This window comes from Brevibacillus agri (assembly GCF_004117055.1).
Classification (GTDB): Bacteria; Bacillota; Bacilli; order Brevibacillales; family Brevibacillaceae; genus Brevibacillus; species Brevibacillus agri.
The window spans coordinates 4,932,633-4,987,874 of record NZ_CP026363.1 but is presented as its reverse complement, the minus strand read 5'-3'; the positions used below and the strand labels follow the sequence as shown (position 1 = coordinate 4,987,874).

The 55,242-nt window shown below is 55.0% G+C and carries 60 protein-coding genes, 3 pseudogenes and 2 riboswitches (1 of these 65 cut by a window edge); of the genes and pseudogenes, 41 read left to right on the top strand and 22 right to left on the bottom strand.

Annotation, left to right across the window (positions count from 1 at the left end):
- The first annotated feature begins 243 nt into the window (after positions 1-243).
- Positions 244-570: a DUF1904 family protein gene (locus tag BA6348_RS24500; RefSeq protein ID WP_005832141.1), complete on the top strand. Its 327-nt coding sequence runs from the start codon at positions 244-246 to the stop codon at positions 568-570.
- Positions 571-838: 268 nt separating this feature from the next.
- Positions 839-1,180 carry a DUF4367 domain-containing protein gene (locus tag BA6348_RS24495; protein ID WP_242507407.1) on the top strand — a complete coding sequence of 114 codons (342 nt, stop codon included), beginning with the start codon at positions 839-841 and terminating at the stop codon, positions 1,178-1,180.
- Positions 1,181-1,251: 71 nt separating this feature from the next.
- Here the strand turns inward: BA6348_RS24495 and BA6348_RS24490 are convergent, their stop codons facing one another.
- Entirely contained in the window at positions 1,252-2,181 is a 930-nt protein-coding gene (locus tag BA6348_RS24490; protein WP_005832137.1) for a DMT family transporter, read from the bottom strand.
- Positions 2,182-2,292: 111 nt separating this feature from the next.
- Here BA6348_RS24490 and BA6348_RS24485 point away from each other — a divergent pair, with 111 nt between their 5' ends.
- Positions 2,293-3,726 (top strand): aminotransferase-like domain-containing protein, encoded by a 1,434-nt coding sequence (locus BA6348_RS24485; RefSeq protein WP_122952957.1) that lies wholly within the window; start codon positions 2,293-2,295, stop codon positions 3,724-3,726.
- 108 nt (positions 3,727-3,834) lie between these two features.
- Here BA6348_RS24485 and rluF read toward each other — a convergent pair whose 3' ends face one another.
- A complete protein-coding gene (gene rluF, locus BA6348_RS24480; RefSeq protein ID WP_005832134.1) occupies positions 3,835-4,524 on the bottom strand; it encodes a 23S rRNA pseudouridine(2604) synthase RluF in 690 nt (229 codons plus the stop codon).
- Entirely contained in the window at positions 4,514-5,185 is a 672-nt protein-coding gene (locus BA6348_RS24475) for an MOSC domain-containing protein (protein WP_007777044.1), read from the bottom strand. The genes rluF and BA6348_RS24475 overlap by 11 nt, the downstream gene beginning before the upstream one ends.
- 142 nt (positions 5,186-5,327) lie before the next feature.
- Between BA6348_RS24475 and BA6348_RS24470 the strand changes: the two genes are divergently transcribed.
- The 11 genes from BA6348_RS24470 to BA6348_RS24420 all read left to right on the top strand — a co-directional run bounded on the left by BA6348_RS24470 (position 5,328) and on the right by BA6348_RS24420 (position 16,732).
- Entirely contained in the window at positions 5,328-6,776 is a 1,449-nt protein-coding gene (locus BA6348_RS24470; RefSeq protein WP_025845547.1) for a nicotinate phosphoribosyltransferase, read from the top strand.
- A 184-nt stretch (positions 6,777-6,960) separates the two neighbouring features.
- Positions 6,961-8,220, top strand: a complete 1,260-nt coding sequence (locus BA6348_RS24465; protein WP_005832128.1) for a Glu/Leu/Phe/Val family dehydrogenase — start codon at positions 6,961-6,963, stop codon at positions 8,218-8,220.
- 318 nt (positions 8,221-8,538) lie between these two features.
- Positions 8,539-9,453: a homoserine O-acetyltransferase MetA gene (metA, locus tag BA6348_RS24460; RefSeq protein WP_005832124.1), complete on the top strand. Its 915-nt coding sequence runs from the start codon at positions 8,539-8,541 to the stop codon at positions 9,451-9,453.
- A 159-nt stretch (positions 9,454-9,612) separates the two neighbouring features.
- A complete protein-coding gene (locus BA6348_RS24455; protein WP_005832122.1) occupies positions 9,613-10,797 on the top strand; it encodes an ROK family transcriptional regulator in 1,185 nt (394 codons plus the stop codon).
- A 106-nt stretch (positions 10,798-10,903) separates the two neighbouring features.
- Positions 10,904-12,040, top strand: coding sequence for an Ig-like domain-containing protein (locus tag BA6348_RS24450; RefSeq protein ID WP_174768817.1), 1,137 nt, complete (start codon positions 10,904-10,906; stop codon positions 12,038-12,040).
- A 115-nt stretch (positions 12,041-12,155) separates the two neighbouring features.
- A complete protein-coding gene (locus BA6348_RS24445) occupies positions 12,156-13,040 on the top strand; it encodes a LysR family transcriptional regulator (RefSeq protein WP_005832119.1) in 885 nt (294 codons plus the stop codon).
- Between the two features lie 98 nt (positions 13,041-13,138).
- Positions 13,139-13,528, top strand: a complete 390-nt coding sequence (locus BA6348_RS24440; RefSeq protein WP_005832117.1) for a CidA/LrgA family protein — start codon at positions 13,139-13,141, stop codon at positions 13,526-13,528.
- Positions 13,506-14,207: an LrgB family protein gene (locus BA6348_RS24435; RefSeq protein ID WP_122952958.1), complete on the top strand. Its 702-nt coding sequence runs from the start codon at positions 13,506-13,508 to the stop codon at positions 14,205-14,207. Before BA6348_RS24440 ends, BA6348_RS24435 begins: the two co-directional genes overlap by 23 nt.
- Positions 14,208-14,305: 98 nt before the next feature.
- The gene (locus BA6348_RS24430) at positions 14,306-14,746 is read left to right on the top strand and encodes a GNAT family acetyltransferase (RefSeq protein ID WP_005832113.1); all 441 of its coding nucleotides are present in this window, start codon (positions 14,306-14,308) and stop codon (positions 14,744-14,746) included.
- A 58-nt stretch (positions 14,747-14,804) separates the two neighbouring features.
- Complete coding sequence (locus BA6348_RS24425; protein ID WP_005832112.1) at positions 14,805-15,716, top strand: DMT family transporter; 912 nt, start codon at positions 14,805-14,807, stop codon at positions 15,714-15,716.
- Between the two features lie 185 nt (positions 15,717-15,901).
- Complete coding sequence (locus tag BA6348_RS24420) at positions 15,902-16,732, top strand: protein-glutamine gamma-glutamyltransferase (protein ID WP_007777021.1); 831 nt, start codon at positions 15,902-15,904, stop codon at positions 16,730-16,732.
- 66 nt (positions 16,733-16,798) lie between these two features.
- Here the strand turns inward: BA6348_RS24420 and solA are convergent, their stop codons facing one another.
- A complete protein-coding gene (gene solA / locus BA6348_RS24415) occupies positions 16,799-17,932 on the bottom strand; it encodes an N-methyl-L-tryptophan oxidase (RefSeq protein ID WP_007777018.1) in 1,134 nt (377 codons plus the stop codon).
- Positions 17,933-18,190: 258 nt separating this feature from the next.
- Here solA and BA6348_RS24410 point away from each other — a divergent pair, with 258 nt between their 5' ends.
- The 6 genes and pseudogenes from BA6348_RS24410 (at position 18,191) to motB (ending at position 24,205) form a co-directional block, all read left to right on the top strand.
- Positions 18,191-19,918, top strand: a complete 1,728-nt coding sequence (locus BA6348_RS24410; protein ID WP_122952959.1) for a methyl-accepting chemotaxis protein — start codon at positions 18,191-18,193, stop codon at positions 19,916-19,918.
- Positions 19,919-19,964: 46 nt separating this feature from the next.
- Positions 19,965-20,348 (top strand): annotated as a pseudogene (tnpA, locus tag BA6348_RS24405) (IS200/IS605 family transposase); the annotation flags it as partial.
- A 5-nt stretch (positions 20,349-20,353) separates the two neighbouring features.
- A pseudogene (locus tag BA6348_RS24400) lies at positions 20,354-21,399 on the top strand (RNA-guided endonuclease TnpB family protein).
- A gap of 347 nt (positions 21,400-21,746) precedes the next feature.
- The gene (locus BA6348_RS24395) at positions 21,747-22,478 is read left to right on the top strand and encodes a ZIP family metal transporter (protein WP_005829932.1); all 732 of its coding nucleotides are present in this window, start codon (positions 21,747-21,749) and stop codon (positions 22,476-22,478) included.
- 115 nt (positions 22,479-22,593) lie between these two features.
- The gene (gene motA, locus BA6348_RS24390; RefSeq protein ID WP_007783444.1) at positions 22,594-23,409 is read left to right on the top strand and encodes a flagellar motor stator protein MotA; all 816 of its coding nucleotides are present in this window, start codon (positions 22,594-22,596) and stop codon (positions 23,407-23,409) included.
- On the top strand, positions 23,402-24,205 hold the full coding sequence (motB, locus tag BA6348_RS24385; RefSeq protein ID WP_026558221.1) for a flagellar motor protein MotB: 804 nt from the start codon (positions 23,402-23,404) through the stop codon (positions 24,203-24,205). Before motA ends, motB begins: the two co-directional genes overlap by 8 nt.
- A 28-nt stretch (positions 24,206-24,233) precedes the next feature.
- Here motB and BA6348_RS24380 read toward each other — a convergent pair whose 3' ends face one another.
- Positions 24,234-24,662 carry a winged helix-turn-helix transcriptional regulator gene (locus tag BA6348_RS24380; protein WP_005829938.1) on the bottom strand — a complete coding sequence of 143 codons (429 nt, stop codon included), beginning with the start codon at positions 24,660-24,662 and terminating at the stop codon, positions 24,234-24,236.
- 156 nt (positions 24,663-24,818) lie between these two features.
- Here BA6348_RS24380 and BA6348_RS24375 point away from each other — a divergent pair, with 156 nt between their 5' ends.
- The 3 genes from BA6348_RS24375 to BA6348_RS24360 all read left to right on the top strand — a co-directional run bounded on the left by BA6348_RS24375 (position 24,819) and on the right by BA6348_RS24360 (position 28,435).
- The gene (locus BA6348_RS24375; RefSeq protein ID WP_005829940.1) at positions 24,819-25,373 is read left to right on the top strand and encodes a DJ-1/PfpI family protein; all 555 of its coding nucleotides are present in this window, start codon (positions 24,819-24,821) and stop codon (positions 25,371-25,373) included.
- A 1,106-nt stretch (positions 25,374-26,479) separates the two neighbouring features.
- A complete protein-coding gene (locus BA6348_RS24365; protein ID WP_005829942.1) occupies positions 26,480-27,466 on the top strand; it encodes a hypothetical protein in 987 nt (328 codons plus the stop codon).
- A 159-nt stretch (positions 27,467-27,625) separates the two neighbouring features.
- On the top strand, positions 27,626-28,435 hold the full coding sequence (locus BA6348_RS24360; protein WP_007783439.1) for an alpha/beta hydrolase: 810 nt from the start codon (positions 27,626-27,628) through the stop codon (positions 28,433-28,435).
- A 28-nt stretch (positions 28,436-28,463) separates the two neighbouring features.
- Here BA6348_RS24360 and BA6348_RS24355 read toward each other — a convergent pair whose 3' ends face one another.
- Positions 28,464-28,925, bottom strand: a complete 462-nt coding sequence (locus tag BA6348_RS24355; protein ID WP_005829946.1) for a low molecular weight protein-tyrosine-phosphatase — start codon at positions 28,923-28,925, stop codon at positions 28,464-28,466.
- Between the two features lie 210 nt (positions 28,926-29,135).
- Positions 29,136-29,239: riboswitch (guanidine-I (ykkC/yxkD leader) on the top strand.
- A gap of 112 nt (positions 29,240-29,351) precedes the next feature.
- Here BA6348_RS24355 and BA6348_RS24350 point away from each other — a divergent pair.
- From BA6348_RS24350 to BA6348_RS24340, 3 genes are all read left to right on the top strand, one after another.
- Complete coding sequence (locus BA6348_RS24350; protein ID WP_005829948.1) at positions 29,352-29,705, top strand: DMT family transporter; 354 nt, start codon at positions 29,352-29,354, stop codon at positions 29,703-29,705.
- A complete protein-coding gene (locus BA6348_RS24345; RefSeq protein WP_005829950.1) occupies positions 29,702-30,016 on the top strand; it encodes a DMT family transporter in 315 nt (104 codons plus the stop codon). Before BA6348_RS24350 ends, BA6348_RS24345 begins: the two co-directional genes overlap by 4 nt.
- A 183-nt stretch (positions 30,017-30,199) precedes the next feature.
- The gene (locus BA6348_RS24340) at positions 30,200-31,177 is read left to right on the top strand and encodes a cation diffusion facilitator family transporter (RefSeq protein ID WP_005829952.1); all 978 of its coding nucleotides are present in this window, start codon (positions 30,200-30,202) and stop codon (positions 31,175-31,177) included.
- 85 nt (positions 31,178-31,262) lie between these two features.
- Here BA6348_RS24340 and BA6348_RS24335 read toward each other — a convergent pair whose 3' ends face one another.
- The 4 genes from BA6348_RS24335 to BA6348_RS24320 all read right to left on the bottom strand — a co-directional run bounded on the left by BA6348_RS24335 (position 31,263) and on the right by BA6348_RS24320 (position 34,782).
- A complete protein-coding gene (locus BA6348_RS24335; RefSeq protein WP_005829954.1) occupies positions 31,263-32,603 on the bottom strand; it encodes a hemolysin family protein in 1,341 nt (446 codons plus the stop codon).
- 235 nt (positions 32,604-32,838) lie between these two features.
- A complete protein-coding gene (locus tag BA6348_RS24330) occupies positions 32,839-33,954 on the bottom strand; it encodes a site-2 protease family protein (RefSeq protein ID WP_005829956.1) in 1,116 nt (371 codons plus the stop codon).
- A gap of 63 nt (positions 33,955-34,017) precedes the next feature.
- A complete protein-coding gene (locus BA6348_RS24325) occupies positions 34,018-34,320 on the bottom strand; it encodes an iron-sulfur cluster biosynthesis family protein (RefSeq protein WP_005829958.1) in 303 nt (100 codons plus the stop codon).
- 108 nt (positions 34,321-34,428) lie between these two features.
- Positions 34,429-34,782 (bottom strand): DUF3905 domain-containing protein, encoded by a 354-nt coding sequence (locus tag BA6348_RS24320; protein ID WP_026558224.1) that lies wholly within the window; start codon positions 34,780-34,782, stop codon positions 34,429-34,431.
- A 173-nt stretch (positions 34,783-34,955) separates the two neighbouring features.
- On the opposite strand from BA6348_RS24320, the gene BA6348_RS24315 reads away from it, so the two are divergent.
- Positions 34,956-35,792 carry a glycosyltransferase family 2 protein gene (locus tag BA6348_RS24315; RefSeq protein ID WP_122952701.1) on the top strand — a complete coding sequence of 279 codons (837 nt, stop codon included), beginning with the start codon at positions 34,956-34,958 and terminating at the stop codon, positions 35,790-35,792.
- Between the two features lie 27 nt (positions 35,793-35,819).
- Here the strand turns inward: BA6348_RS24315 and sspK are convergent, their stop codons facing one another.
- Complete coding sequence (gene sspK / locus BA6348_RS24310) at positions 35,820-35,951, bottom strand: small acid-soluble spore protein K (protein WP_007783429.1); 132 nt, start codon at positions 35,949-35,951, stop codon at positions 35,820-35,822.
- Positions 35,952-36,048: 97 nt separating this feature from the next.
- Between sspK and BA6348_RS24305 the strand changes: the two genes are divergently transcribed.
- From BA6348_RS24305 to BA6348_RS26940, 3 genes are read left to right on the top strand one after another with little or no spacing between them, the layout of a single operon-like run.
- A complete protein-coding gene (locus BA6348_RS24305; protein WP_007783428.1) occupies positions 36,049-36,324 on the top strand; it encodes a YqkE family protein in 276 nt (91 codons plus the stop codon).
- Positions 36,321-36,470: a hypothetical protein gene (locus BA6348_RS26945; RefSeq protein ID WP_155808584.1), complete on the top strand. Its 150-nt coding sequence runs from the start codon at positions 36,321-36,323 to the stop codon at positions 36,468-36,470. The genes BA6348_RS24305 and BA6348_RS26945 overlap by 4 nt, the downstream gene beginning before the upstream one ends.
- A 51-nt stretch (positions 36,471-36,521) precedes the next feature.
- Positions 36,522-36,698, top strand: coding sequence for a hypothetical protein (locus tag BA6348_RS26940; RefSeq protein WP_007783427.1), 177 nt, complete (start codon positions 36,522-36,524; stop codon positions 36,696-36,698).
- 51 nt (positions 36,699-36,749) lie between these two features.
- Here the strand turns inward: BA6348_RS26940 and BA6348_RS24300 are convergent, their stop codons facing one another.
- From BA6348_RS24300 to BA6348_RS24290, 3 genes are read right to left on the bottom strand one after another with little or no spacing between them, the layout of a single operon-like run.
- Positions 36,750-37,940, bottom strand: coding sequence for an ABC transporter permease (locus tag BA6348_RS24300; protein WP_007783425.1), 1,191 nt, complete (start codon positions 37,938-37,940; stop codon positions 36,750-36,752).
- The gene (locus tag BA6348_RS24295; protein ID WP_007783421.1) at positions 37,937-38,656 is read right to left on the bottom strand and encodes an ABC transporter ATP-binding protein; all 720 of its coding nucleotides are present in this window, start codon (positions 38,654-38,656) and stop codon (positions 37,937-37,939) included. The genes BA6348_RS24300 and BA6348_RS24295 overlap by 4 nt, the downstream gene beginning before the upstream one ends.
- A gap of 40 nt (positions 38,657-38,696) precedes the next feature.
- Positions 38,697-39,974, bottom strand: a complete 1,278-nt coding sequence (locus BA6348_RS24290; RefSeq protein WP_122952700.1) for an efflux RND transporter periplasmic adaptor subunit — start codon at positions 39,972-39,974, stop codon at positions 38,697-38,699.
- 197 nt (positions 39,975-40,171) lie between these two features.
- On the opposite strand from BA6348_RS24290, the pseudogene BA6348_RS24285 reads away from it, so the two are divergent.
- From BA6348_RS24285 to BA6348_RS24270, 5 genes and pseudogenes are all read left to right on the top strand, one after another.
- Positions 40,172-41,521: pseudogene (locus BA6348_RS24285) on the top strand (glucose-6-phosphate isomerase); the annotation flags it as partial.
- 21 nt (positions 41,522-41,542) lie between these two features.
- Positions 41,543-41,761: an excisionase family DNA-binding protein gene (locus tag BA6348_RS27890; protein ID WP_307723519.1), complete on the top strand. Its 219-nt coding sequence runs from the start codon at positions 41,543-41,545 to the stop codon at positions 41,759-41,761.
- A gap of 79 nt (positions 41,762-41,840) precedes the next feature.
- A riboswitch (TPP riboswitch) is annotated at positions 41,841-41,956 on the top strand.
- Positions 41,957-42,112: 156 nt separating this feature from the next.
- Positions 42,113-43,249: a glycine oxidase ThiO gene (thiO, locus tag BA6348_RS24280; RefSeq protein WP_005829978.1), complete on the top strand. Its 1,137-nt coding sequence runs from the start codon at positions 42,113-42,115 to the stop codon at positions 43,247-43,249.
- Positions 43,250-43,329: 80 nt separating this feature from the next.
- Positions 43,330-44,217 (top strand): LSm family protein, encoded by an 888-nt coding sequence (locus tag BA6348_RS24275; protein ID WP_007783414.1) that lies wholly within the window; start codon positions 43,330-43,332, stop codon positions 44,215-44,217.
- A gap of 149 nt (positions 44,218-44,366) precedes the next feature.
- Entirely contained in the window at positions 44,367-44,765 is a 399-nt protein-coding gene (locus tag BA6348_RS24270; RefSeq protein WP_005829981.1) for a YugN family protein, read from the top strand.
- A gap of 205 nt (positions 44,766-44,970) precedes the next feature.
- Here BA6348_RS24270 and BA6348_RS24265 read toward each other — a convergent pair whose 3' ends face one another.
- A complete protein-coding gene (locus tag BA6348_RS24265; protein WP_122952698.1) occupies positions 44,971-45,309 on the bottom strand; it encodes a hypothetical protein in 339 nt (112 codons plus the stop codon).
- Between the two features lie 217 nt (positions 45,310-45,526).
- Between BA6348_RS24265 and BA6348_RS24260 the strand changes: the two genes are divergently transcribed.
- The 4 genes from BA6348_RS24260 to BA6348_RS24245 all read left to right on the top strand — a co-directional run bounded on the left by BA6348_RS24260 (position 45,527) and on the right by BA6348_RS24245 (position 48,166).
- Complete coding sequence (locus BA6348_RS24260) at positions 45,527-45,976, top strand: NUDIX domain-containing protein (RefSeq protein WP_005829984.1); 450 nt, start codon at positions 45,527-45,529, stop codon at positions 45,974-45,976.
- Positions 45,977-46,080: 104 nt separating this feature from the next.
- Positions 46,081-46,878 carry an NAD kinase gene (locus BA6348_RS24255; protein WP_005829985.1) on the top strand — a complete coding sequence of 266 codons (798 nt, stop codon included), beginning with the start codon at positions 46,081-46,083 and terminating at the stop codon, positions 46,876-46,878.
- A gap of 24 nt (positions 46,879-46,902) precedes the next feature.
- Positions 46,903-47,622 carry an MOSC domain-containing protein gene (locus BA6348_RS24250; protein WP_005829987.1) on the top strand — a complete coding sequence of 240 codons (720 nt, stop codon included), beginning with the start codon at positions 46,903-46,905 and terminating at the stop codon, positions 47,620-47,622.
- A gap of 58 nt (positions 47,623-47,680) precedes the next feature.
- On the top strand, positions 47,681-48,166 hold the full coding sequence (locus BA6348_RS24245; RefSeq protein ID WP_025845401.1) for a YbaK/EbsC family protein: 486 nt from the start codon (positions 47,681-47,683) through the stop codon (positions 48,164-48,166).
- Between the two features lie 145 nt (positions 48,167-48,311).
- Here BA6348_RS24245 and BA6348_RS24240 read toward each other — a convergent pair whose 3' ends face one another.
- The 6 genes from BA6348_RS24240 to BA6348_RS26935 form a co-directional block, all read right to left on the bottom strand.
- On the bottom strand, positions 48,312-48,815 hold the full coding sequence (locus tag BA6348_RS24240) for a GNAT family N-acetyltransferase (RefSeq protein ID WP_174768833.1): 504 nt from the start codon (positions 48,813-48,815) through the stop codon (positions 48,312-48,314).
- Positions 48,816-48,859: 44 nt separating this feature from the next.
- Positions 48,860-49,594 (bottom strand): exonuclease domain-containing protein, encoded by a 735-nt coding sequence (locus BA6348_RS24235; RefSeq protein WP_005829991.1) that lies wholly within the window; start codon positions 49,592-49,594, stop codon positions 48,860-48,862.
- Positions 49,595-49,606: 12 nt separating this feature from the next.
- On the bottom strand, positions 49,607-50,647 hold the full coding sequence (locus BA6348_RS24230; RefSeq protein WP_007783404.1) for a DUF294 nucleotidyltransferase-like domain-containing protein: 1,041 nt from the start codon (positions 50,645-50,647) through the stop codon (positions 49,607-49,609).
- Positions 50,648-50,669: 22 nt separating this feature from the next.
- On the bottom strand, positions 50,670-52,004 hold the full coding sequence (locus tag BA6348_RS24225; RefSeq protein ID WP_007783402.1) for an ammonium transporter: 1,335 nt from the start codon (positions 52,002-52,004) through the stop codon (positions 50,670-50,672).
- 123 nt (positions 52,005-52,127) lie between these two features.
- Positions 52,128-53,375, bottom strand: coding sequence for an MFS transporter (locus BA6348_RS24220; RefSeq protein ID WP_005829996.1), 1,248 nt, complete (start codon positions 53,373-53,375; stop codon positions 52,128-52,130).
- Between the two features lie 163 nt (positions 53,376-53,538).
- Positions 53,539-53,697 carry a hypothetical protein gene (locus BA6348_RS26935; RefSeq protein ID WP_007783398.1) on the bottom strand — a complete coding sequence of 53 codons (159 nt, stop codon included), beginning with the start codon at positions 53,695-53,697 and terminating at the stop codon, positions 53,539-53,541.
- Positions 53,698-53,851: 154 nt separating this feature from the next.
- On the opposite strand from BA6348_RS26935, the gene BA6348_RS24215 reads away from it, so the two are divergent.
- Positions 53,852-54,190 (top strand): toprim domain-containing protein, encoded by a 339-nt coding sequence (locus BA6348_RS24215; RefSeq protein WP_005829999.1) that lies wholly within the window; start codon positions 53,852-53,854, stop codon positions 54,188-54,190.
- 80 nt (positions 54,191-54,270) lie between these two features.
- Entirely contained in the window at positions 54,271-54,477 is a 207-nt protein-coding gene (locus BA6348_RS24210; protein ID WP_005830001.1) for a hypothetical protein, read from the top strand.
- A 51-nt stretch (positions 54,478-54,528) separates the two neighbouring features.
- Here BA6348_RS24210 and BA6348_RS24205 read toward each other — a convergent pair whose 3' ends face one another.
- Positions 54,529-55,242: the 3' portion of an undecaprenyl-diphosphate phosphatase gene (locus BA6348_RS24205; protein ID WP_005830002.1), read on the bottom strand. Its footprint extends 66 nt past the window's final position; the window shows 714 of its 780 coding nt (coding positions 67-780); its start codon lies off the right edge, out of view; it ends in the stop codon at positions 54,529-54,531.

Sequence of the window (55,242 nt, the reverse complement as noted above, 5' to 3'; positions counted from 1 at the left end):
GAGTCGATCGGAATCGTCCCCATGCGATCTTGGCATGCATTCACGGCAACAAGCGTTCTTCTATAAACGAACTATCCTTACTTTGCCAATAGTTTACGAGCTATGTCAATAGCAATATTGTTTGCGGATTTCGTTTTCGCCAGGTTTGTTACCGCTTTGATACCAATCGGGACAGACTACTCTTTTCGCCTGCCGAGCGGTATGATAGAACAAACAGCTTTTTCACCAACAGGAGGTTCGAGCATGCCACATCTCATCGTTCGCGGCATACAGGCCGAGCAAATGGCAACCATCAGCGAGCCGCTGACAGAGGAGCTTGCCGCTTTGTGCCAGTGCGGGACAGACAATTTCACTATCGAATGCTTGCAGACGACAGGCGTTTTTGGCGGAAAGGTAGTAGAGTCGTTTCCGTTTATCGAGGTCGGCTGGTTTGAGCGAGGCCAGGAAACACGCGACCAGTTTGCCAAGATCGTGACCAAACACGTCCTCTCGCTCGGCATACCGGAAGTAGAGATGGCTTTTGTCGCCTATCAAAAAGAAAGCTATTATGCCAACGGCGAGCATTTCTAACAAAGAGACGACAACCGCTGTCGATTTCCCGGGAAAAGAAAAGACGATTCGACAGCATCAAGCTTCGCATCATGAAAAGGAATGCGCATAAAAAGGGTGTTCCATCCGCAGGCACGAGACGGATGGGGCCCTTTTTTTTGTACAGATAAAGATTTATAAGATTCTTCTCCAGTATAAGGGCAACTAAGGCTGAGCCAAAGGCTTGGCGCAGCCAAGTTTTCTCATTACAGGGCGCTGGAAAATACATGTCACAAACACGAGTGGCCGATTGTTATTCATAGTGAAGGGAGGGCCGGAAGGTGGAAAAAGCGGAAATAGAATTGCTGCTTCAGGACATAAAGGAGCCGATCAAGGCAAAATCACGGTAGAAGTGGGGATGGCAGAAGTTGGCGCCAAGGTTGGGTCCAATGCGGACGGTGTGGAAAAAGTGCTGCTCGGCAGCAACGAAGCGGTGCTCATGACGTATAAAAAGGAAAACAAACCCGATTTTTACTGGATTGTCTGGGTGAAAAACGGAAGCGACCTGGAGTACAGCGTTCGCGCGCAGGGAGAGACTGTTTCCAAGCAAGAACTAATTAAGATCGCCAAACAATTGAACGAAGCGAAGTAACGAGCAGCACGCATTCACGCGGGATGCACAGTTTTAGGAGAATGGCAAAAAGCCCAACAAAGAGCGCAAGGCTACTTTGTCGGGCTTTCCGCATGTCTGATCGGAGCTTTTTTCGCGACCAACTGCTGCAATGTCTTCCAGTTAATCATGACGATTCCGGCGATAATCGCGATGCCGCCTGCGAGCGAAGACAGGTAGAGCGGCTCCTGGTACAAAGCGACCCCGAGCGCGAGCGCAATCAGCGGCGAAATATACAGCCATGTAGAAGGAAAGACGGGATTCGTTTTCGCCACCAGCCAGTAAAAGATGGTGTGCCCCATCATCGAGCCGACGAAAATCAAGTAAAGCAGCGAGAGGACGGCCTGGGGTGACAGCAGAAACTCCATGTGCACCTGCTCGGTAAAAGCGGAGGCGATGAGCAGCAGGATGCCGCCGTACATCATCTGAGCAGCGTTTAACGTGATCGGCGACACGTCCTTGAACTGTTGGGAAACGCGGCGGGAATAGACGGCACCCGCGGAATAAAACACTTGGCCGAACAGGACCGCAATACAGCCAGCGACCCAGAGCATGCTGAACGAAAAGGTCAGCCCAGGCAAAAGCAGCAGAATGACCCCGCCAAATCCGATAAGGCAGCCTGCCCAGGAGCTTGCGGACAGCTTTTGCCGCGACAGCCCTGTTTGCAGCAGCATGACCATCAGCGGAGCGGTAGCCGACAGGACCGCCGCGATGCCCGAGCTTAGATGCTGCTCTGCCCAATACAAGGTGGCAAACACGCCAAACGTCAGGCATATGCCAGTGAAAACCATCTCTTTGCGGAGCAGGATGGAGAGGGGCGCTTGCTTTTTCCAGGCCATGACCGCAAACAAGATCAGGCCAGCAAGAAAAAAGCGAATCCCCGCCGAGAAAAAGGGCGGCGCTCCCGCGTCGATCCCGACTTTAATGGCTAAAAATGTCGTCCCGAAGATCAGGCACATCGCGATATAATTGGCAAATACCATGGTGATTCCTCCTTTTCCCCATCTTACAGGGAGAGGAACAGAACAGATGAACGCGAATAGAACAGATACAGAGGCTGTCAGCTACGATGGAAGAGGAAGGGGAGGGCCAGCATGAAAAGACAAGGGTTGTCCGGCGTTCATGCCGATAAGCTGTTTGAGCAGGTCTACGACTATTTGCTGGAAGGCATCAGGCGCGGGGACTGGAAAACGCATGACAAGCTCCCGTCCGTCCGGGCGCTGGCGCTGGAGCTGAATGTGCATCGCCTGACCGTGTTCAAGGCGTACCAACTGCTCAAGCAAAACGGATACGTGTACGTCAAGGATAAATCGGGCTATTTCGTTCAGCCGAGCGGGCTATTGCCGGAAAGCTCATGGAACGACCCGATTGTGTCTGCTTACGTGCAAAAAAGCCACCTGTCGGAAATTCACCAGGTGCAGGCGACCTACCAGTTTTCCAAGGCGCTGATCGACCCGAACCTGTTGCCGAATCTGTATTTTTCGGAATACGTGAAGAGAGTGTTTGACCTGTATCCGAAAGTGCTGGGCACGTACTCGACCACGCAGGGAGATCAGGAGCTGCGCGAGGCTTTGTGTCGCTACTATACGGAGCGGTTTCGCTTTTATTTGACCCCTGACGAGCTGATGGTCACGTCCGGCTCGCAGGAAGCGATCGACCTGGTTGCCCGCGTTCTCGTCAAGCCGCGAGACGTGGTCTTGCTGGAGCGGCCCACCTACAGCCCGGCTATTGATGTTTTTCTCAGACAAGGCGCGAAAATTGTCCCGGTCGAGATTCGGCAGCACGGCTATGATCTGGAGCAGGTGGAGCGGCTCATGCAGACGCACAAGCCGCGGCTGTTTTACCTCAACCCGACGTTTCACAATCCGACGGGCTTCACGGTTCCGCGCGAACAGCGCAAGCGGCTGGTGGAGCTGGCGGAAAAATACCAGTGCCTGCTGATTGAGGACGATCCGTGCCGCGATCTGTACTTTGCCCAAGAGCCGCCCTTGCCGTTTTTTGCCTATGACACGTCCGGGTACGTCATCTACTTGCGCAGCTTCAGCAAATACGTGGCTCCCGGCCTCGGCATCGGAACGATCGCCTGCCGCCCTTCGCTCATGGCGTACCTGCTCAGCGCGAAGGCATTGTCCGACAGCGGAACGCCGTTATTGAACCAAAAAATCTTTTTGCACTATTTCTTTTCCGAACGGATGCAGCAGCATTTGCAAAAGCTGCGCACGGCGCTCGCCATTCGCCGGGACATCATGGAGGAGGAACTGGCTGCGACGGACTGGGAATGGAGCCGCCCGACTGGCGGATTCAACCTGTGGATCAAGCTGCCGGACTCGACCCCGATGGAAAAGCTGCTGGGCACGTGCGTGGAGCAATCGATTACGTTTGTGCCCGGTACGATTTGCGATCCGCAACGAGAGTTTGCCACGTGGATTCGACTCAGCTATTCGTATTTGAATGAGCAGCAGCTTCGGGAGGGGATCAGGAAGTTTGTGGGGCAGGTTCGGGTTTTGATGGGAGCCGCAGACGCATAGTACGTGCTCCGTTTGTGTCGCTGTGGGGCAGCTTTTGGCTATAAAAAAACAGGCTCCGCTCAAAGGGAGTCTGTTTTTCGTGTTTCGCGCCGCGATATCGCGCTGCGTCTAGGAAAGACTTCTATTCAATTCCCGCAACTCTTCGCTGGTCAAATTGCGCCATTGGCCCAGCTTCAAATTGCCCAGCCTGATGTTCATGATGCGCACGCGTTGAAGCTGGCGCACCTGGTAGCCGAACGCCTGGCACATCCGCCGGATTTGCCTGTTCAGCCCTTGCGTCAGGACGATGTTGAAGACGCGGTCGCTCACTTTGGTGACTTTGCAAGGCTTGGTCACGGTTCCGAGTATGCGCACGCCGTTTGCCATGCCGTGCAAAAAGTTGGCGGTCACGGGCTTGTCGACGGTGACGATGTACTCTTTTTCGTGATTGTTTTCCGCCCGCAAAATCTTGTTCACGATGTCGCCGTCGTTGGTCAGCAGGATGAGGCCCTGGGAGTCCTTGTCCAACCTGCCGATGGGGAAAATCCGCTCCGGGTGGTTGACGAAGTCGATGATGTTGCCTTTGACGTGCAACTCGGTAGTGCAAGTGATGCCGACAGGCTTGTTCAGGGCAATGTAGACGCTTTTTTTCTTCTCGCCGAGCGGCTTGCCGTCGATGCGCACGTCGTCGCCGGGCGCGACGGTGCTCCCCAGTGCGGCAGGTGCGCCGTTGATGGTCACGCGCTTGGCTTCGACCAGTTTGTCTGCTTCGCGGCGCGAGCAAATGCCCGTTTCGCTGATGAACTTGTTAATTCGCATGGGTGGTTCCTTTCGCTAGTTGCTGCTGTTTTTCCAAGAGCTTGTTTCTCCACGGCAAAGCCAGCTCCTCGACTTCCAGCATGTGCGCAATCGTCTCCTCCGTAAGAGACTGGTTGTGGAAGTACAGATGGTGGATGGAAGCGACCGTTACGCGCTTGGGATGAGGCTCAAGCAGCGTGACCGCAGAGTCTGGCCTGATCGTGCCTTCCTGCAGGACGCGGAAAAAGTAGCCGGTGTAGCCCATTTCCACGACAGCTTTGAGCAGGAGGTTGTTGTTGTTTCGCTTGTTGATCGTCGCACAGGGAAATCTGCCCTGGGACACTTGAAGAATCGTCTCCCCGATTTGGTACACATCTCCGACGCATACTTGCTCTTCCGTCATGCCCGAAAGCGTCAGATTCTCGCCAAAAGCGGATGGCGTCAAGGGCTGGCCAAATCGCTTTTCCCAATGGGTGTAATGCTCGGAAGGATACGCGCAGACGACGCGATCCGGTCCGCCGTGATAGGCGTGATTCGCTACGTCGTCATCGTCGATTTTGGCGGAGCGGACGACAAGCTCGTCAGCCTCTTCCTTCCAAATGCCGGAGAGGAAGTCTTTGCCGTTGTAACTGATGTTTTTGGGCAATCCTTTACATAAAGAAACGATTTTTGGGTCGGACATGTTTTCTTCCACTCCTGGGCGCGCGTTTGGTTTTTTATATTCCATACTATCACATATTTCTTCCCAAGCTCCACCGCAGATGGGCACGGGCGACAGCTTCTGGTATGATGTTGGAAAGGAATCCACAGGAGGCTTATGCGATATGCAATCATTTGGTGTGGCATTGCACACAGATAAATATCAGATCAACATGATGTACGCGCATTGGGTAAACGGGACGCACAACCAGCGAGTAGTGTTCGAAGCGTATTTCCGCAAGCTGCCTTTTGGCAACGGCTACGCTGTTTCTGCCGGGTTGGAGCGAATTGTTCATTATATTAAAAATTTGCGTTTTGAAGAAAGCGACCTGCAATATTTGCGGGAGCAGGAGGAGAATTACGATCCGGGCTTTTTGGAGGAGCTGCGCAACCTGCGCTTCCAAGGCTCGCTCTACTCCGTCAAGGAAGGCACGATGGTGTTCCCGAACGAGCCGCTGATCCGCGTGGAAGGCCGCGTCATGGAGGCGCAGCTCGTGGAAACCGCCCTGTTGAACTACATGAACTACCAGACGTTGATTGCGACCAAAGCTTCCCGGATCAAAAACGTGGCGGGCGACGACGTCCTGATGGAGTTCGGCACGAGACGGGCGCAGGAAGCAGACGCAGCCTTGTGGGGAACGAGAGCGGCGTATTTGGCCGGCTTTGACGCCACATCCAACATGCTCGCGGGAAAAATGTTCGGCATCCCGACAAAAGGAACGCACGCGCACTCGTGGGTGCAGAGCTTCGAGGACGAGGAAGAAGCATTCCAGCGCTTTGCTGATGCCTTGCCAAACCAGGTGACCCTGCTCGTGGACACGTACGACACGCTGAAAAGCGGTGTCCCCCATGCGATCTCCGTAGGGAAAAAGCTGGAGCAGGAAGGCAAAAAGCTGACGGCTGTGCGGCTCGACAGCGGCGACCTCGCCTATTTGTCGACGAAGACGCGCGAGATGCTGGACAAAGCGGGGCTTACCGACGTGAAAATCGTCGCCTCCAACGACCTCGATGAGCACACGATTATGAATCTGAAAGTCCAGGGCGCGAAGGTCGATAGCTGGGGAGTGGGGACACAGCTCATTACGGCTGCGGATCAGCCGACGCTCGGCGGCGTGTACAAACTCGTAGCGCGCCAGGACGCGAACGGGGTGTACCAGCCGACGATCAAGATTTCGTCCAATCCGGAAAAAGTGACGACTCCCGGCATCAAGGACATGTACCGACTGATCGATCCCGATACGGGCAAAGCGATTGCCGACTACTTGTGCTTCCCGGAGGAAACGACCATTGCCGAAGGCGCTCCGGTCAACCTGTTCAACCCGATCCACCCGTATTTGAACAAGCAGGTGACCCGCTACAAGGCAGAAGCGTTGCTGATCCCGGTGTTTGTCGATGGCGAGCTGGTGTATCAGTTGCCGAAGCTGGAGGAGATTCGCAGCTACCACCGCGAGCAGCTCAAGCAGTTCTGGCCGGAGTATTTGCGGATGCTCAACCCCGAGCACTATCGCCTGCATGTGAGCGAGGAAATATGGGAGACCAAAACCAAGCTGATGCAGGCTTATATGAAAAAATAAAGCGGGAACGCCTGCTGTGTCGCGAAGATGCAGCAGGCGTTTTTTCATACAAACGCACAAATGACACAATAATGTGAAAAAATCAAAAATAAATTGTCTGAATTTATCTGTTTCATATATAATAACTCCATTCATCCTTTAGCTCTGCGCCAGGGTGATGCAAGATAGGTGGGGAGGATCAAGCATGCAAAAGACAGTAGAAAAAGAAAACCTGAATCCTTACGAGATTGTGCAAAAGCAGATTGACACGGCAGCAGCGTTGCTTCGTCTGCCAAGCCACGCCGTCGAAATCTTGAAAAGGCCGAAGCGCGTGCTCGCAGTCAGCTTTCCGGTCAAAATGGACGATGGCAGCGTTCGCGTATTCGAAGGGTTCCGCTCGCAGCACAACGATGCGGTGGGACCGACCAAAGGCGGCATTCGCTTCCATCCCGACGTCACGATGGATGAGGTCAAAGCGCTCTCGATGTGGATGTCGTTCAAATGCGGTGTCGTCGGCCTGCCGTATGGAGGCGGAAAAGGCGGCGTTATTTGCGATCCGCACGAGCTGAGCGCGGGCGAGCTGGAGCGCGTGAGCCGCGGCTTTATGGAAGCGATTGCGGACATCGTCGGCCCTGACACCGACATTCCCGCGCCGGACGTCTACACGACGCCGCAGATCATGGGCTGGATGATGGATACATACAGCCGATTAAAAGGCGCGTATTCGCCAGGCGTCATCACAGGCAAGCCGCTTGCGGTCGGCGGCTCCAAAGGGAGAAATGAAGCGACGGCCCGCGGATGTGTCTTCACGATTTTGGAGGCGCTCAAAGATTCGGGACGCAAGCCAGCGGAGACGACAGTAGCGATTCAAGGGTACGGCAACGCAGGCCGAATCGCAGCCAGACTGTTGACCGAGCTTGGCTTTCGCATCGTCGCCGTCAGCGATTCGCGCGGCGGCATTTACCACGGTGCAGGCTTGAATATCCCGAAGGTCGGGCAGTTGAAGGACACGTCCACGATCCTGGACTATCCGGGGGCAACCGCGATCTCCAATGAACAGTTGCTGGAGCTGGAAGTCGACATTTTGATTCCGGCCGCACTGGAAAATGTGATTACAGCCGCAAATGCCGATCGCGTCCGGGCCAAGTGGATTGCAGAAGCAGCCAACGGTCCGACGACTCCGGATGCCGACGCGATTTTGCGCGAAAAAGGAGTCGTGGTCATTCCGGACATTCTCGCCAACGCGGGCGGAGTGACCGTGTCGTACTTCGAATGGGTGCAAAACCTGATGCACTACTACTGGTCCGAGCAGGAAGTGAACGAAAAGCTGCAAACCGCGATGGTCAACGCTTACCGGTCGGTGGCGGAGCTTGCGGAAAAATACAAGGTCGACCTGCGCACAGGCGCGTACATGATCTCGCTCTTGCGCATCAAGGAAGCCATGGAAGCGCGTGGCTGGATCTGACGAACGGGCGAATCTACGAGCCTCTCGCAAGTTGTTTGCGAGAGGCTTTTCGCTCATGCCGCTGTCGCAATTCAGCGCAAAAGGTCCTCTCGCTATTCCAGAAAAAGTTCTGCTATTTTTCCAGAAAGAAAGGTATAATGATTTGACGAAAAATTTGCAGAATATATAAACATATATACATTCGATACATGCTTGTTTTAGCAGGCTTCCATTTTTCGCGATACTTCCCGGTGGAAGCAGGAACCCAAGTATTTTTGTCGAATTTGTCGGATTAATGTTTTTCTACCTGCTTTGCAAAGAGTGGAAAGGGGGATCTTTATGCCAATCAAACTGCCTGACGAGTTGCCTGCGGTGGAAGTGCTGGCCCGTGAAAATATTTTTGTCATGAAAGAAAGCCGTGCCTTTACGCAAGACATCCGGCCGCTGCGAATCGTCATCCTGAACCTGATGCCGGTGAAGGAAACAACGGAAACACAGTTGCTTCGCCTCCTGGGGAATACGCCCCTGCAGGTGGAAATCGTCTTGCTGCACATGTCCAGCCATACCTCCAAAAACACATCGGAAGAGCATTTGTCGATGTTTTATAAAACGTTTGAGGAAATCAAGGACCAACGCTTCGATGGCATGGTGATTACCGGGGCGCCTGTCGAGCAACTCGAATTTACCGAAGTTACTTATTGGGAAGAGCTGAAGCAAATTCTCGACTGGAAGCTGGCGAACGTGACCTCGACCTTGCATATTTGCTGGGGGGCGCAGGCCGGGCTGTACCACCACTTCGGAGTGCCCAAGCATCCGCTGCCGGAAAAGATGTTCGGGATTTTCCCGCATACGTTGAACAAGCAAAATGTGAAGCTGTTCCGCGGATATGACAACTACTTTTACGTCCCGCATTCCCGCCATACGGAAAATCGCCGGGAGGACATCGAGAAGGTGCCGGAACTGGAAATTTTGTCCGAGTCCAAGGAAGCGGGCGTGTACATCGTCGCGACGAAGGACGGCAGACAAATTTTCGTGACCGGCCATTCCGAGTACGATCCGACCACCTTGCAGGACGAGTACAAGCGGGACGTGAACAAGGGACTGGACATCGCCGTGCCGCGCAACTATTATCCCGACGATGATCCGAGCCGCGAGCCGATCGTCACCTGGCGCGCGCACGCCAATCTGCTTTTCTCCAACTGGCTCAACTATTACGTGTACCAGGAGACACCGTACGATCTGAACAACAGATAGCAGCCGGAAAACCATCCGAGAAATCGGGTGGTTTTTTGCATAGACAAGATGTAGCGGCGGTTTTGCTTTTGCAGTTGACGTACCAGACCCCGACAGGTAGTGTGAGGATAACTATGTAAAAGCAAGCGGCATCTCATTAGCAAGGTGGGAGTTTTGGTGATGAAAAAAATCGTGAAGCAGGATCAGGACGTTATCAAGCAACACAACAAGCTGATGATTCTCGATATTATCAAAAACAAGCGGCCGATTTCCCGGGCTGAGATCACGAAAATTACGCGGATGAGCGCGACCTCGATCGGCCGGTTTGTCAGCGAGCTGTGCGAGGAAGGCGTCATTCGGGAGACGGAGCTGACTTCCTCTGGCGTCGGCAGGAAGGCGATCATGCTCGACATCGAGCCGGGCGCACTCTACACGATCGGCGTCGACATTGAGAAAAAGCGGATCAGCTTCGGCATCATGGACTTCAGCGAGACGATCGTCGCGCACCATCGCGTGGAGCACAAGGCGCTGGCGGGCACGCCAGCCGAGACGGCAGCGCTGATTTGCCAGGAAATTCGCGGCATGATCGCGAGGCAGGGCATTCCGTTTGAAAAAGTCATCGGCATAGGCATCGGCGTGCCAGGCGTCATCAACTACGAGCGGGGAGTCGTCCAGTTGTCCTCGACGCTTGGGTGGAAGGACGTAGCTTTTGCCGAGCTGATCGAAAAAGAGCTGGGCATCAAGACTGTGATCGACAACGACTTGAAGGTCAAAATCCTCTCGGAATACTTGTACGGCTCTGCCAAAGGCTCGAACAAAACCGCCCTGATCGGGATTGGGACAGGCATCGGGTCCGCGCTCATCATCAACGGCGAAGTGTTTCGCGGCGGCTCGAACAGCGCGGGTGAGCTGGGGCACACGACGCTGGACCCGAACGGCAATCTGTGCGAGTGCGGAAAGCGCGGCTGCCTGCAGACGTATATTGATGAAAACGCGCTGATTTTGGAGGCGCGCAGGGTAAAAGAAGTCACCGATGTGCGCGAGGTGTTTGCCGCGGCGCGAAACGGGGAGCGCTGGGCGAAGGAAATCGTCTCCCGCACCGCCCTCTACATCGGAATCACGATCAACAACATCGTCTGCATGTACAATCCCGACACCGTCATTTTGTCAGGAGACCTGGTGGAAAATTACCGCGAGATTGTCGAGCTGGTCGAGGAGCATAGCGACCAGGTGATTTGGGAGCCGTTCAAAGGGAAGTTCCGGGTGATCCCGTCCGAACTGCGCGGAGAGGCGATTGTCATGGGCGCAGGGGCCTTGGCGATGCAGCACTTTGCCCCACTGTCCGGGTCGTGGAGCGGAGAGTAGGACGACTTCGCACCAAAAATACCATTTATTGAAATCTCTGCCCGTGCCGATATAGAAAATAGTGGAAAACGCATTCGCGGGAAAAGCGGCAAAAGGGGAGAGCACGGTGTCGAAGAAAAGCACATACTTGCGCAGGTGGCAAAAAGCCTTGCTGACCGTCGTCCTGACAGTCGGAACGATTCTGTCCGGCGTCGGGCCAGCGGCAGAACTGGCGAAAGCAGAAACGGCAGCAAGCCAGAGCAAAAAGCTGTCGAGGCTGACGGTCAAAGAGAAGACGGTCAGACTGAAAAAAGACGGGACACAGCAACTGACGGTACTCGCGCAATATGCGGATAAAACGACCGAAGATGTGACGCAAAAGGCGGAGTGGTCCACGTCCGACAGCGGAATCGTCACGGTAGAGGCCGGGCTGCTCAGGGCGACAGGCAGCGGCAAGGCAGATGTAAAGGCCCGCTTTGGCGGCAAGTTCATCACCATTTCCACAGAAGTGGATGTCGTCGCCAAGCTTGTCGTTGACCAGAAAAAGCTCGTGCTGAACGCAGGGGCTGCCAAGCAGATCGTGGCAACCGCTTCGTTTACAGACAAGTCTACGGCAGCCGTCACGGCAAATGCCGAGTGGACGAGCGCCGATCCCGAGATCGCGACGGTGGCAAACGGACTCGTCACCGCAGTAGGCTCGGGCAAAACGAAAATCAAAGTAGTGTACGGCGGCAAAAACGTGACCATCCCGGTAGAGGTGGATGTCGTTTCCAAGCTGGAGAGCGACCAGAAGAAGCTGTACGCGCGACCTGGCTCGTCGCAAGCAGTCAAGCTCACGGCCGTGGTGAACGGCAAGGAAAAAGCCGACGTCACCGCCAAGGCGAAGTGGATCTCCGACAACGGGCAAGTGGCAACGGTAGAAAGCGGCGTGGTGACGGTCATCGGGCCGGGCAAAGCGAAAATTACCGCATCCTACGGCGGGAAAACGATTACGATTCCGGTAGAGGCAGCGATCGTATCCCGGCTGGAGCTGAGTGCGACAAGAATCCAGCTCACAGCCAACGAGTCGCAACAATTGCAGGTGTTCGCCATTTATTCCGACAAGACGAAAGCTGACGTGACAGCAGAGGCCGAATGGACGAGCACAGACAAAAATGTAGCGAGCGTGGCGCAAGGCAAAGTCGCAGCCGGGACAGCAGGACGTGCGACCATTACCGCTTCCTACGGCGGCAAGCGGGTGATGATCCAGGCCGCCGTCAAATAAAAGCAGGTCACAAGCCAGGGCGGCAGATGCGTCCTGGCTTTTTCATCGGCGTAAAGGCTGTGGTAAGCTTGGGAAAGACAAGAATCAAAGCGAACGGATCGGGTGGAGGCGGCAAATGGATATTCGACAACTGCAATACTTTGTGGAAGTAGCCAAACAAAAAAATTTTACAAAAGCGGCCAACACGCTTCATGTCTCCCAGCCGTCCATCAGCAAGATGATGAAAGCGCTGGAGGAGGAACTGGGCGTCGTGCTGCTGGATCGCTCGGAGCGGAAAATGGAGCTGACCGAAGCGGGCGAGCTGGTGTACGGGTACGCGACAAAAGTGCTGCAGTTGATGGAAGGGATGACGTCATCCATCGCGCAAATCCGCAACATCGAGCGCGGACGGGTGAAAATGGGCATGATGCCGACAGTCGGCTCTTTTTTGCTGCCGAATGTAATTGCCATGTTCAAAAAGCAATATCCCGGCATTGAGATCGAAATGAAGGAGTACAGCGCCAAGCTGCTGGAAATTCAGGTGGAGCAGGGGAGCGTCGACCTCGGCCTGACGGTTTTGCCGACGGATGCGGAAAAGTTTTCCGCGGTTCCCCTGGTGGCGGAAGACCTCGTCGCCATCGTGCATCAGCAGCATTGGCTGGCGGGGGCGGACGAAGTGAACCTGGCGGAGTTGCGGGACGAGGACTTTATCCTGTTCACAGAGGAGTACGCGATTCACGACGTCGTGCGCCAGGCGTGCCGAATGAGCGGCTTTGAGCCAAAAGTGGCCTACATGAGCTCGCTGTGGGATTTTGTCGGGGAAATGGTGGCGACCGAGCTAGGCATCTCGCTGCTTCCGCGCTCGATTGTGAGACGCCTGCACAACGACCAACTGCATACGGTAAACATCTCGTCTCCCGTGATTGACTGGCAGTACGCCCTGATTTACCGCAAGGACGGCTACCTGTCGCACGCGACCCGCGCCTTCATCGAGTTTGTGCGGCAGCATTTGTCGCCATAACCAAATGGAATAGAAATCATGATATTTATGTATTGTACGAATGGAATCGGGACGCTTTAGAATGAAGGTACCAACATGAAGGAACCGGAGTGGTCTCGATGAAAAAATGGTTCTTGCTCCTCGGGCAAGTTTTGCTCTTGTATGGATTCACCTGGCTGGGCAAAGGAATCGCTTCGTTTTTGCCTGTCCCTGTCCCCGGCAGCCTGATCGGGCTGTTGCTTTTGTTCATTTGTCTGCACAACGGCTGGGTGCGCCTGCAGTGGGTAGAGGCGGGAGCCGCCCTTTTGTTTTCGCAAATGATTTTGTTTTTCGTGCCGTCTCTGGTCGGCATGATGCAGTATCCGTGGCTGCTCGGAGGAAAAGGACTGCTCGTTTTGCTGGTAGTCACTAGCGGTTGCGCGCTCGTGATGATTTCGACAGGCGTCGTTGCTGAGCGACTGTTCAAACGCGGTGAGGTGAAGCAGCTTGATCCTGTGGAAAACGTGTAGCGTAGTCCTGACGATTTTGTTTTTTTACATGGCGAAGCGGATCAACAAAAAGCGGCCGAGCCTCTTGTTTTCCCCCGCCGTGCTTGCGCCAGCCGCGATGATTGTCTTTCTTTTGCTCGCGGGCATCCCGTATGCTGCCTACAGCGAAGCGACGTCGTGGATCAGCGAGCTGATGGGGGTAGTGACGGTGGCGTTTGCCGTGCCGCTGTACCGCAACTGGTCGATTTTGATGGCGCACAAGCGGATGATTTTGCAAAGCCTCGCCGCAGGCTCCCTGATTGCGATTATCGCGGGCGTGTCGACAGCCATGCTGGTCGGCTTGGGCAAGGCGGCCGTCATCAGCGTCATCCCTCGCTCGATTACGTTGCCGATTGCCCTTAGCGTCTCGGACGCGATTGGCGGCATGCCGGCGATGACAGCGGTGTTCGGGATGCTGACCAGCTTTGCAGGTGTTTTTCTGGCGCCGTGGATTATCAAAAAAATGAAGCTGCGCCATCCCGTCTCGATCGGGCTGATGTACGGCATGGGGGCGCACATGCTCGGGATGGTCAAGGCGTTCGAGCGCGGCGACACGGAAGGGAGCAGCGCGACGCTGGCCGTCATTGCCGGGGCGATGATTACGGTCGTGTGGGCGTTCACTCTGTTGCCTCTGATCTTGTCGTGGCTGGCCGTTTCATAGCGATAGCGGGGAGCTTCTTGGCAAGCTCCCTTTTTTCTCGGTATAATTGTATAAATATTAATTTTGTTTTATAAAAATACAAACAGGAGTGTCATACCTTGCAATTACAGTCGTTTGCATGGGAGCAGTATGAGGCAGTCGTCGAGCTTTGGCAGCGGGCAGGGCTTGTGCTTTCCCGCTCCGATACGCGGGAAGGATTGCGCCGCAAGCTGGAGCGCGACCCGGAGCTGTTTTTGGTGGCAACAAACGATGACGGGCAGGTCGTGGGGGCTGTCATGGGCAGCTATGACGGACGGCGCGGCTGGGTCAATCATCTGGCGGTCGATCCCGCCTGCCAGGGCCAAGCGCTGGGAAGCCGGCTCATGCAGGAGCTGGAGCGGCGGCTTATGAATGTGGGTTGCGAGAAAATCAACCTGCTGATCGAGCCGGAAAACAGCGGCGTGCAATCGTTTTACAGGCAGTTGGGCTTCGCCGCTTGCGAGCTGATTTTCATGGAAAAATGGATTGCGCCGCCCCAAGACGCGAAGAAAGGTGTATGATAGAGGACGGATTTAGCTAGACGATCATTCAACAGCTTGGCAGGAGGCAGCATGAACTATGAAACCCCTATATGTCGGACTCTTACTCTGTACCAGCTTCCTCTGGGGAGGAAACTTCGTCGTCGGTAAATTTTTGGTCGGACACGCGTCGTCGTTGACGTTGACCAATTTGCGCTGGCTGATTGCAGTCGCCTGTTTGCTGCCTGTCGTCTGGGTGCGCGAAAAGCGGATCTTGCCCACGCGACAGGCGCTCGTTCCGTTGATCGTGATGGGCGTGACAGGCGTGGCGCTGTTCAATCTGTTTATGTTCTGGGCGCTGGAGCGGACAGACGCTACCAATGTCGGGCTTTTGTCGACGCTCAACCCGGTTTCGATCGCGATTTTCTCGTTTTTGCTGATCGGGGAAAAAATTCGGCCGCTGCAAATCGTCGCCATGCTCATTTCTTTTGCAGGCGTGCTGGTCGTGCTTTGCAAAGGCGACTTTACCCATTTGGAGCAACTGCATTTCAATACAGGCGACCTGTGGATGCTGGCGGCTGTGGCGATGTGGGGAATTTACTCCGTCTGTGGACGCTGGGCGATGAAAACCGTGTCGCCGATGATGTCCACCCTGTACTCGGGACTTTTCGGCGTAGCGCTGATGCTGCCGTTTAATCTGACGACGTTTACCGTCGAGAATACGACCTGGTCATTTTGGCTGTCGCTGTTTTACGTCGGCGTAATGGCGACTGTGGTCAGCATGGTCTTGTGGAATGTCGGGGTGCAAAAGGTCGGGGCGACCTCTGCTGGCATGTTCCTCAACTTCAACCCGGTGTTTACCGCGATTCTCGCCTTTTTGCTGCTGGGCGAGACGATGAGCGTGCTCCAGCTTCTGGGCAGCGTCATCGTCATCGTCGGCTGCTACTTGTTTGCCAAGCTCAAGCACGTTCCGGCCAAGACGCCTGCGGCGCTGGAGCAGGCAAGAGGCTGAGGCTGGCTTGTTTTCCGTCTGCGTACAGCGCAGGCGGAATTTTTTTGGCAACGAACGGGCGTGCCTTTTTGCCAGACCGGGCAGCAATTTCCCGCGAATGCCGCGCGACCGTTTTTTTTTCGCACACATGGACATGGGCGGACGCATACACATACCAAGGACGGTGTGTGCAGAGGAGGTTGTCTATGTTAATCATCAGTGGCAGACGGGCCGATCCGGACGCTTTGGCAATGGAGTGGGGATTGAACGAGGTCCAGCGAGAAGTGGTGGAGCGGATGGCGGAGAGCCGGGAGGAGTTCTCCTACCCGCAGCCTGAATTGCTGCAGTTCGAACTGAAGATGAGGGACCATCTGGTGCGCTCGGCACGGGCGCTGTACGCCAGCGGGATCGCCTTTTCCACCTATGAAAGATCGCGCGCCAACCCGGCGTACTGGGACCGCACCGAGCTGGGCGGCTTTCGGCTGAGACAGGGGATTTTGCCCTCGCAAGGAATCATCAACATTTTTCAGGAAGGCAGAAAATACGCGACCGAGTGTGCGACAGCGATGGTCATTATTTTGTACCACGCCGTTCTCCAGTCGATCCGCCGGGAAGACTTCGAGCGGCTGTTCGCGGATATTTTGCTCTACGACTGGCGCTACGATCAGGATCTCGATTTGCGGACGATCCCGACGACGACGTTTTTGCCGGGCGATATTTTGTATTTTGCCAACCCGGATCACAACCCCGACAAGCCGCAATGGCAGGGGGAAAATGCGGTCGATCTGGGCAGAGGGCTGTACTACGGGCACGGAGCGGGCATTCGTGACGCCGAGTCGATGATCGAGTTTTTGAACGAACAGCGCAGGGTAGGGGCAACCAGGTCTGCGTACCTTGTTCCCCAGGCGACACGCCCCGGCTTCGCCTATTTGTTCCCGTACGACAACCGGCGTCCGCAGGTGCGCTTCGAGCAGCGGGCCGCAGACATGGGCAGTCGGATTACGGCGCAGATCGGTTCGCTTTTTTGGGAATGGTGAAGACGAAAAAAGCCTCGAGCCGAAGTTATGGCGAGAGGCTTTTTGCTGATGGCGGACTGACAGTGGTTACGAAAAACGGCTGAGCGAAAACATCGACAAATCGAGCTTGGATTCCCCGTCGATGAGCAGTTGGCTGGCAGCTTCTCCTACTGCGCTCGCGAACTTGAAGCCGTGGCCGGAAAAGCCTGCGGCAAAGACGATGTGCGGGTTGTCCGGATGGCGGTCGATGACAAAATGTTCGTCAGGCGTCATCGTGTAGATGCAGACTCTGCCCTGGCGCAAGGCCCCCGCCGCTTGCGGCATGTACGTCTCAAGGAACGCGCGGACATCGCCTTCATCCGATAAATAGCAGCCAAAGGTCCGCTCCAGCGTGTCGGGATCAATGGCTTGTCCCCCGTCATGGCGGCCGATTTTGACACCTGCTCCATCGATGCTCGGAAAGCCGTAAAACATGGAGTCACCCAGGTGGAAGACGAAGGCCGGGAACCGATCCGCGCTGTACAAGCTTTCGTCTGCGCCGAACCAGGCGACGGTTTTGCGCGTGGGGACTAGCGGAACGGACAAGCCGAGCTCCTGCAGCAGCGGCGCGTTCCAGGCCCCGGCGGAGACGAGCAGCTTTTTGCCGCGATAGCTCCCGGAGTCTGTATGCACAATCACGTCTGCCCCGTCTGTTTGCAGGCTGGTCACTTTCGTGTTGGTCAGCAGGCTTGCGCCAGAAGCTGTGGCCAACTCGCGGTAAGCGCGAATGGCATGTTCCGAGTAGAGAACGCCGGAAGCAGGCTCCAGACAAGCGTAAAAATGATCGGGCAGCTCGATTCCCGGCCAGCGCTCGCGCACCTCCTGGGCGGTCAGCACTTCGAGCGGAAGCGAGTAGCGCTCGGCGCTCTCCCGCACCTCCTGCAAAAAGGCGCAATCGTGCGCGCCTGCGCTCAACACCCCGGTTTGGCTGAACAGCTTCACATTCGCGGCCTGTTCCAGCTCGGCCCACAGCTCTTGCGCCCGCAAGGCAAACGGCACGTACTGCTTGCCTTCTCCGTAAGCGTGGCGAATGATCCGGGTGTCTCCGTGGTGGCTGCCCATCGTGTGCGGAGGGTCAAAAGCGTCAATCAGCAGCGCGCTTGCGCCTCTTTTGGCCAAATAGTAACCGGCGGCCATGCCCATCGAGCCTGCGCCGACGATGATTACTTCGTATGTTTGCATAAAGGATTCCCCCTAAGTTGGTCGTGCTGCTGTTTCTGATGCCAAAGCCGCATCTATCTCTTCTTCCCCATTATAGAACTTACGTTTTTCTCGTAGCAATCAATCTGAGAAAAATTCTGAATATTACCAGTTTCATATGTTAGATGTTGTTATTTTTGGTAGAGAGGGTACAATTTGTATCGGGCATGTTTACCTTGAAATTGAAAAGGGAATATGGATTTAGCGATATCATACAATGTCGAGAAAAGTGGTGTTTCTATGAAGTGGACGATCGGGAAAAAGCTGGGCAGCGCGTTTGCCCTAATTCTCATGGTGATCGCATATATGGGAGCCATGAGTACATACAAGACAAGCCTTATCAACAGCAAAGTCGAAGAAATGAAGTCCGTCTGGCAGCCGGGCATGGAGGCAATCCTGAAAATCAATTCGACGCTGGAAACGATCTACGGCCTGAATCAGACGATTCTGAACGCTGAATCGCTGGCAGACAAAAACAAATACGCCGGACAAATTGATGAAAACTTCGTCTATATCGACGGATTGCTGATGAGCTATGAAAAAACGATTATCGATGAGGAGGATCGGAAGCATTTCGAAGGCTTGAAGGCAGCCATGAAGCAGTACGAGATTTTCAATCAGGAATTTGTGGAAGTCGGCAAAAAGATGGACATCACGCGCGGGGTGACGCCGGAAGAGTTGGCCGAGCTCAAGCGTGTGCGGGACAAGGCGAGCGAGCTGTTCACGGAGCGCAAGAAGCACATCGACGCCATGATCGCGTTCAACAAAATGGGAACGGAACGGGCAGGCAGGGAAAGCGCCGAGCTGTACGCGGCTCTCAAACGGGACAATCTCATTACGCTCGCCGCCTCCATCGCGGGCTGCCTGCTGCTGGCTCTCTGGCTGACGAGAAGCATTCGCGGTCCGGTGCTGCGCCTGGTGGCTGAAATGAAGGAAGTCGCGCAAGGAAACCTGCGCGTGGAGCCGCTTGTGGTCAAAACTCGCGATGAGATTTTCGATCTGGCCAATTCCTTCAATGAGATGACGGACAGCCTCAAAAGGGTGATCCGCCAGGCCGGCGCGACATCGGAGCAGGTAGCGGCATCGGCCGAGGAATTGATGGCAAGCGCTGAGCAGACGAGCCGGGCGACAGAGCAGATCGCGGTTACGGTGCAGGAGGTCGCGGTTGGTACGGATCGTCAGGTCGCCAGCGTGGAGCAAGGGGCAAAAGCAATTGACGACATGTCCCGGGGAATACGCCAAATTGCGGCGAACGCCCAGCAGGCGTCCAGCATGGTCGTCCAGGTGGCGTCGATGGCAGGCGAAGGAAACCAGTCGATCCAGGCCGCTGTCCAGCAAATGAACGCCATTCACGATTCGATCCGCGAGCTGGCCGGGGTAGTCGATGGGCTGGGCAACCACTCGCAGGCAATCGGGCAAATTATCGAAGTCATTACAGGCATCGCCGAGCAGACCAATCTGCTTGCGCTCAATGCAGCGATTGAGGCAGCGCGAGCAGGCGAATACGGCCGGGGCTTTGCAGTCGTAGCCGACGAGGTGCGCAAGCTGGCCGAGCAGTCGTCCAAGTCGGCGCAGCAGATCGGGCAGTTGATCCAAACGATTCAGACAGACACGAAGCTCGCTGTGGAGTCGATGGAGTCGGGAACAAAAGAAGTGCAGGAAGGGATTCTCGTGGTGCACCATGCGGGCGAGACGTTCGGACAGATTCAAATGTCGATCACGACCGTGGCCGACCAGATCCAGGACGTGTCGGCGGCAGCTCAGGAAGTATCCGCGCACTCCGAGCAAGTGGTGCAGGCGATTGAGCTGGTAAGCGAGGTGTCGGAGATCGCAGCCGACGGTACGCAAAACGTTTCCGCTGCTACCGAGGAGCAGCTCGCAGCGATGGAGGAAATCACTTCTTCGGCGACAGCCCTTTCCACCATGGCGGAGGAGCTGCAGCAGATGATTAGCCGCTTCAAAGTGTAAGGCGTGCAATCACACTTCGGGAACGGTCGAAGTTTCCTTGTACTAGAACGAATACAGAAGAACAAGCACAACCCTTTCATTATTAAACTACCATTTTGTGTTCTGCCCTCGGTACAGAAGAAAGATTTTTCTGCAAGCAGATGTAGAACAACGCTTCAAAGAGTTGGTACATGAAGGGTGTGAGGAACTGCAAATTGTGATTGTTGCTCTTGAATGCGACAAAGACCATACGCATATGTTTCTCAACGCACTCCCATCATTAAGCCCTGCGGATATGATGGCAAAAATGAAAGGAGTGACTTCTCAGAAATTGCGTGAAGAGTTTCCACATCTTCGGCATTTGCCGAGTTTGTGGACACGCTCATACTTCGTTTCTACCGCAAGTGAAACGATAAAGCGATATGTCGAACAACAGAAAACAAGGGGGTGAAAATCATGTCGCAGACCATCACAGTCAAAGTGAAATTGCTTCCAACAAAAGAACAGGCTTCTATTTTGCGTGAAATGAGTCAAACGTACCTCTCCACTATCAATACTCTCGTTTCCGAAATGGTTGCTGAAAAGAAAAGCACAAAGAAGTCGAGTAAGGATATTTCTGCTTCTTTGCCAAGTGCCGTTAAAAATCAAGCTATCAAGGACGCTAAAAGTGTGTTTAAGAAAGCGAAGAAAAGCAAATTCACTATTGTTCCTGTTTTGAAGAAACCTGTCTGCATTTGGAACAATCAAAACTATTCGTTTGATTTCACGCACATTTCCATGCCGATTATGATTGACGGCAAGGTAACTAAAACACCTATCCGTGCTTTGTTAGTTGATAAAGACAACCGTAACTTTGCTTTGCTAAAACACAAATTAGGTACGCTTCGAATCACACAGAAAGCAAATAAATGGATTGCCCAAATTTCTGTCACCATACCTACTATGGAAGGAACAGGAGTAAAAGTCATGGGTGTTGATTTGGGTTTAAAAGTTCCTGCCGTTGCTGTAACAGATGATGAAAAGGTACGTTTCTTTGGGAATGGCAGACAAAATAAGTACATGAAGCGTAAGTTTCGTTCTGAACGCAAAGCATTAGGCAAAAAGAAAAAGGTAAACGCGATTCGTAGTTCAAAAGATAAAGAACAACGTTGGATGAAAGACCAAGACCATAAGGTTAGTCGTGCTATCGTAAATTTTGCAAAAGACAATAAAATTTCTGTCATTCGCTTGGAACAACTGGCGAATATTAGACAGACGGCAAGAACAAGCCGTAAAAACGAAAAGAATCTGCATACTTGGTCATTTTATCGCCTGTCTCAGTTCATTGAATATAAAGCGAATTTAGTTGGTATTAGAGTTGAGCATGTGAATCCTGCATACACAAGTCAGACATGCCCTAAATGCTCTGAGAAGAATAAGGATTCGAAAAACATCGTGATTTAGTCGGTGCTATGAACATTCGATATGCACCTGTGATTGATGGTAACAGTCAATCAGCCTAAGATGCTATATGCACTGTCTTAGGAGGGGCAATGAGATGTCCTCATCTTGAAGGCTGTTCAAAACAGAAATGGACTGCGAACGCTTAGTCATTGTGGAAGGCTTGCGGCTTTAGCCGTGGGAGTCTCAATTTGGCCTGGGAGCTGAGCTGGGCAAGACGTATCGCGCGGAAACATAGCCGCGACGCCTCGAAAACGCCAGTGTTTCTGGCGTTTTTTTGTTGCCGCAGCGATGAACTTTTTAACATGTTCCGCCTCGTTTTATTATAAGCTAACAGGAGGGACAATCTTGCCCCCTGTATCTGGATGATTGAAATGCGACAATACATACGACTCGTGGAGGAACTTTCATGGAACAGCTTTTGATGGGGAGTTTTCTGTCCGCGATGGCAACGGGGGTCGGGGCTCTGCCCATTCTGTTTTTTCGCACGGTCACGCACCGTTGGCGGGATATTCTTCTGGCCTTTACCGCTGGCATCATGGTGGCGGCAGCGACGTTCAGCCTGATTCCGCAGGCGATGTCCAACGCCCCGTTTATGATCGTCTGTCTGGGCGTGCTCACCGGGACGCTTTTTCTCACCGTTTTGGAGAGCGTGATTCCACATATTGATCTGGAGCACACGAGAGTCAACATCGCGATGGACTCGCAGGCGCTGTTGATCCTGATGGCGATTACCTTGCACAATATCCCGGAGGGGCTGTCGGTCGGGGTGAGCTATTCGAGCGAGCAGCCGGAGCTTGGCGGCCTCATCGCCTTTGCCATTGGCCTGCAAAACGCGCCGGAAGGGTTTCTGGTCGCGCTTTTTCTGATTAATCAAAAGGTCAGCCGGCTCAAAGCCTTTTTCCTGGCGACGATGACGGGAGCGGTGGAAATCGCGTCGGCGATCTGCGGCTACTACCTCACCGCCGTAGTCAAAGGGCTGGTGCCGTACGGCCTGGCGTTTGCAGCAGGCGCGATGCTGTTTATCGTCTACAAGGAGTTGATCCCGGAGAGCCACGGGGACGGCCATGCGCGCTCCGCGACTTTTTCGTTCATTTTGGGTCTGTTGGTCATGATCGGGCTGGTGCAGTTTTTCGGGTGAGCGGATTTTTTGCGAAAGAATGCGGAATTTGTGCAACTACCCCTCACAAAAGCGGCGAAAAAAACCGAAACCATAATATAGATAGATTTCGATTATGGTAATAGGGAGTGTCACGATGGAAAAGTCTACCTTGATAGGTATCGTACTAGGTATTGTTGCAGTAGTGGTCGGGATGATCTTGAAGCACGCGAGTCCCTCGGCCCTGCTGAATCCGGCAGCGTTCATGATTATCATCGTGGGTACGATCGCCGCCCTTTTCAACGCATTTCCCATGTCGGAAATCAAAAGGATTCCTGCCCTTTTCAAGGTTATTTTTAGCGAGCAAAAACTCCCTGCCAAAAGGGAATTGATCGGTCAGTTTATGAACTGGGCTTCCATCGCCCGTCGCGAAGGTTTGCTCGCGCTGGAAAACACGTCCGATGAGATCGAGGACCCTTTCCTGCGCAACGGCATGAAGATGATTATCGACGGGGGCGAGCCGGATTTCGTCCGCGACGTGCTCAATGAGGAAATTCACGCCATCGAGGAACGCCATCAGGCAGGTGCGCTTGTGTTCAGCCAGGCGGGTAGCTACGCTCCGACCCTCGGGGTACTCGGAGCGGTAGTCGGTCTGATTGCGGCGCTCGGCAACCTGAGCGATATCGACGCACTCGGCCTTTCCATTGCGGCCGCGTTCGTGGCGACCTTGCTCGGTATTTTCACCGGGTACGTGCTGTGGCACCCGTTTGCAACCAAGCTGAAACGAAAATCGAAACAGGAAATCGAGATCAAAAAGATCATGGTAGAAGGACTTCTTTCCATCCAGGCTGGCGTTTCTCCGGCAGCTATCGAGCAGAAGCTTCTGGTGTACATCCCGTACAACGAGCGTGCCGAGATGAAGGAAGAAATGAAGGAAGAGAAGAGGGAGGAAGGAGCTGCGGTAAATGGCTAAGCGACCGAAGAGACATGCTCAGCACGAAGAGCATATGGACGAGTCTTGGCTGATTCCGTACGCGGACTTGCTCACCCTCCTGCTCGCTTTGTTTATCGTATTGTTTGCCTCCAGCGAAATGGACGCCAAGAAGTTCGACCAGATGGTTCGCTCCTTTAACGTTGCGCTGAACGGCGGAGTGGGCGTGCTGGACCAGCCAAGCCCGATTCCGCTCGACCCGAACATGATGCAGCAAACGATACATAAAGGCGCTCAGGAAAGGCCGAAGACAGAAGAAGAGAAAAAGCTGGAGGAAGCCATCCGCAAAGAGACAGAGGACTTGAAAAAGCTGCAAACACAGCTCGAAGGCTACATCCAGCAAAACAAGCTGCAGGACAAGCTCCAGACGAAGCTGACCGAAGAAGGGCTGCTGATTACGATTCTGGACAACGCCTTGTTCGACTCCGGCAGCGCCGTGCTGAAGCCGGAAGCGAGAAAGCTGGCAAGCGAAATGGCCGCGATGCTCGTTCCCCATCCGAAAAAGGTGACCGTGACCGGACATACGGACAACGTGCCGATTCATCGTGCTGAATTTCCGTCCAACTGGGATCTTTCCGCCAAGCGCTCCGTCAACTTTCTGAAAGTGCTTCTGGAAAACAAAAAACTGGACCCGACCAAATTCAGCGCGACAGGCATGGGCGAGTACCATCCGGTAGCACCGAATACGACAGCGGAAGGCCGGGCGAAAAACAGACGGGTAGAGGTAGCGATTTTGCGCGACCTGGCCTCCCCGCCGAAAAACAGTGTCAATCCATAAGCAAAAAGGATAGCGCCCGATTCAGGTGCTATCCTTCGTTATTTTCGGGAGCTTTTGGACAATCGCAGCTTGCACTGGATGCCTGCGGTTCTCCCATGGCGAGCCTCAACTGCTCCATCCGTTTTTCTCCCCACTCATACATCAGCTCGATGATCGGCAAAAGCGTCATCCCTAGCTCCGTCATGGAGTATTCCACGCGTGGCGGAACTTCGGGATACACCTCGCGATGGACGATTCCGTCCTCGATCAGCTCCTTGAGCTGGTTCGTCAGCATTTTATGCGTGATTTTCGGAAACAGCCGCTGCAGTTCGCTGAAACGGTGCGGGCCTTCCACACCGAGGTGCCAGAGGATGACGACCTTCCACTTGCCGCTGAACATGGACAGCGTCAGCTCCTTGGAGCAAGTAAAATCGCCGTTGCGGATTTTTTCCATCGTTTCTTTTCTCAGGTCAGACATGGTTTTCTCCCTTTGCTTACGGTTTGTCCATAGGTACCCTTTTGGTAACTACCGCACAAAAAAGTGCATTCTTATGTTGCCAGGCGCACGCCTTTATAATAAGCGATGTGGAAAGCAAAGCAATCCTATCGTTTGGAAAAAAGGAGTGAAGCCATCATGGCCAAAAAAGTATTGATGCTGACAGGTGACGCCGTAGAGGCGCTGGAAGCTTATTATCCGTACTACCGCTGCCTGGAGGAAGGGTTCGACGTGACGATCGCCTCCCCTACCGATAAAAAAGTGCTCAACACCGTCGTGCACGATTTTGAAGACTGGCAGACCTTCACGGAAAAGCGCGGCTACCAGATCGAAGCGCACGCCACTTTCGACGAGATCAATCCAGAGCAGTACGATGCGCTGATTATTCCAGGAGGACGTGCTCCTGAGCATATCCGCCTGCACAAAGATTTTGCCCGCATCGCCCGCCATTTCTTCCAACATGATAAACCAGTTATGATTTTGTGTCATGCGAGCGTGGCACTTACCGTCATCGCCGACGAGATCAAAGGCCGCGAGATGACTGCCTACTTCGCTTGCCGTCCAGAGGTGGAAGCAGCGGGAGCCAAGTACATCGAGACTCGCTTCCACGTAGACCGCAACCTGATTTCCGGGCACGCCTGGAACGACCTGCCGCAACTGATGAAAGAATTTGTGAAGCAAGTAAATGCCTAATTACAAGCCAAAAGCCGATTCGCCAATGGGGGCGCAATCGGCTTTTTTATAGACATCAGGAATGGATAAGACTCTTGGGCAGCATTGCGAGACGGACTGTCAGCTTGGAAAACGGTTGATCGTAGCGGTAGTGGTGAGAGGAAACAGGAGAAAGCGCTACAGGTACTTGGGCCTCTGGCGGGGGAGCGAAGACTGTCCGCCTCCGGAGAAAAAGGAAAACCGCGTCAAAAGTAGAGGATTCAAAAGAAGTAGGTTCAGGTTGACGCTGAAAAGCGTGTTTTCCTTTTTCTCCTCCGGCTAGGTAGGAGTCCCAAAGACCTTCGCTTGCTTTCTCCTGTTTCCTCTACGAGCTGTTTCTGTCGTTCGGGGTTGATTTTGAGGAAGCCAAGAAGCGTAAGGCAAGGAAAAAAAGATTCAAAAAGCATTGTGTATGGTCAAACAGGTAGAATGATAGCTCTCAAGAAGGTCCACACGAATGCCCGCACTCCTTCTTTGAAATTCTTGTATGATGCTTTTTATCCTGCGTTTTCTTTCCCCCTCCGACCATCCCCTTGGCCCCTGACGAGGAAAGAGACGAAATCCGCGAAAGCTCTTTGGGCTCCCAACCGAGGCGGAGGGGAGAAAGCGAAACACGCTTTTAGCGTCCAACTCTGAGAGGCTACCTGAATCGACCACTTTTGGACGCGGTTTCGCTTTTTCCCCGGAGCCGGGCAGTCTAACCCCCAGCAGGGAGCCCAAGAAACTACCGCGATTTCGTCTCTTTCCTCGCCACACCAAAAGTTCCGATGAAGGAGCTTTTCAAGCAAAAACGCCCCGACAGCCCCATGCCCACATCACCATGCTACTATGCTGCTATAGTTTCAACCCAAAAACGGATACGCTTCATCCACCTATATGGCCAACATAGCAGCCTTCGCCCCAAAGGAGAAAGCAAGACTTGTGCCCTTTGGGTACGAAGCCTCCGCCAAAGGCTTGGCGCAACCAAGTTTTTTACGCGAACGCAAACATTTTCCAGCCAATTGTGTTACAAAACGCCCGCTCCGTCGTCTAATAACTGTGAGATGTGTGTTTGACAGGCATCGCGATCAACCGGGAGGCGTTCAGAAATGTATAAAAAACTCATCGCGTTAGGGTCGGCACTGGCAATCGGGGTGACAGCCTATTCTGCAGCCTCGATTGCGCAGCAGCCAGCCAACGCCGCAGCAGCAGTGGAGAAACCGGCGGAAGCTGCGCAAAGCACGCTGGCCGAGCAGTTGAAAATGCTGGAGAGCGGGATCGTTCCCACTTCCCCGTACGAAACAGTCCAAACATGGGCGAAAGCGGTCAAAATGCGAAACGGCGCCCTGCAATACGCGCTGTTTACCGAACAGGCGCGCTTGGGGCTAAAGACACCAATGGAGAGCTTCCATTGGGTGACGGGGACATCCAGCCCGTGGGTTGAGGGCTTTACGGTCACAAGCATAACAGAAGACAAAGCCGACAGCGGGCAAGCCCAGGCACAAGCGCAAACCAAAACGTTGAAATTCCAGGTCGATTTTGACCTGGTGACTTCCACAGGGAAGTTCGGCACAGACCGGGCCATCATCGGCGTGACGCAAAAAGGGGATCAATGGTTCATCGAAAGTGTCGCACCTGCATCGGAAAAGTCGGTAGGCATCTGGAATACGCCGGAATCGTTGAACGACCAAAACATCGAGAAAACATTCGAGACGATGAAAGCGTACGACAGCACGCTCGGCTACCGGATTCTTTTGCCGGAAAAAGCGATGAGCAAGCTGAAAATCGAGCAGTCCACCTGCGCGAACGAAGAAGGCAACCCGCCGTGCCTGAACTTTTTCTACAAGGATCCAGCAGCCAAAAAGGACGTGCTGCTCGCAACCGTCGTCCGTTTGAGCAAGGAGCAGGAAAAGCTGCCGTACTACCAGGAGCATCCTTTCCTCACCAAGCTCGGGGAGAACAAAGCGGGCGCATTTTACTCGCTCTATCCAAGCGAGCACCAGTATGCCGGAGCGGAAGATTCCGAGCAAGGCCGCGAATGGATGCAACTGCTTGAACTCTTGCAACAGCGAATCGGCAAATCCATCCAGCCGTAAATCGCCGCGCTTCTCGGGCCTATTCCCGTCGCCTCTGCTACTCAAGAGCCACCTGTGCCAATCGCAGGTGGCTCTTGACATTTTCGCGGAAAAAGGGGATAATAAAGTCAATAACAAAGTAAACTACTCGGAATACTATAAATAAAAGAGGTGAGTTCTTTGGAACGGACATTACATATTCCAAGCGATACAGTTACGTTGGCGGCAACGTTGCATGAGCCAGAGCAGGAAAACGGCAGAACGGTCGCAAAATACCCATTGGTTGTGATCTGCCACGGCTTTATCGGCAGTCGGATTGGCGTCAACCGCTTGTTTGTAAAGGCCGCCAGAGAACTCGCCGCGCACGGGTTTGGCGTATTGCGCTTCGACTACGGCGGCTGCGGGGAAAGCGACGGCGACTACGGGGCTGGCGGGCTGGATGTGCTTTTGAAGCAGACGCGTGACGTGCTCGATTACGCTGCAGGGCTGGAGCATGTCGACCAGGAGCGGATTACGCTGCTTGGGCACAGCCTTGGCGGAGCCGTTTCCGTTCTGACGGCAAGCCAGGACAAGCGGATTCACTCGCTCGCGCTGTGGGCTCCGGTAGCGCAGCCGTTTGACGACATTGTGCGGATTGTCGGGGAAAACGAGTACCAGGACGCGCTTGCATTAGGGACAACGGATCACAACGGCTATTTGCTCTCCGGGCGGTTTTTCCAATCGTTGAACGGAGCCCAGCCGCTGCGCCACGCCAAGCAGTTTGAGGGGGATGTCCTCATTTTGCACGGTAATCGCGACGATGTGATTCCTGTCGATGCGATGTTCCATTATGAGCGGGAGCTGCGTTTGCGCAGACGAGGCGCGTGCGAAACCGAAGTGATTGTAGGCGGGGACCACACGTTTTCATCTGCGGACAGCTACAGCAAGCTGATCGGCAACACCGTAAGCTGGCTGGGACGGCTGTGGGCGGAAAAAACAGTGGCAGTATAAAAAAGAAAGGGATGCCCTGACAAGCGGGCTATCCCTTTTTGCGTTTGATTTCTGCCAAAAGACCGCGGCAGCCAGCTTCCACCAGGTCGTAGACGTAGGAAAAGCGCCCTGTGTAGTACGGGTCTTCCACGTTTTGCTCCTGGACGGCGTGGGCAAAATCGAGCAGGCGGTACACTTTTTTGCCTGCGGGAGCCATTTTCATGAGCGCGGCCAAATTTTCGTCGTCCATGCATACGACGTAGTCGTACTCGGCAAAATCGTTGCGGGTAATCTGGCGGGCGCGCAGCGTGTCGCAGGCGATGCCTTTTTCGGTCAAAACTTTTTGCGTGCCTTTGTGCGGCGGCTCACCCGCGTGCCAGCCGCCAATTCCCGCCGAATCGATGGAAATGTCCCCGGCCAAGCCTTCCTGCTCCGCGAGATGGCGAAAAACGGCTTCCGCCATGGGGGAGCGGCAAATATTGCCGAGGCAGACAAACAGTACGCTTGTCATCGGTTTTCTCCTCCTCACTGTTTTGATCGGTTTGGGACGATCTTTCTATTTAGCTAGAATAGCACAAGAAGCTGTTTTTGAAAAAAACTGCCCGACGGCTAAAAAGCAGGCTGGTTTTCCGCGCCCGTACGTGTCCTGCTCGCAGTTCTTGCAAAAATCGCCTTGCTTTTGCTACAATAAGAGCCAGTTACCCCATGTTCGAATTGCATACGATACGTTTTCTAGGGTTCCGCGGTCAGGAGGCTGGCCGGACTGGACCGAGAGAAAACGCACGGCTGCGGCCGTGTACACGGAGGGATAAAAGCCCGGGAGAATATCTGAGACGGTATTCGCCCGCGGCTTTTTTTGCTTGTGTGAAAAAGGTGCTCCGGATGAGCCTGCGCGCAAGCTGCGCTTGGGGAACGATAGACAAAAGGAGGGATTGTGGTGGGAAAGAACTGGCTTTTGGTTGTGGCCGCTGCAATGTTTGAGGTGATGTGGGTAGCGGGCTTGAAGCACGCCGACAGTTTTTGGGAGTGGCTGCTGACCGTTGTCGCGATTCTGGTCAGCTTCGCGGTATTGATCTATTCGGGCAAGCGGCTGCCGACGAGCACGGTGTACGCCGTCTTTGTCGGACTGGGAACAGCGGGTACGGTGATCGTCGAGATGGCCGTTTTTCAGGAGCCGTTCAGTTGGGCCAAGGTAGGGCTGATCGCTCTGCTGCTCGTCGGCATTATCGGGTTGAAGCTGGTCACGCATGAGCATGAGGGAGATGCGCACAAGGAGGGGGAAGTCGCATGACATGGGTGTCCCTGATCTTGGCCGGACTGTTTGAGGTAGTTGGTGTCATGGGGATTTCGCAGGTGAATCAGAAGCCGTCCCTGCGCTCCTGGGCGGTGCTGCTCGGCGGATTTTCGCTCAGCTTTCTCTTGCTGTCTGTGGCGATGCGCGAGATTCCGATGGGGACGGCGTATGCGGTCTGGACGGGCATCGGCACGGTGGGAAGCGCCCTCGTAGGCATGCTGTTTTACGGAGAACCAAAAGACGGGCTGCGGCTGTTGTTCATCGGGCTGGTCATCGTGTCGGTGGCAGGTTTGAAGCTGCTGGCGTAAAGGCACGGCTGCTATCGAAACAGATGGCTCCTGGAGAGCTGCTGCCCGGAAGCGGCGCCGCACTGTTGATTCGGCCAACGGCGCTTGTTTTCATTTTTTTCCTTTTTTTGAAAAGGGACGATGGTTCTTCGTGGGGAATAGTAAACAAGAACAGGATTTTTTTCGAGGGGGATACATGGCAGCATGGGCTCTTTTTGGGCAACGTTAAAAAAAGGAAACACATCTTCGGCTACGGCCGCCTTGGGCAATATGGGCCTGGCGATTGTCAAAGGGGTCGCCGCTGCGTACAGCGGCAGCGGGGCCATGTTTGCGTCGGCGATGCACTCGATTGCCGATGCGGTGAACCAGGGCTTCGTCTTTTTCGGCAGCGTGCTGGCGGAGAAAAAGCCGACGCCGCGGTTTCCGACCGGATTTGGCCGCGTTATCAACCTGTTTTGCATGATCGCGGTCATCGTCGTGACGATCATGGCGTACGAAACGATCATGGAAGGCTTCCATCTGCTCAAGGAGCCTGCGCATTCCAGTCACTTCTGGCTTAATTTTATCATTTTGTTCCTGGCGATTGTCGTCGACGGCTACGTGCTGGTCAAAGCGATGAAAGAGATCGTCCACGAAACCCGTGTCGACGCGAAGGGCTGGGCGATCGTCCCCGCTGCTTTTCGCCATGTGGGACGGGCGGCGCCGCCGACGCGCCTCGTCTTTTACGAGGACATCGTGGCTACGACAGGCGCGCTATTGGCCTTGATCGCGGTCATTGTCACGCAGTTTACGACATTTGCCCTCCTGGACGGCATCGCGACGATCCTGATTGGCATTTTGATGGTCGGCGTAGCGTTCAAGGTCGGGTACGACAACATGGTCGGACTGATCGGGGTAGCGGCTCCGAAAGAAGTGGAGGACCGGGTTGCCGCGATCATTTTTGCCGATCCGGATGTGGTCGATATCAACCGGCTGCGGATCGTCCAGGAAGGGCGGTTTTACCATGTGGAGTGCTACGTGGAGCTGCGGACGGGCCTGACGCTGGCGGTAGCGGACGACATCAAATACCGCATCAGGGACAGCCTGCTGACCGATCCGGACATCAGCGACGTGACGATGGGCATTCTGGAGGACAACGGCGTAAGCGACTGGGAGCGGCCGAACATCCTCGAAACAACCTGACCCCGGCGAATTAACAGGAAAAAAAGCCCCTCACCTTATGCTGCAAGGTGAGGGGCTTTCGCTATTGATTGCGATGCGCAGGCGATCAGGAGACGGTCAAAAGCTCTTCCGGCTGCTGTGCTTCATCGCTTTTGATCGGCGTAATCAGCACGCGCGTGACGCGGTGATTATCCATCTGCTTGACGGTGAACAAATGGCCTTCCCATTCTACCGTAGCGCCCACCGCGATATCTTCTTCCAGTTGGCTGTACAGCCAGCCGCCGATCGTGTCCACGTCTTCCGATTCCAGTTCGAACGGAAGGTGGTCGTTCAAGTCAGCGAGCGTCAGCATGCCGGATACGGAGAGGCCGTTTTCCAGCTTTTCGATCTCCGGTCTTTCCTCGTCGAACTCGTCCTGGATATCGCCGACGATTTCTTCCAAAATATCTTCCATGGTCACCAGTCCGGCTGTACCGCCGTACTCGTCGATGACAATCGCGAGCTGCGAGCGTTTTTTCTGCATCAGGCGCAGGACCGTACTGATTTCCATCGTTTCCGGAACAGTCAGAACCGGGCGGAGCAGCGAATCCAGCTCGACATGCCCGTCTTGCAGGGCCGCGAGGTAAAAGTCGGTCGCGTGGACAAAGCCGATGATATTGTCTTTGTCATCATCCGCTACAGGGAAACGGGTGTGTCGCTGGGTGCGGATGATCTCCAGGTTTTCTTCAAAGGTGTTCGTGCTATATAAGCAAACCATGTCGATGCGCGGGATCATCGTCTCCCGGGCAAGGGTTTCGGAAAAGTCGAAAACGTGTTCCACCAGCGCCAGCTCGGTTTGGTCGATATGGCCGCTTTGGTGGCTCTGGTTGACGAGAATGCGAATTTCTTCTTCCGTGTGAGCCGCTTCATGCTCCGAAATAGCTTCGAGGCCAAAGCGTTTCATCAGGGCGTTGGCTGTTCCGTTCAAAAACCAGATCGCCGGGTAAAGCAATTTATAGAAAAACATCAATGGCGCGGCAACCCACAGCGAAGTCACTTCTGCTTTTTGAATGGCCAATGATTTCGGCGCCAGTTCACCCAGGACAATGTGCAGGAAGGTAATGATCGCAAACGCTATCCCAAAAGAGATCGCAGAAATCAGATAGTCAGGCATCCCTGTTGAACCGAGCAGCGGTTCGACAATCATGTGGGCGATAGCCGGTTCCCCGACCCACCCCAGTCCGAGCGAGGCGAGAGTGATCCCGACCTGACAAGCAGACAGGTAGCCATCCAGCTTTTGCGTTACTTTTTGGGCGTAAACAGCGCGTTTGTTTCCTTCATTCACCATTTGCGTCAGGCGCGTTTGCCGCACCTTGACGAGAGCGAACTCAGCGGCGACGAAAAAGCCGTTGAGAAAAACAAGAAATATGACAAGCAGCAGGTTGAGCACTATCGGGACGGTGTCCAAGTAAAAAGTCATCCTCTCTGGAATATTATGAATGTACGCTTCTATTTTACTCTGTTTGGCGACAACTCTCAAAAGCGATAAATCACCGTAGCAGCCGTTTCTGACCCCTTGCTGGGGAAGAGCGACCTTCAGGTATCCATAGCGCACGATTTTGCGCCCACAGAAGGCCGCAGAAGGTCACAGATGGTCAAACTGTCCGCTCCAGGCAGGCGGGACCGAGGCGAAAAAGCCCGCGCTACCTGTGCAAAATCTGCTGTCCGTAGACGAAGAAGGCCGACAGGACAGCGGCCAGGCCGAGGTAGGCAGCCAGCACTTTCCACTTGGTTGCCGCCGGTGCTACATAGTACGTCGTCAGCCGATGCATTTGCTCTTCGACTTCCGTCAGCCGCTGACGAGCCATTTGCTCTGCTTCGCGCAGCAATTCGGAAGGGGCAGGGCGCAGCGGGTCCGAGTCGATGAAGAGAATCGGCTCGCGCTCCCATTGCTTGAACAGTTCCCATTTTCTGTTCATGTACACCTTGTCCAGACGCTTCCGGTCGCGGATGAGGCGTTTTTCGTCCTGGAGAAAAGGGACGAGGAAGCCTTTGTCCGGCTCTGCCTGGTTGAGCGCGGTGACCTCTTCGTTCAGGCGAACGCGCGTGTCCCAGGTCGTTTCCAGCTCGGGCCATTGGGCGATGCTCTGCAAAAAGTCGGCGATTTTGTCCCGCTCGTACTGGAGCACCTGGTGCTGGTAGCTTTCCCGCAGCCGACTCCACCACGTAATCAGGCCGATGATGAAGATGAGCACCATGATAGGCCCCGGATTGGCAAACAGCATGATCCCCAGTCCGACCAGCCCGAAGAACCAGATTTTTGTGGACAGCACAGAGACGATCCGCCCGCCATCGAGCGGAGAGACAGGCAGCAAATTGAACAGGTTGAGCAGGGCGCCGAGGTAAATGACCAATGCCCAGAACGGGTCCTGCGTCCACCAGTACAGCGGCAGGGCAGGCAAAAAGGCAATCATGCCGGCAAGCGGTCCGCCGTAAGCGAGATAGGCCTCTGTTTTGGCATCGCGCGGCATGTCTTTCATGGATATAAAAGCACCCGCAAACGGGATGAAGACGGCTGGCGAAGTCGCGATGCCTTTTCGTTTGGCAGCGATGACGTGCCCCATTTCATGGACGAAGATCAGGTAGACGAGCGCCACGGCGAACTTCCAGCCGTAAAACATGGCGTACGCCCACAGGCTGATGACCATTGACAACAAGGTCGTGCCGAATTTGGAAAACTTCAGGATGCCGATTAACCATTTGAAATTGGCCAGCAAAAAAGCACCGATGGCCAAGAGGACCGAACGACTTTTTTTCATCAAAAGCTCCTCCCATACGTCATGGCAGTCTTTCTTTCATACGGACGACGCCCGGGAAAGTTTCTACTGGCCTTCCAGGCGCGGATTCGCGAAGCGAAAGCCGTACTCTCCGTATGTAGGATCAAAGCCGAGCTGTCCGCCGTCGAAAAACCAGAAATCGGTCGGCCGGATCACAAAGCGCAAGCCTTCCACTTCGAAAACGGCGTCACCAGGCATGGCCTCGTCTTTTTCAATCGCATAAAACAGTCCGCCCGTTCCGGGTCCGCTTGTCCGTACGTACAGCCGCAGCGTATCGCCCGGTCGAAATTCCGCATAGCGCTGGTAGGCGAGAGAGAATGCGGGCTCTATCGCAAGTGTGATGCTCATGGGCAAGCTCCTTTCCATCGTTTCAAGCCCATTGTAACACACAAACCAAAAACGCCCATTCGGTTGGCCTGTCTTTTCCGAATGGGCGGTCTTTTTTACGGACAGCGGTTAATCCTTGCCTTTGCTGACGTCTTTCGTCGGATGCATGAAGCGGGCATTGCCTATGGGTCTGTCCTCCAAAAGCTCCTTGTTTTCGTAGGAGTTCCAGCCGATGTCGTTGGTCGGGTGCACCCATTGGTCGCCTGCCATGATCGAAGGGTCGGTGTCAGTGTTCCAGTTGTTCAACGGGGATTCTTTGGATTCGTACTGGCTGTCTCCGATCACCACACCAAACTCGTTGACAAAAGGTCGCTGGATCGTGCGGGACGATTTTTTGAAGTCAGGCGCGCTGATCTGATGCGGCAAGGTTCCATCGAGGGAAATATCCTTCGTCTTCTCGTTGTTTTTCTGGTCGTTGTCCATTCGTTGGACCTCCTTTATCCACACAGCCGTATGTTTGCCAGCGAGGCATGCTCGCTTTTAGCATGCATCAGTCGCATTTCCCTTATACGGCGAGCAGCGCGCAAGCATGGCCGCGACCCAAGCCCAGCCCAAGTTGCCGCCACCTGCATATGCTACAAAAAGGGGGAGATTCGATGCTGACCAGTGTCGTTATTCCTGCCAAAAACGCAGACGATCAACTGTTGTACACGTTGTTCGGCTTCAACCTGCAATACTGCGCCTTCGAGGCGTTCGAGGTGATCGTGCTGGACAACACCTCAACGGATGCGACGAGGGAAAAGCTGTCCCGGTTTACCGCTCATTTTCCGCTGAACTACGTGCAGTTTCGGGCCAAAAAACCGCTTGCCCACCTGCTGAACACAGGGATACAGTTGGCGCGCGGCGAGCTGATCGTCTTCCTCGCTGCCCAGATGATCGTACCCCGCAGCTTCATCGGCGTGCATCAGCAGGCACATGAAAAAGCGAGCCACCTGGTCTTGCTCGGGCAGGATCGAAAACGAATCTATTCGGTGTATGAGCCGGGCTTCAGCGCGACACAGCATGCGGAGTGCCAGCTCTGGCTGGAGCAATACCCGCATGTGAAGCGGCCGCATACGCTTGTGGAAACAGTCCCTTTGCTGGAAGAGAGCCAGATTGTAAACGGCTTGCCATTTCACATCGGCTTGCCCTGTCCAATCGCGCAGAAGCGGCTGGCCGCCCGGGAGAAATACGGGGCGAAGCTGGCGCGGCACCGCTCGCCGTGGACGCTGTTTGACACCCAGCACGTCTCGCTGCGGCGGGAAAGCCTGCAAAAAGCAGGACTTTTTCGCGAGCTGCCGCGGATTGAGATGGAGCGCGATCTCGGAAAACGTTTGTTAAAAAATGGCTGCCAATTCCAGTTGGACGATAAGCTGACGCTATTGAAGCAGGAGTGTGTGCAAAAAAGACTGGGCGCAAGCAGCCAGCCGACGAAAAAAAACCGCCGGGCATGACCATAGCCCCGGCGGTTTACTTTGTGCCTAACGGTTTTCTTTTAACCGCTCTTGTGGTTCACTATTAATGGAACCGTTGGAACGGACGGCTTCAGACTGGGCTTTTGGGCCACGAATTTCTGCGGTTTTTCCAAAGTCTTTTGCTTTATTGCGTACCATGTCTCGTCCTCCTCTTCATGCGAAGCGTAAAAATAGTATGACCCAAAAGGCGCTGGAGAATGGGCGTGAATTCGATAGGGAAAGGATGGCAGCTCACATGGCGAAGAAAAAACAAAAACAGCAACCACAACGTCAAAACCTGGATACAGCGACAGAAGCGAAATCTTCTCTCGGTAGCCTGAAGGATATGGTGAATGCGGATGCATTGGCCAAGCTGAAGCAGTTGGAAAAAGAAATGAAGTCCGAAAGCGAGCGCAAGGCGAAGGAAGCGGCCGAGCAAAAGCGCCGCGAGCAGGAAGAGCGCGAGCGCAACAAAAGCTTTGCGGAACTGCTGGCCGACTACGACAAAAAAGGCGGAGGCAAGTACAGTTGATGCGTGATGGACGGCAGACGGAGAGGCCGGATACGTCGAAAAACGGCCTGATGAAAAAACGGCAGCTCGCTCTCAAGGATGAGTCGATCAAGCAGCGCGGCCAGCAAGTCCTTGGCCGGTTAGGGAAAAAGCAGCCCAAGGAGTGATTTTTTTCCCTCCTTCCCCATATAGCTAGGAGAGGGGAAAGGAGGGAGACCATGGGGACAATCCTGCTCCTGCTCAGTCTCCTTTGTGTAGCTGTAGGCACCTGGAAGCTGAGCGGTATCTACAAGGCAGACAAGACGGACAGCAAAACGCTCTGGTGGACAGTCGCGAGTGTCGGGATTGCGCTTTTTTTTCTTTTGAAGCTGATGACTGATACGTTTCCAACATAAACATGCACCTGTGGCTCAAGCTGCACAGGTGCATGTTTTTTGTTGCTGAAATTATTCGTAGCGAAGCGCTTCGATCGGGTCCAGCTTGGCGGCCTTGTTGGCCGGATACAGGCCGAAAAAGATGCCGATTGCGCTGGAGAAGCCAAAGGCGATGAACACGCTGTTCCAGGACAGAAGCGGCGGCAGATTGGCAAACTGCGCAATCAGGGCGGCGATGCCCAGTCCGAACAGGACCCCGATCAAGCCGCCGATCAGGCAGACGATGACGGATTCGATCAGAAACTGGATCAAAATGTCGCTGCGCCTTGCCCCGAGCGCCTTGCGAATCCCGATTTCCCGCGTGCGCTCTGTGACGGAAACGAGCATGATGTTCATGACGCCGACCCCGCCGACGACGAGCGAGATTCCGGCGATGACGCTGAAGATCAGTGTCAATGTGCCTGTCAACTGGTTGAACTGATCGACCGATTCCTGCATGCTGCGCACCATGTAGTGGTCTTGTTTTTGATGCTTGCGGGTCAAATACTGCTTGACTTGCTGCATGGCAGGGTCGACAGACGGCTTGTCCACGGCTTTGCCCATGAACATCTGGACGGATGGCTCTTCCTGCAGGCTGTGGTAATAACGGATGGGGACAACCGCGCCAAACGTCTCTGCTCCCATGTCAAACTTGAACTTTTCCTCTGTGTACGTACCGATGACGACGAGCGAGTTGTTGCCCCAGCGCACGCGCTGGCCGATCGGGTTCATCTGGCCGAACAGCTTTTCGCCGAGCTTGTCCTCCAGCACGACGACGGCGCGCTGCTCCTTGTCATCCGCGCTGTTGAACAGGCGTCCTTTGGCCACTTTCATCGTCTTCTGCATGGCAAAGTAGTCGGGGGTGCTGGCGGTCAGGTTGACCCGCTCTTCTTTTTTCGGGCCTTTCAGTTCGATTGTATTGGAGTTGTACGGGACGATGTACTCGATTGCCGGGCTGATTCGGCTGAGTACCTCGGCGTCCTCGATGGTCAGGTCGTCTGCGGCTATCTCTTCCTTCGTATCCCAGTTGATGAAGACGTTGAACGTGTTCTGGCCGAATTTTTCCATCTCGTCGTTAATCGCTTTTTGTCCGCCTTCGCCAAGTGTCGTTACGGCGATGACGGAGGTGATGCCGATGATGATGCCGAGCATGGTCAGGCAGGAACGCATTTTGTTCGCCCAGATGCCTTCCAGGGCGGTGTAAAAGCTCTCCATAAAATTCATGTGACAATCACCTCGTCAGACGGGGTAGAGAAAATTCGTTCCTCGACCCGTTCGTCGCGGACGATGACGCCGTCCTTGAAGGTGACGATCCGTTCGGCGTGCTGGGCGATGTCCAGTTCGTGCGTGACGAGAATGATCGTGACGCCCTGGGCGTGCAGCTCCTGGAACATCGCCATGATCTCGACGCCGGAGCGGCTGTCCAGGTTCCCTGTCGGTTCGTCGGCCAACAGGATGGCGGGTCGATTGACCAGCGCTCTGGCGATGGCGACCCGCTGCTTTTGTCCGCCGGAAAGCTGTGTCGGCTTGTGGTTCATGCGCTCAGCAAGCCCGACTCGCTTCAGCGCTTCGGTGGCGCGACTGCGTCTTTCCGAGCGGCTGATGTTGGCGTACATCATCGGCAGCTCCACGTTGTGCAAAGAAGTGGAGCGCGCGAGCAGATTGAACGATTGAAAAACGAAGCCGATTTTTTGATTGCGAACATAGGCGAGCTGCTTGTCCTTGAGGCTGCTGACCTCGATGCCGTCGAGAATGTACGTCCCCGAGTCCGGACGATCCAGGCAGCCCAGCATGTTCATGAACGTCGATTTCCCTGATCCCGATGGTCCCATGATGGCGACAAATTCGCCTTTTTCCACTAGCAGGGAGACGCCTTTCAGGATCGGGAGGGTAGTATCGCCTGTCTTGTATGATTTCGTCAAGCCTTCTACCTGAAGCATTGTCGGCTGACCTCCTTTTTACGTGGAACGCGTCCAGTCGTTACATGCCCAGCGCAGCAGCACCGCCGCTTATCGGCATGACCGCAGCTCCTTCGCTCAGAGCGTCGACAGGTCCCAAAATGATTTGTTCGTCTCCTGACAGTCCCGACTTGATGTGGGAGAACAGCTCATTTTCTGTGCCTGTAACGACTTTTTGCTTCTTGGCGATGCCGTCAGCGGAGATCCATATGAAGGTGCTGCCATCGGCGTCCTGCTGAACGGACTCGATGGGAACTTGCAGGGCGTTTTCGATTTTTTCCACCATGATGTTGATGTCCACGTGGAAGCCTGGCTTCAGTGCGCTCAAATCGCCCTGCGGCTTGAGGATGACTTTGACGCGCGTTTTTTCGCCTTGGCCCGAACTGCTTTGCGTAGTGGTCGCGATCGGCGCGATCCGGGTAATTTGGGCGTTCAGCAGTTGCTTGCCCAGCGTAATTCCTTCAATCGTCGCGGACTGGCCGATTTTCAGTTTGCCGACGTCCGACTCGTTAATATCAGCCTGAATGAGCAGGTTGTTCAGGTTGGCCAGCGTCAAAATTTCCGTGCCTTTGCTGACGTATTGGCCGTTCTCGGCCGCCACGCCAATGACTGTTCCGTCCATCGGCGCGACGAGGACGCTTTGCACGCGCTCTTTTTCCAACTGGCTGCGCTCTACGGCCAGCTTGTTGATTTGCGCCTGCTGGGCGGCGATGTCTTCCTTGCGCGGCCCTTTTTGCTTGAGGGCAAACTGTTGCTTCGTGACATTCAGGGAAGACTGGGCGTTGTCCAAAACAGATTTGGCCTTGTCCAACTCTTGCTGCGTGGAAGCCCCCGAAGCGAACAGTTGCTGGATCCGATCGTACTCGCGTTTGGCTGCGTCGTATTCGCGCTGGGCCTGATTGACCCGCTCGCGCTCCTGCGCCACTTCTTCCGGCTCTGCCCCGATCTGGGCTTTTGCCAGATTGGCTTTGGCTACTTCCATTTGCGCTTCCAGATCAAGCAGTCTGCCGTCGACATCCGAGGTGTCGATTTTTGCGATGACCTGGCCTTTCTTGACCTTGTCGCCTTCCTTCACCACAAACTCGCGCAAGGTTCCGGTTACGTTGGCATACTGCTTTTGCTTGTCCTCTACCGTGACGATCCCCGAGGTCAAAATTTTGCTCTCCAGGACTGACTTGGTCGGAGCCCCGATGTTTACCGGCATGCCCATGGCTTGCTGAGAGCCCATCATGTTGATTCCGACGAAGCCCGCACCGAGCAGGACGACCACGGAACCGATGATCCACCACCGTTTTTTCATGTTCATTTCTCCTTGCTGTTAGGAACCGTATTATTTCTTTGCTCGGTGAAGTCTTACGCCAGGTCTGGAAAAAGGTAACACTTGTGGCGAATTGTTCACGATTTGCTCACATTTTGTGATGTTTTGACGGAAAGCAACTTTCTGGCTTTTGGCGTGATAAGATAAGAAAATAGATGACGTTCCTTGGGAGGGGAGCCATGAACCAAGCGATTCGATTTGATTACTCTAATGCACGCGCCTTTGTGAGACAGCATGAGTGGGAGCAGCTTGCCCCGGCGATCGGGCAGGCGCATGAGATGTTGCACAAAAGAACGGGTCCAGGCAGAGACTATCTCGGTTGGGTTGATTGGCCGCAGAGGTACGACCGCGCTGAATTTGAGCGGATTCGCCAGGCGGCGGCGCGTATCCAGGCTGATTCGGATGTGCTTTTGGTAATTGGAATCGGGGGTTCATATTTAGGGGCGAAAGCTGTACTGGACATTTTGGGCCACAGCTTTTACAATTTGCTGCCGAAGTCGAAGCGGCGTTTTCCGGAAATTTATTTTGTCGGGAACAATATCAGCCCGGTTTATATCTCTCATCTGATGGACGTGCTCGAAGGAAAAGACGTGTCCATCAATGTCATCTCGAAGTCGGGCACGACGACAGAGCCCGCGATCGCTTTTCGGCTGCTGCGCACCTGGCTGGAGAACAAGTACGGCCGCGAGCAGGCGAAGAAGCGCATCTATGTTACGACGGACAAAACGCGCGGCGCCTTAAAAAGACTCGCGGAGGACGAAGGGTACGAAAGCTTCGTCATTCCGGACGATATCGGCGGACGTTTTTCCGTCCTGACCGCAGTCGGACTGTTGCCAATCGCAGTGAGCGGGGCCGATCTGGACGCGCTGATGAAGGGCGCGCAAGACGCGAGCGAGCGCTACATGGTCATGGATTTGTACGAAAATCCGTGCTACCAGTATGCGGCGATTCGCAATGCGCTGTACCGCAAAGGTAAAACCGTGGAGCTTCTGGTCAGCTACGAGCCGCAGTTCCGCTTTTTCGCGGAGTGGTGGAAGCAGCTTTTCGGGGAGTCGGAAGGAAAAGACGGCAAAGGAATTTTTCCCGCGTCAGCCGAGTTTTCCACGGACCTGCACTCGTTGGGGCAGTACATACAGGACGGCATGCGGCAGTTGTTTGAAACGGTTGTTACGGTCAACAAGCCCGCCGTCGACGTGACCGTGCAGGAGGACCCGCTCGATGTGGACGGGTTGAACTTCCTGTCCGGCAAGCGGATGGGGTTTGTCAATAAAAAGGCTTTCGAGGGAACGGTACTGGCCCATGTAGATGGCGGCGTACCGAACCTGCTTGTGGAGATGCCAGAGGCGACAGCGTACCATCTCGGCGCCCTGATCTACTTTTTTGAAAAGGCGTGCGGGATCAGCGGCTATTTGCTAGGGGTCAACCCGTTCGATCAGCCCGGGGTGGAGGCGTACAAGGCCAACATGTTCGCCCTTCTGGGAAAACCTGGATTCGAGCAGCAGAAAGCGGAACTGGAGGCAAGATTGCGCGAGAACAAGACGTATTTGACTGTGGAGGAGACAGCGGCGTATTTGGAGCTTCCTGAAACGTTTATTTTGGAAAAAATTCATCAGGGCAAAATCCGCGCTCTCCACGACGGCAACGAGTACATCATCAACAAGGAGCAGTTCAATCACCATCTGGAGGAAATGCGCAAGCTTCGCGAGTTCGAGGAAGCGGCGCGTCACGAGACGGTTCCGGAAAGCTACGATGTGAAAGACGAGGATTAAGCTGAGGATGAAAGCGCAGACCATCTTGTCAGATCGCGCCCAAGAGGACTATACTTGGTGGGTGAACGAAAATAAAAGATCAAGCAACTCGGGGAGTCCTTCATGCGGGGCTGAGAGGATGGAAGCAACGACCGTCGACCCATTGCACCTGATCCGGATCATGCCGGCGCAGGGATACGGTTGCCGGCAAACAGCGCTTTTTTATTTGGTTACGATGCGTATGAAGCCCGCCTTTTCCTGCGAAGGAGAAGGTGGTTTTTTTCATTTTGTCGACTGCGCCAGGGGCTTTTGGCTACAACGGCGCTTTCGAACGGCCCCGAAGAGATTACAACAAGCGAGGAGAGAGAAAAATTGAGCGATTGTCTCGTAGTGGGTGGAGGAATTATCGGATTAAGTCTGGCTTATGAGTTGTCACGAAGAGGAAGGAGCGTCACGCTGGTCGAGCAGGGAGAATGGGGCGGACAGGCGTCTTCTGCGGCGGCGGGGATGCTCGCGCCGTTGAAGGAGTTTACGGCCCCAGGCCCGATGCTCGATCTGGGCATGACTTCGCTGGCCTATTACCCGCAGTGGGCGGCCGAGCTGGAAGAGTTTACCGGAGGAGACGTCCAGCTCAGCCTGGAAGGGCTGCTGACGGTCGCGCTCAACGATGACGAGCAGGCACAGCTTTTGGCGAAGTACCATTGGCAAAAAGAAGCGGGGCACAGCGTCCACCTTTTGACGGAGCGGCAGCAACTGGCTGAGGTGGAGCCGCTTTTGACCGAGCAGGCGCAGGCAGCCATCTACTCTCCGTACGAAGGGCATATCAACAACCGCATGCTGCTGCGCGCTCTGGTGACAGCATGCCGGCTGCAAGGCGTCGCGTTGCACGCAGGCTGTGTCGTGAGCGGCATCGCGGTAAAAGGCGGCCGGGTAGTCGGCGTGGAGAGTTCGCTTGGACCGCTGCGGGCGGAGCAAACGATCATCACGTCAGGCGCGTGGGCGGGCATCATGCTGGAAATGCTCGGCGTTTCGATTCCCGTTCGCCCGGTTCGCGGCCAGATCGCGGCGGTATCCTCCGCAGGCATCCCGCTTCGCACCGTCATTTTTGGCACCTCCGGCTACATCACGCCGAAGAAGGACGGGAAAATCGTCATCGGCGCGACAGAAGACGAAAGCGGCTTTCAGCGCGAAGTTACAATGGCGGGCTTGGCCAGCATCCTGAACGGAGTCATGCCGTACGTCCCGGCCTTGCACGGCGCTGCTTTTCTGGAGGCGTGGGGCGGACTGCGGCCAGCTACCGCAGATGGCAAGCCGCTGCTTGGTCCCGTGCCCGGCTGGGACGGGCTTTCGATTGCCGGAGGGCACTTCCGCAACGGCATCTTGCTGTCCCCGGCTACCGCGAAATGGATGGCCGACTACCTGGAAAAAGGCGAGACAGAGCGTCTGACGCCGTTTTTGCCATCCCGCTTTTTGGCAAAAACAGACGAAACGTCGAACAAAATGGGCTAGTCCGAACTGCAAACCCGGTACACCTCCCCATGGGCACCTGTATATGGTAATAAAGAAACACCAGAAGGGGAGGAGTTTCCATGCAGTCTGAAAAAAACCTGTACCAGGCTGACGTCCAGACGGTCAGTCTGATAAAGGATATGCGTGAAAATGTGCACAACATATGCAAAGAACACGTCGAGAAAAAGGTGCGCATTGAAGCGATTGACGGCCAGATTTTTGAAGGCGTGATCGTGGACTTTGACGATCAGAATGTATATGTGGAAGTGGACGATCCCGATGCAGAGGAAGACGACTACGAGTTCGAAGAGGTAGCCAGCCGCAAATCGCATGGAGACTGGGGCATGTACCCGGACTGGACTCCCTACGGCTATCCATATGGCGGATACCAGCCGTTTGGCGATGTCAGTCCGCTTGGCAGCAGCAGCCAGCCGAATCGGCCTCCTGCTGGTCAAGTCAGCCCTTACGCGGACGATTGCTATCCATACGCTCCGATCAGCCCATTCGGCAGCCCGAACCAGCCGTATGGGCAGGTAAGTCCGTTCGGCAGCCCGAATCAGCCGTTTGGGCAGGTAAGCCCGTTCGGCAGTCCGGGTCAACCGTATGGGCAGGTAAGTCCGTTCGGCAGCCCGAATCAGCCGTTTGGGCAGGTAAGCCCGTTCGGCAGTCCGGGCCAGCCATATGGGCAAGTAAGTCCGTTTGGCAGTCCGAGCTTTCCGTACGGCCAGGTGAGTCCGTTTGGAGAGGGCGCTCCTTTCGTCAGCCCTTATTCCGGCTTCAATCCGTACATGGCGCCGTTCCCACCGTTCCCGCCCTACCCGCCTCAGCCGTGTTACCCGTACCCACCGCCGCCACCACCTCCGGCTGCAGTCGTCGTGCCGAGGAAAAAACGCCGCCGTCCGTGCCGAAGAGGCAAAAGAATCATTCCGCTCGCCTTGTTTACGCTTTTGACGATCGCGCTGCTCTAAAACCTGAAAGCATAGAGTTACCAAGCCTCTTGCCATCCGCAATTCCGGCAGCGAGGCTTGTTGCTCGTTTTGCCTGCCCTCGCCTGTGAGTACAACCCGCCGTTTTGGCGCACACTACCAGTAGTATGTGACGAAGGCAGGGGATACAAATGAAGAAAATTCAAAGCAGCTTACCAGGGACGAAGGCGACGTTCGGCTATTTCCGCGAGTCGCTCGAGCCGCATTTTACACTGGCGAATTGGGATTACGAACACGGCTATTTCGACCGCACCCTTGACGACAGGAACACCGTGTACCTCCGCCTCCCGGTAAAAGTCTTGCAGGGCGAGCTCGACAGCCCCGACGCGTGGCTGGAACTGGGCGAACCGTTTGTTTTGCGCCACGTCTACAACACAGGCGTAGAGGAAGATATCGGCTACTACGCCCCCGTCGCTTCAGCCGTGATGAACCAGTTCCAGGAGCCGCTCGACAAAGATGCCGAGATCGACCCCCGCTGGATTCGCAAGGCCGAGGCCATCGTCAAAGAACTGGAAAATCGTCTCGGATGAAAAGCGGGCCTTGGAGCAGGCCTGCTTTTTTGTTTTGCTTTGCTGAAAGCAGCAGCGAGGAATGGATTTTCAATGAAATTGCTTTTTCAGTTCGGTTCTGTTAGCAGAAAAACATTGTACAGATTGAGGAAAGCCCAGCCTTGCCTGAGCGCCCCGGATCGGACAGCACTTTTTGCCAACCTGAACCCCATCTTTGAAAAACTCTTTACAAACGTTTTAAAAAACCCACGCCCACCCAAGCAAGCCGCTGACGAGGAAAGAGGAGAAATCCGCGAAAGCTCTTTGGGATACCGACCGAGGCTCCGGAGAAAAAGCAAAACACGCTTTTAAGCGTCCACTCTGAGCCGCATCCTGAATCGACCACTTTGGACGCGGTTTTGCTTTTTCCCCGGAGCCGGGCAGTCCAGCCCCCAGCGGGTATCCCAAGAAGCTCCAGCGATTTCTCCTCTTTCCTCGCCTCACCAAAAGCAACGACAGACGGGCTTTTTAATGTTTTTGCTTTTGCCTCGCCTTCGCCAAAAGCAACGGCAAACGGTCTTTTCAATGTTTTTGCTTTTTCCCTCGCCTCGCCAACAGCAACGGGCAAACGCTCTTTTCAATGTTTTCACTTTTTCCCCGCATCACCAAAAACAACAAACAACAACCTTTGTAAAAGATTTGTTTTTCCACTATTAGTCAGGTAATATTTCCCTAACAGCAGAATGACCGACCCGAGACACCCGTGAAAAACGACGTCCTGACAGGAGACAGGAGGCGACAGCATGGCGTGGTACCATGCGATAGCGAAATGGTATTGGAAAATCCGCAAGCCGCTGACTCTCGGAGTGCGCCTCATCGTGGCCGACGAACAAAAAGGCGTCCTGCTCATTCGGCACACCTATGTACCCGGCTGGTACTTGCCCGGCGGCGGAGTCGAAAAAGGAGAATCGTTCTGGGAGGCAGCCCGCAGAGAGCTGCGGGAAGAATGCGGCCTCGTGGCTGGCGAGCTCAGGCTCTGTCACCTGTATTACAGCGAACGCGAAGGCAAGCGCGACCACATCGCCCTGTTCCATGCCTGCCAAATCCAGCCCGGGACAGGCAAGATCGACGCCGATGAAGTCCGGGACATGCGCTACTTTTTGTGGGACCAGCTCCCGGACGACATGACCCCCTCGACGCGAAAGCGATTGGCGGAATTTTGCGCCCAGTCTTTCCGCGAAGAGCGATGGTGAGACTCGGCCGTTTCCATGCATCTCCTTTTCCCATGTGGTATAGTGAGATCAACAAAACGAGCGTACTTGACCGCTTCGAAGGATAAAAGTGAGGGCAGACCAGCATGAAGATTGCGACTGTACTGCGAAATGACGATTATACACGGGAAGTAGAACATTTGTTGAAGGAAAAGCTGCGCGAGGCAGGCAGTCCTTACACGTTTGTGAACGGAACGGAGGCCAAGCCTGACATGGTGCTCTCAATCGGAGGGGACGGGACGCTGCTGGAGGCCGTCCATCAATACGGCATGGAGCCGGCCTATGTCGGGATTCATACGGGACACCTCGGTTTTTACGCCGACTGGCGGCCGGAGGAGCTGGATGAGTTCGTCGACCGGCTGCTGCACGCCGAACCGGCGATCGTCGAGTATCCGACGGTCCAGTGCCGGATTGATACAGCAGATGGCCAGCGATACGAAAAATGGGCGTTGAACGAACTGGTCCTGCGCAACGCGTCCCTCTCGACGTTGGTCGCTTGCGTCTACATTAACGGGGACGAGTTGGAGACGTTTCGCGGCGACGGGTTGATCGTGTCTTCGCCATCGGGGAGTACAGCCTACAACAAAGCCGTGGATGGAGCGATCGTGCATCCGTCCATCGAGGCGATCCAACTGTCCGAAATCGCCTCCATCAACAACCAGGCGTACCGGACGATCAACAGCTCGCTCGTTTTGCCCAAGCATCACGAAGTAGAGCTGATTGTCATGAACCCGGAAATCATGATCGGCCTCGATCGCGAGCAGGCGGTGTGGAGAGGCGTGCGCTCCATTATGTGCCGTGTCGGGCAAGGCAAAGTCAAATTCGCCCGCTACAAGCGACTGACGTTTTGGAGCAGGGTGCGCAATTCGTTTATCAAAGGATAGAGAGACTTGGGGGAGGGGATATCATTGAAAAAGCTAGGAACACTGCAAAGCATTTTCCGCCATCCGGTAAAAGCGATGCAGGGCGAGCAACTGACGACGTCGGAGGTCGACGTTTTCGGCCTGTACGGCGATCGGGCTTATTACTTTCTGGACGACTCTCGCGGCGGAAAATATTTGAGTGCAGACGTCGTCCCGGCGCTGCTCGGCTACCATGCCAGCATGGGGGAAAAGACGGGCGAAGAAGCATACCCCGACGTTCAAGTTGAAGCGCGTGACGGCAGCGTACATACGTGGGGAGAGTCGCTGTTCGCCCATGTCGCAGAGACAGCGAAAAGAGCGGTGACACCGATGCGCAGTCTCCCGACAGAGGGAGGGAAAAACTGGGAGGACCACATTCTTTTGGTGACGGACGCCTCCCTGCGCGAGCTGGCACGGGTGATCGGCAGCGACTGGATTGACCCGAGACGTTTTCGCGGAAACCTCATCGTCGTGCTCGAAGACGACGAACCGTTCGCAGAAGACAAATGGCTGGGCAAAAAGCTGCAAATCAACGATGTTACCTTGCAGGTTACCAAGCATTGCGAGCGTTGCATGTACGTGAACATCGACCCCGATACGCTGCAGAAAAACCCGGCTGTGCTGAAAGCATGCGTGAAGCGCCACGAAAACCATTTTGGCGTGTACGCCTCTGTGGTGACGACAGGTACGGTGTCGCAGGGCGACGAGGTGTTTATTCTGGAGTAGGCAAAAAGGCGAGGCAAACTGCTTTTGCCTCGGCAACTGGCTAGTGGAGGTGCGAAAGATGACCGTGATGAGTCCTGTAGAAAAAGTGAAGGCTTTTGTGCAGCAGTACGATCCCGCAATCGAGCCGATTTTGTTCGAGCAGCCGCTTCCTACATCCGAGGCAGCCGCCGAAGCGTTGGGCAGCGAGGTGGGACAAATCGCCAAGTCGATCCTGTTTCGAGCTGGCGACCAGTTTGCGCTGTTTGTCGCAGCGGGAGATGTCAAGATCCATCCCAAGCAGGTCAAGGCCGCTTTTGGCTCGGGCAAGGCGAAGATGGCCTCCGCCGAAGAAGTGGAAAAGGTGACAGGCTATCGCGTAGGCGCTGTCTGTCCGTTTGCGTTGCAGGAGGAAGTGCCCGTCTTCGTCGATACTTCCCTGCGGCGCTTCCCTGTCGTCTATACGGCTGCGGGCGTTGCCGAATCGCTTTTGCCCGTCACCTACGCGGCATTGCTTGCCATGACCAAAGCCGTCGAGATCGATGCGGCTGCTGCACCAGCCTCGTAAAAACATGACCGTTTTGCCGGCCGCAGGCAGACAAGCAGTTCTGCTGCTTTTCGGAAAATGGCGAAACGTTTTTTGCAAAAACAAAGCCGACAATCCGCATGACACCGTGGATTGCCGGCTTTTGTTCGTTCGCGCAGGGGAAGCTTCACGCTTCTTTTCCCAGCATCAATTGATAAAAATGCACATCGTGCCACTCGCCGAATTTGAAGCCCACCTCCCGGAATTTTCCCGCAAGCGTAAACCCGAACTTTTCATGAAGCCGCACACTTGCCTCGTTTCCACCCGTAATGCCGCTGATGACCGTGTGGTAGCCGAGCTGTTCCGCCCGCTGCAAGATGTCGCTCATCAAGGCCGTACCGACACCGCATCCCCGCTGCTGCGCATCAATGTAGACAGACAGCTCGACCGTTTTGCTGTACGCCGGCTTTTCGCGAAAAGGAGAAAGGCAGCAATAGCCGACCACTTGCCCGTCCGCTTCGACGACGAGCAGCGGATGAGCTTCAGTGTGCTTGTGAAACCAGACTTCGCGCTGGGCCAAACTCTGCGGCTCCAGGTCGAAAGTTGCAGCCAGATGGGCAATCGCATGGTTGTAAATCGCCAGCATGGCAGGTAAATCGTCCAAAACAGCTTCCCTGATTTGCAGCAGCATGAATACCGACTCCTTCAAAATCAAACAGCGATTCCTCGCCTGTTCTACCGCAGCGCCTCGTACACATCCCGGAGATTGGTGTATCCGGCCTGCTGCGCTTTTGTCAAATACTTCGCCCACAGCGTCCCGGCGGCCACGGCGTCACAGTAGGCGTGGTGCCTGCGGGAGATCGGGATGTCGTGCTGGGCGCAGAGGGCGTCCAGCGAGCCGTTGCCGATCGGGTTGCTCAACAGCCGAATCAAAAGCATCGTGTCGAGCATCCGGTGAGTCAGCGGTCGTCGGCTCGTTTTCCAGAGGGCGGAGCGAAAAAATTCGCGCTCATGCCGGGAGTGATGGGCGACGAGCGGACGATCTCCGACGAAGCGGAAAAACCGCGAGAGAGCTTCCAACAGATCGGGCGCGTCCGCAGTCATATCGTCGGTAATCCCGGTCAGCGAGCGGACGTGGGGCGGGATCGTGCGCCCCGGATTGACCAGCGTGTAAAACGAATCTCCGAGCAGCAGCTTTTCCCCGCGCATCGCCACCGCGCCGATAGAGATGATCGCGTCTCCGTGATCGGGGTAAAAGCCGGTCGTCTCCAGGTCGACGACGACCACCTCCAGATCGGCAAGCGGTATGTTTTCGCTGGAATCGACGTGTCTTGCTTCCTTGGAGATGGAGCGAAGATAAGCCTGGTGCTGTTTGTCGTCGTCGCCAAGCCCCCACTTCCAGTCGCCCGGCACCCCTGCCATTCCGCGGTTCATGTTCCACAAGCGGCCGATGAAGTCCCATTTTGCCAAATGCGTCTCCTCCTATCCCCTGAAGGTGGACGGGAGCTTCGCCGTCATTTTTTGCAGGCGGATGGCGAGCTTCATCGCTTCACGCACCTGTGTGATGGAATCAGGCGACAGCTTGCTGAGCTTGATGTAGCTGTTGCTCGTGTAATGGCCGTCCTCCCAGTGCAAGAGGGCGGTCAGGCGCAGCCCCTGGATCAGCCGAAAATGCGCGGCTATTTCGTCGCAAAAGCTTTTGCTCCACACGCCTTTTTCCGCCAGCTCGCCCAGCCGCTCAAGCGTGGAGCTGACGAAGATGCCGTGCGCCAGGGCGAAATGCCGCACGCAGTTGACGATCGGCAAATAGACGCCGTACTTGATGTTGATGGCTCCGCGAAACCGCCCGGTGACCTCGGGCAGCACCCTTCCGAACAGGCCGAGCGGCACGCGGTAATGCAAAGTGTTGCTGACCAGCCGATCGAGCAAAAACGTATTCCCGGCCAAAAGCTGCCGGAAGCGGTCCAGGACAGGGGCGAAAATGGCCGATTCTCCGTACAGGACGCGCACGTCGCTTGCCAGCAGCAAATAGCGGGCGTTTTCCCAGACCGGGTGAGAGATCCATCTGTCCAACTGGTCGATCCATTGGTCGACGCTGCCGCGCCACTTCGGAGAGAGGCAGGTGACATTGCCCTGGCAAGGCGGATAGCCTGCTTCCTCCAGGCCGGAAACGATGGTCGCGGCCAGCAGTTGAAAATAGCCGTGAACCCGCTCCTGCTCGCTTTCGTTGAGGTGCTCGGGGATCGAGTAGACAAGCCCGTTGTCCTGGTCGCTGATGATGGCCTGCTCGAAGCGCCCGCCGCTGCCGAATTGCAAAAAGGCAAACGGGACGGGCGGCGTGCCGACACCTCTTTTAGCCAGAGCGTCTACGGCAAGCAGAACGCCCTGGCGGATAAGGTTGTCGTGAATCAAGTTCACTACGATTGAAAAAGGGGCCATCTCCCCTGCGCGGTTCAATTGGCGCAAGGGATCTGGGTCAAGCAATTGCTGGCGAAGTTGCGCGAGCTCGGCGAACGATTCCACCTGCCGGATACGCGCTACCTGCTCAGGTGAGAGTGTGAGAGGTGCCGCTTTGCTGGGACGCAGAGGGTCGAATGCGCTCGGGCTGCAGTAGTTCGGGATAACCGTATCCCCCGTGTTCGCTAAGGTCAAGGCCAACCACCTCTTCTTCTTCTGTGACTCGAAGTCCGATAGTCGCTTTCAGGATGGACAAAATGACGTACGCTACAACAAACACATAAGCCATGGAGCCTGCGAGGCCAAGCGCCTGTACACCGAGCTGGTGCAGCCCGCCGCCGTAAAACAGTCCGGCGCCGCCTACCCCGACTTTTTCCGCAAGCTCCGGCGTAGCGAACAGGCCAGTGGACAGCGTGCCCCAGATTCCGGCTACGCCGTGAACGGAAAAGGCGAAGACCGGATCGTCAATTCCCATGCGATCGAACCAGATGGAAGTATAGAATGTAAGAATACCTGACACTGCGCCGATCACGACGGCAGCCCACGGCTCGACGAATGCGCACGAAGCAGTGATGGCGACGAGAGCGGCCAGAACGCCGTTCAGCATGCTCGGGATGTCAGCTTTGCCCATGACGATCCAGGAAATGGCGAGGGCGGCGACAGCGCCTGCTGCTGTAGCGAGATTAGTCGTAACGGCGACATAGCCGAAAAAGCCGGAGGTGCTGCCGAGCGTGGAGCCTGCGTTGAAGCCGAACCAGCCGATCCACAGAAACAGCACGCCGAGCACGGAGTACACCTGGTTGTGGCCGGGGATCAAATTGGAGCTGCCGTCACGGTTGTATTTGCCGATGCGCGGCTTCAACAGAACGGTAGCGACGAGTGCGACGATGGCGCCTTGCAGATGGACAACCGTGGAGCCGGCGAAGTCTTGCATGCCGAGCTGGGCGAGCCAGCCTCCACCCCAGACCCAGTGGCCGACGACAGGATAGATGAGGACGGTAAACAATACGCTGAAAATAAAGTAAACGGACAGCTTGGCACGCTCGGCAAAACCGCCCCAGGCGATCGCCAGCGAAACCGCCGCGAAGGCGAGCTGGAAGAGGAAGAGAATCGAGATCGGAACCGTAGCGGCAGAGAAGGCGGAGAAAGCGTCCTTTTGCAAGCCGTCGAAGAAAAAGCCGGATAAGCCGATGAAGGAGTTGCCGTCACCAAAAGTCAGACCGAAGCCGAACGCCCAAAAGGCGATGGAGCAAATGCCGAAGGTGAGGACGGTTTTGCCTGCGACGTGGCCTGCGTTTTTCATCCGGGTCGATCCGGCCTCAAGCAAGGCAAACCCTACTTGCATGAGAATGACCAAAATGGCCGAGACCATGACCCATGTGGCATCAATGGCGGACGATAGATCAGTGAGAGTCGGTTCCATTCATTCCACTCCTTTTATGTCAGGTATTCTGACATTCATTTTATTTATGTCAGATTATATGACACGTAAAAACGGAATGCAATTCTTTTTTCACAAAGAAACAGAAAACACCAATCCTTCTGTCTACACAGAGGCGGATTGGTGTTGTTGGCGCGAATTTCGTTGGTCGATAAAAAATCCTGTCGCAGACATCGCGGCGAGAAACAGCCCGCTGATGAAAAAGAGCTGTTCTACTGGCCAGCTTCCCAGCCAGATGGCGCCAAGGCTGCTCGACAGCATCGAGAAGAACGTAAAGATCAGCATGTTGATCGCAAAAATTTTGCCTGTGCTGCTGCTGGCGGCCTTGATCTGGATCGCCGTGACGGTCGGGATGCCGATGAACGGTCCGCCGACCCCGGCTACGGCTGCTCCGAGAAAAGCGAGCCAATGCACCGTGCCTCCTGTGGCGAGCAGGAGAAAGCCACCCGCTTGCAGCGTCCACCCGATGAGAATGACCAGCAAGTAGCGCGTATAGTACGCCCGCGACATGTACAGGCTGCCGAGCAGGTTGCCTACGCCGTAAAAGCCCATCAGCATCGCCAGCGTACTCCCGTCCCCTTGCTGGATGCGTTCCGCGAGAAAAGGAAAGCCGACACTGTAGCACACCTGCCAGACGAGAAAGCCCATATTGCTAAACAGCAAGACCAGGAGCAGCAGTCGGCTTTTGCGCAATTCCCGCACCCCTTCTGCAATGTCGCGCACGTACTGGCCGGGAGTCATTTTCGCTGCGGAGGCTGTCGCCTGATCGTGCAGGGAGACGCGAAGCGTATACAAGAAAACGACAGAGAGCATGTAGCTGGCGGCATTGACGAAAAACAGGGTGGAGAGCGGCACGGCTGCGGCAATCAGCCCGATCGTCATCGGCGCTGCAATCCGGACGGTGCGAAAGGTCGTGTCCAAAATCGCGTTTGCCCGCCCCAGTTGTTCAACCGAAACGACAGACTTGAGCGCAACTGTGCGTGCGGGCTGAAACAGGCTGGAAAACAGCCCGAGCAAAAATTGCGCCACGAGAAAAAAGGCAAACTGCTCGATGCCCATAGCAGCCATGATCCCGACGCCGATCGCTACAAATATGCGGGCGACGTCAGCGCCGACCATCAGCAGGCGGGGGCTGTACCGATCCGCAAGCACGCCGCCGATCAGGTAAAAAAGCAGTCCGGCCACCATTTCCGGGATCGCTAGCAGGCTGAGTGCCGTTCCCGACTTGGTCGCCTGCAGCAAATACCAGAGCAGGGCGAAGCTGTAGCATTGATCTCCGACGTTGGCTGTCAATTGCGCCAGCCACAGCTTCAAAAACGAGCGGTTTTTCCATAAGACCGAGGATGAGTCCACGTGTAATCTCTCCGTCATGGTACGTAGTCAAAAGATTTTGATCTAAGCGTAGCAAGGCGAAGAGGGAAAGTAAAGAAGCGATCAGACGATTGGCTGTCCGTTTCAACCAGAGGCGCGCTCCGTTCATGAAAAACGGCTTCCGGAAAGAAGCCGCTGAAAAAATTTACCCTTGGGTGCTGTTGTTTTGCTCGTTGTGCTGCTGTTGTCGGGAAGAGCCTTGGTTGTTGTCGGTATGCGTGTCGTCCGCAACGGTGCTGCTGGTCAGTCCGGCTACAGCCAAACCTTTCTGGTTCAAGTTTTTCGCGCTTTTGAACTTGGACATGGTGCTTCCCCCTTCATCATCTGGCTTCTGTTTTACGATGCCTAGCCAGCGGCAGAAGTAATCGTCCCACATTTTCCCGCAGAGCGGCTGTCTATGTGGAAGCGTAAGATATACTATAGAGAAAAGAGGTTTGTGTAAAAAAGGAGGGGATGGCATGGGAGGATGTGTCATTATCGTGGAAGGGAAGACAGACAAGGAGCAACTGCTCCGCGTACTGGCAGAGCCTGTGACCATCTACTGCACATACGGCTCCTACAGCCAGGAAAAAGGCGAGCAGCTTTTGGCGCAAGCGGAATCGGCAGACGAAGTGTACCTGTTTACCGATGAAGATGACAGCGGCAAAAAACTGCGGGCGAGCTTGTCCGACGATTTCCCGCACGCTGTGCATCTCTACACCCCGAAAATGTACAGGGAAGTGGCGAGCACGCCGTTGCCTGTGTTGGCTGAAATATTGGAGCGGGCCGGATTTGCCGTGGTAAACCTCGATTCCTGATGCTGGAAAGCCGTCAGGGGATAAAACACCTCGCCATCGGCTATAACAGTAGTAGATGGATTGGTGGAGGTGCAAGGCAATTGCGCGGCTTGATGACCTTTTTAAATCGCATGAACATCCTGATGTGGCTGCTGGGCATTTTCATTGCTCATGCGCTGCTCTATCTCGCGCTGGGTACAGCGACCTGGCTGGCGACGTCCCTCTTGGCTACCGCCTTCTACGGCATTATTTTGCTCGTAGGCAAACTGGTCGCCAGCCGTTACCCTGACAAGGAAGAAAGCAGATGAAAAGCCGGCTTTGGCGCAGCCGGCTTTTTCCTTTTTCCACTTTTCTCCTGACTACCAGCCGAAAAACTGGAGGGCGAGAATCAAAGCGCCCAATACCCAGACGTAGACAGCGAAGCCCTTCATCGAGCCTGTGCTGATAATTTTCAGCATCCAGCGAATGGCGACGTACCCGGCCAGTCCGGCACACATCGTTCCGACGAGCATCGGGATGAGCAGCGCGGTATCGAGCGGGGCAGCCGCCAGCTTGGCTGTTTGCAGCACGCATGCCCCCAAGATGGCAGGCAAGGAAATCAAAAAAGAAAAGCGCGCGGCGTCGGCGCGGTCGATTCCGCGCATGAGCGCTCCGGCGATCGTCAGCCCCGAACGGGAAATCGCGGGCAAGATCGCAGCCCCTTGCAGCGTGCCGATGATGAGCGCATCCGTGTAGCGAATGTCGTCGAATTTGCGCTCGCCCCGTCGCATGGATTCAACGGCCCACAAAATGGCGCCCGTGGCGAGAAACTCCCAGCCGATGGTGATTCCGGTGCGCGAAATCTCCTCGAAGTAGTCTTCGAACAAAAGCCCGATCGCCGCCGTAGGAATCGTGCCGACGACGAGCAGCTTCGTCAGCTTGGAAAACGGGTTTAAGACGATGTAGCGAATCTGCGGCCAAAATACAATCACGACAGCGATCAGCGTCCCGAAATGCAGCATCGTGTCGAAGAGCAGACCGACTTCCTGCATGCCGAACAGCTTTCTGAACAAGACGAGATGGCCTGTACTGGA

What these genes read in the sequence shown, in the direction of transcription:
- BA6348_RS24500 (WP_005832141.1), top strand. Translation starts at nt 244, where the DNA reads ATGCCACATCTCATCGTTCGCGGCATACAGGCCGAGCAAATGGCAACC.
- BA6348_RS24490 (WP_005832137.1), bottom strand. Translation starts at nt 2,181, where the DNA reads ATGGTATTTGCCAATTATATCGCGATGTGCCTGATCTTCGGGACGACA.
- BA6348_RS24485 (WP_122952957.1), top strand. Translation starts at nt 2,293, where the DNA reads ATGAAAAGACAAGGGTTGTCCGGCGTTCATGCCGATAAGCTGTTTGAG.
- rluF (WP_005832134.1), bottom strand. Translation starts at nt 4,524, where the DNA reads ATGCGAATTAACAAGTTCATCAGCGAAACGGGCATTTGCTCGCGCCGC.
- BA6348_RS24475 (WP_007777044.1), bottom strand. Translation starts at nt 5,185, where the DNA reads ATGTCCGACCCAAAAATCGTTTCTTTATGTAAAGGATTGCCCAAAAAC.
- BA6348_RS24470 (WP_025845547.1), top strand. Translation starts at nt 5,328, where the DNA reads ATGCAATCATTTGGTGTGGCATTGCACACAGATAAATATCAGATCAAC.
- BA6348_RS24465 (WP_005832128.1), top strand. Translation starts at nt 6,961, where the DNA reads ATGCAAAAGACAGTAGAAAAAGAAAACCTGAATCCTTACGAGATTGTG.
- metA (WP_005832124.1), top strand. Translation starts at nt 8,539, where the DNA reads ATGCCAATCAAACTGCCTGACGAGTTGCCTGCGGTGGAAGTGCTGGCC.
- BA6348_RS24455 (WP_005832122.1), top strand. Translation starts at nt 9,613, where the DNA reads ATGAAAAAAATCGTGAAGCAGGATCAGGACGTTATCAAGCAACACAAC.
- BA6348_RS24445 (WP_005832119.1), top strand. Translation starts at nt 12,156, where the DNA reads ATGGATATTCGACAACTGCAATACTTTGTGGAAGTAGCCAAACAAAAA.
- BA6348_RS24440 (WP_005832117.1), top strand. Translation starts at nt 13,139, where the DNA reads ATGAAAAAATGGTTCTTGCTCCTCGGGCAAGTTTTGCTCTTGTATGGA.
- BA6348_RS24425 (WP_005832112.1), top strand. Translation starts at nt 14,805, where the DNA reads ATGAAACCCCTATATGTCGGACTCTTACTCTGTACCAGCTTCCTCTGG.
- BA6348_RS24420 (WP_007777021.1), top strand. Translation starts at nt 15,902, where the DNA reads ATGTTAATCATCAGTGGCAGACGGGCCGATCCGGACGCTTTGGCAATG.
- solA (WP_007777018.1), bottom strand. Translation starts at nt 17,932, where the DNA reads ATGCAAACATACGAAGTAATCATCGTCGGCGCAGGCTCGATGGGCATG.
- BA6348_RS24410 (WP_122952959.1), top strand. Translation starts at nt 18,191, where the DNA reads ATGAAGTGGACGATCGGGAAAAAGCTGGGCAGCGCGTTTGCCCTAATT.
- BA6348_RS24395 (WP_005829932.1), top strand. Translation starts at nt 21,747, where the DNA reads ATGGAACAGCTTTTGATGGGGAGTTTTCTGTCCGCGATGGCAACGGGG.
- motA (WP_007783444.1), top strand. Translation starts at nt 22,594, where the DNA reads ATGGAAAAGTCTACCTTGATAGGTATCGTACTAGGTATTGTTGCAGTA.
- motB (WP_026558221.1), top strand. Translation starts at nt 23,402, where the DNA reads ATGGCTAAGCGACCGAAGAGACATGCTCAGCACGAAGAGCATATGGAC.
- BA6348_RS24380 (WP_005829938.1), bottom strand. Translation starts at nt 24,662, where the DNA reads ATGTCTGACCTGAGAAAAGAAACGATGGAAAAAATCCGCAACGGCGAT.
- BA6348_RS24375 (WP_005829940.1), top strand. Translation starts at nt 24,819, where the DNA reads ATGGCCAAAAAAGTATTGATGCTGACAGGTGACGCCGTAGAGGCGCTG.
- BA6348_RS24365 (WP_005829942.1), top strand. Translation starts at nt 26,480, where the DNA reads ATGTATAAAAAACTCATCGCGTTAGGGTCGGCACTGGCAATCGGGGTG.
- BA6348_RS24355 (WP_005829946.1), bottom strand. Translation starts at nt 28,925, where the DNA reads ATGACAAGCGTACTGTTTGTCTGCCTCGGCAATATTTGCCGCTCCCCC.
- BA6348_RS24345 (WP_005829950.1), top strand. Translation starts at nt 29,702, where the DNA reads ATGACATGGGTGTCCCTGATCTTGGCCGGACTGTTTGAGGTAGTTGGT.
- BA6348_RS24340 (WP_005829952.1), top strand. Translation starts at nt 30,200, where the DNA reads ATGGGCTCTTTTTGGGCAACGTTAAAAAAAGGAAACACATCTTCGGCT.
- BA6348_RS24330 (WP_005829956.1), bottom strand. Translation starts at nt 33,954, where the DNA reads ATGAAAAAAAGTCGTTCGGTCCTCTTGGCCATCGGTGCTTTTTTGCTG.
- BA6348_RS24325 (WP_005829958.1), bottom strand. Translation starts at nt 34,320, where the DNA reads ATGAGCATCACACTTGCGATAGAGCCCGCATTCTCTCTCGCCTACCAG.
- BA6348_RS24320 (WP_026558224.1), bottom strand. Translation starts at nt 34,782, where the DNA reads ATGGACAACGACCAGAAAAACAACGAGAAGACGAAGGATATTTCCCTC.
- BA6348_RS24315 (WP_122952701.1), top strand. Translation starts at nt 34,956, where the DNA reads ATGCTGACCAGTGTCGTTATTCCTGCCAAAAACGCAGACGATCAACTG.
- sspK (WP_007783429.1), bottom strand. Translation starts at nt 35,951, where the DNA reads ATGGTACGCAATAAAGCAAAAGACTTTGGAAAAACCGCAGAAATTCGT.
- BA6348_RS24305 (WP_007783428.1), top strand. Translation starts at nt 36,049, where the DNA reads ATGGCGAAGAAAAAACAAAAACAGCAACCACAACGTCAAAACCTGGAT.
- BA6348_RS26940 (WP_007783427.1), top strand. Translation starts at nt 36,522, where the DNA reads ATGGGGACAATCCTGCTCCTGCTCAGTCTCCTTTGTGTAGCTGTAGGC.
- BA6348_RS24300 (WP_007783425.1), bottom strand. Translation starts at nt 37,940, where the DNA reads ATGAATTTTATGGAGAGCTTTTACACCGCCCTGGAAGGCATCTGGGCG.
- BA6348_RS24295 (WP_007783421.1), bottom strand. Translation starts at nt 38,656, where the DNA reads ATGCTTCAGGTAGAAGGCTTGACGAAATCATACAAGACAGGCGATACT.
- BA6348_RS24290 (WP_122952700.1), bottom strand. Translation starts at nt 39,974, where the DNA reads ATGAAAAAACGGTGGTGGATCATCGGTTCCGTGGTCGTCCTGCTCGGT.
- BA6348_RS24275 (WP_007783414.1), top strand. Translation starts at nt 43,330, where the DNA reads ATGCAGTCTGAAAAAAACCTGTACCAGGCTGACGTCCAGACGGTCAGT.
- BA6348_RS24270 (WP_005829981.1), top strand. Translation starts at nt 44,367, where the DNA reads ATGAAGAAAATTCAAAGCAGCTTACCAGGGACGAAGGCGACGTTCGGC.
- BA6348_RS24260 (WP_005829984.1), top strand. Translation starts at nt 45,527, where the DNA reads ATGGCGTGGTACCATGCGATAGCGAAATGGTATTGGAAAATCCGCAAG.
- BA6348_RS24255 (WP_005829985.1), top strand. Translation starts at nt 46,081, where the DNA reads ATGAAGATTGCGACTGTACTGCGAAATGACGATTATACACGGGAAGTA.
- BA6348_RS24245 (WP_025845401.1), top strand. Translation starts at nt 47,681, where the DNA reads ATGACCGTGATGAGTCCTGTAGAAAAAGTGAAGGCTTTTGTGCAGCAG.
- BA6348_RS24240 (WP_174768833.1), bottom strand. Translation starts at nt 48,815, where the DNA reads ATGCTGCTGCAAATCAGGGAAGCTGTTTTGGACGATTTACCTGCCATG.
- BA6348_RS24225 (WP_007783402.1), bottom strand. Translation starts at nt 52,004, where the DNA reads ATGGAACCGACTCTCACTGATCTATCGTCCGCCATTGATGCCACATGG.
- BA6348_RS26935 (WP_007783398.1), bottom strand. Translation starts at nt 53,697, where the DNA reads ATGTCCAAGTTCAAAAGCGCGAAAAACTTGAACCAGAAAGGTTTGGCT.
- BA6348_RS24215 (WP_005829999.1), top strand. Translation starts at nt 53,852, where the DNA reads ATGGGAGGATGTGTCATTATCGTGGAAGGGAAGACAGACAAGGAGCAA.